Here is a 57,242-nt window from a genome sequence, read left to right as displayed (position 1 = left end):
CGGCCAGCTGGTCCGCCGAGGCGTCCTTCAGGAGGAAGCCGGAGGCCCCCGCGCGCAGGGCCTCGTAGACATACTCGTCGAGGTCGAAGGTGGTCAGGACCAGGACCTTGGTCAGGGAGGTCGCCGTGGTGACCCTGCGGGTCGCCTCGATGCCGCCCAGCTCCGGCATCCGGATGTCCATCAGGACGACGTCCGGAGCCAGCTCCGCCGTCATCGCCACCGCCTCCAGACCGTTCACCGCCTGGCCGACCACCTCGATGTCGGACTGCGTGTTCAGCAGCACCGTGAAGCCCTGCCGGACCATCTGCTGGTCGTCGGCGATCAGTACGCGGATCGTGCCGCTGGTCATCAGATGTCCCTCAGGTCCAGGAAGATGTCCGGCCGGGCGGGTCCGCCCGGGGAGTCGGTGCGGGTCGCCGCCGTCCCGTCCCTCGGCAGGAACGCCGAGACCGAGAAGCCGCCGTGCAGGGTTCTGGTCGCGGTGAGCTGGCCGCCCAGCATCGTCGCCCGCTCCCGCATCCCGAGCAGCCCGTGTCCCGCGCCCGGCGACGGCTGCACCGGGCGGCTCGGACGGGAGTTGATCACGCCCAGGTAGAGGCCCTCCGGGAAGTGGGTGATCTCCACCCGGACATTCGAACCCGGCGCATGCCGCAACGCGTTGCTCAGCGCCTCCTGCACGATGCGGTACGCCGACAGCTCCACCCCCGGCGGGTAGGGGCGGCTCGGCTCGCCCACGATGTCCATCGTGATCCTCAGACCCGCCGCCCGGGTGTTGTCGATCAGGTCGTCCAGCCGGTCCAGCGTGGGCTGCGGGGCGTGCGGCGCCGCACCGGTCGCCAGACCCTCAGCGTCACCGGGGTGCTCCGACCGCAGCACACCCAGCACCCTGCGCAGTTCGGTGAGCGCCTCCAGGGCGTTCTGGCGGATGCCGTCGAGGTTCTCCTTCAGCTCGTCCGGCGGGTTCTCCACCAGATGGGGTGCCACCTGCGCTTGTATGGAGATCACCGACATGTGGTGGGCCACCACATCGTGCAGTTCACGGGCGATCCTGCTGCGCTCCTCCAGCAAGGTGCGCCGGGCACGCTCCTCCTCCGTCATCCCGGTCTGCTCCACCAGCTTCACCCGCGCCACCCGGCTTCCCCGCAACGCGGCCCCGACAAGAGTGACCGCCGCGAACACCGCCAGGGCGATGGCACCCGTCGAACTGTACGAAGAGGCACCCAGCAGCCCTTGCACGATCCAGGTGACCAGCGCCGTCACCCCGAGAGCCGTCGCCGACACCGCCGGCCGCACCCGCAGCGCCAGCAGGAACAGCACGATCGCATGCGCCCCCAGCGCGGGCGGTCCCCAGGGCCAGGCCGCGCCCTGTGTCTCAGGGAAGTAGAGCAGGCTCTCGCGCGCGTCCAGCGCCGTCACCACCGCCGCCGTCAGCGACAGCCAGCACGCCGCCGCCGGGAACCACGGCCCCAGCACCACCGCCGCGCTCTGCGTGAGAGAAAGGACCACGGCGAACTGGATGCCGAGCTGATACTCCTCGGAGAGCTGGCCCAGGTCGGCCACCAGGACCGCGGTCGCCAGCAGCACCACCAGCCCGTGCGGCAGCCAGCGCAGCCACAGCGACGGGGGCATCGGGTCGTAGGACACGCTCCGCAGGTCCGTGCCCAGGCCGCGCAGCCAGGTGGTGGCGCGGCGCGGGTCGAGCCAGGTGTCCGCGCCGGGCCTGCCGGGGGTCAGATCGCCCCCGCCGACGGATGTCAGTGCCTCGGGCGTGCGACCGGCATGGCCCTCGGGCGGGCGGCTGGCACGGCCCTCGCCCTCGCGTCCACCATGTCCCTCGGCCGCGAGGCCACCAGGGCGCTGCCGCGTGGCCGTCGTTTCCGGGCCGCCGCCCGACCCCCTGTCCTTCTCGGGGCGCTCGTCCCCGTCCCCCCTGCCGTTCATACCGCTCACCCTAGACACCGGTCCTCCCCCACGCCGTAGTCGCTGTCACTGCCGTTGTCGCCGTCGCCGTCGCCGTCGCCGCTCCCGCTCGCGCTACCGCTCCGGCTGCCGCTGGTGGTTCTCGTCGTGGGGGTGGAGCCTCTGGTAGGTGCCGTGGTCGTACCGGGTGAGGGGCAGTGGTCCTCCCGGGCCGCTCTCTGAAGCGGAACGCCGCCCAGCACACCCCCAGCGCCAGGGCGAACACCGGGAGCCAGGCCAGCCGGTGGGCCACCCAGGTCAGGTCGTCGGGGCGGGTGTGCAGGCCGGGCAGGCGGCCGGCGAGCAGGGCCGTGGCCGTCGTCGCCATCATCGCCGTCTGGTGCCAGAGGAATATCGTCATCGCCGAGAGATTGACCAGCGCCACCGCCGCCCAGGCCACCGGGCGGCGCATCCAGCGGCGCAACGGTCCCCGCAGCAGCAGGGCGAGTCCGCACTGCGCCAGACCGAAGGTGACCGCCGCCAGCGTCGGCGGGTTGAGGTTGGACACCTCCGCGCCCGGCACCCCGACCATCGAGGCCGGATACCCCGCCCACACCACCAGCCCGGCCGTCGCCACCGCCCCGCCGAGCAGCAGGGTCCAGCCCGCGCGGGGCCGCTCCAGCTCACCCCGGGTCCAGGCCGCGCCCAGGGTGTACGGCACCAGCCAGCCCGCCGCCAGATTCACCCAGCCCAGCGCGTCGGGGCCGCCGAGGCCGAAGCGGAGCAGGTCGATGTGCAGCACCACCGCCAGCGGCCACAGCGGACTGAGCCGGGTCAGCAGCGGGGTCGCCGCCGTCAACGCGGCGAAGACCAGCAGGAACCACAGGGGGGACAGGGCGAGTTTGAGCAGGGTGTGCAGGGTGGTGAGGTCGGCCGAGGCCAGCAGCAGCGCGACCGCGGTCGCCGTCCACAGGGTGAGGACGGCGGCCACCGGGGCGAACAGCCGGGACAGCCGCGCCGCCAGCCAGGGGCGGTAGCCCATGCCACGGGCCCGCGCCGAGGCCAGGCTCCGGGTCGCCACCTGCCCGCCCACCAGGAAGAACACCGCCAGCGTCTGGAACAGCCAGGACACCGGGGCCAGCCAGGGCATCGGGTCCAGCGGGCTCGCCGCGCGCAGGGTGTCGCCGTCGGCCACCAGCGCCGTCACCAGCCAGTGGCCCAGGACCACCCCGAGGATCGCGAAGGCCCGCAGGGCGTCCACCGCCCGGTCGCGCTGAGCGGGTGTGGCCGCGTCGAGGTGGCGGGCCCGCCGGCGGAGCCCGGCGCCGAATGTGCGGCGGGCAGCGGCGGGGTGGTGGGGCACAGCCCCGCGCGGGGGGCGGCTGGTCGCCGTCCGCGAGGTCCCCGGGTGGGTGTGCGGTCGTCGTTCAGTCATGGCTCACCTCCGTGGTCTCGCCGAGCACGATCCGGGCGAGGCCGGCCAGCGACTCCGAGCCCGGAGCGAAGTAGCCGCTGTGGCCCGCGGAACCGGCCGGGAAGCGGCGGGCCCGTACGCCGGGGACATCGGGTCGGTGCCGAAGCCGACCGTCGTGCCGAACACGTCGGCCCGCACATGCGGTACCTCCGCGATCCAGTCCCGCGCGCCTCGGCCCGCCCACACCCGGGCGGAAGTACGCAGATCCGCCGCCCTGTCCACGCCCGTCCCCGGGCTGCCGACGAAGGCGAGGTCGGCTACCGGGACCGCGTCCGCCTCCAGAGCGGGGGCCGCGCGGGCGCAGACCACCGAGCCGTAGGAGTGGCACAGCAGGGAGACCTCGGTGTCCCTCCCCGCGATCCCGTACAGCCCGGCGACGAACTCCTCCAGCTCCGGCGCGGCTTCCTCCGCGCGGGCCGTGGTCATGACCGCCGTACCGACCGTGCCCGGTGTCTCGTAGCCCAGCCAGGCGATCACCGCGGTACGGGGGTGCCGGGCGGCGAGATGCCGGTGCAGGGAATCCGCCGCGGCGCGGAAGCGGGCGTAGGTGTCGAGCGTGGTGTCGGAGCCGGGTATCAGGACAGCGATCCGGTCGGCGTCCGCCAGGTCGCCGAAGACCTCGGTAACCAGGCCCGGCCCCCGGCCGTCGAAGGCGAGGAGCTGCCGGGCGGGGTCCCGGGCCATCGCACGCTCCACCGCCGCGCGGTGGCGGTTGCCGTGGTCCTCGGCCATACGGGCCGCCTCGGCGGCGTTGGCGCGGTTCGCCGCGTACGCCGTACCGAGCGTCGCCGCCGTGATCCGGCCCAGGTCGGCCGGCGGTGGGGCGGGGACCCGGGGGCGGGTCGCGGCGGCGAGGGGGACGATCAGGGCGGCCATGACGAGGGCGGCCAGGAACGCGCGGACCCATCGCCCTGCGGGGCGGCGACGCGGCTGCCCCCGGCCGTCCCGGGTCTGGTCGGATCCCCTCCCCGGCCCCCGGCCCGTCGCGCCCCGGCCCGCCGTGTCCTGGCCCGCAATGCCCCGGCCCATGTCCGTGCCTCCCCCTCGGCCCGTCCACCGGGCCGTTCCAAAGGGGAAGTTACGGATCTTCGTCTGTCGCTCGCGTCCCGCCTGAGAGCGGTTCCGCCAGGTCCCTCTCAGGTATTACGGGTATGACCCCCGAGCCGAGCCCGAGCCGAGTCCAGCCGAGCCGATCGATCAATCCGACCCGGGCCGATCCGAGCCGACGCGAGCCGACGCGGCCCGATCTGGCCCAATCCGGCCCGGCCCGACCCGGCCCGAGCCAGTCCGACACGCCCCGCCCCCCACTCCCTCCGGAGCCCCCACCAGGCTCCACCCCAACCCACTCGGCTCCCCCCGGGTTCCCCCAACCTCACCCCTCACCCCCGCCCCTCACCCCCCACCCCTCACCAAGCCAACTGCGCGATCTCCTCCACCACCACCGCGCACGCGTCCGCCGCCGGGTCGATCAGCGGAAAGTGACCCACATCCGCCAGCAGGGTCAGCCCCACCACCTCCCCCGCCTTCGCCGCCGCCTCCGCGTACGACTCGGCGACGGCCTGCGGCACCACCACGTCCGTCATGCCCTGGACCAGCGTCGTCGCGATACCGGTCGGGAGCAGCAGGGCCGGATCCACGTACGGCCGCCGGGCCCCGAACTCCTCCTGACCACCGAGGAGTTGGGCGGCAGCCCCACCGCACACCTCCAGCTTCTCCGCGACCGCGAAGTCCGCGATCGGCGCGAGGGCGACGACCCCGCGCAGAGGTGCGGGACGGGGGATACGCCAGTGGGACGGGGCATCGGGGGGAAGGACGTGCCGGGCCGCCGCCCACAGCGCGAGGTGGCCGCCGGCCGAGTGCCCGGCGACGACGGTACGGCGGGGGTCGGCCCCCGGGAGGGCCTCCCGGGCCAGGGCGGGGAGGGCGTCGAACGCGGTGGCCACGTCGTCGAAGGTGTCCGGCCACCGCCCGGCCGGAGCGGGCGCAGCCCCCGCCGCGTCCCCCGGCTCCCCGTCCGAACCGCCCCGCCGGTACTCGACATTGGCCACCGCGAACCCCCGCCGCGCCAGGAACCCGGCGAACGGGGCGATGTGCCGACGGTCGTACGCGGAGCGCCACGCACCCCCGTGCAGCACGACCACGAGTGGGGCGAGGGCGGAGGAATCGGACTCGACGGCCGTCGTACGCGGGGTGTAGAAGTCGATCACCTGGTCGGGATGGTCGCCGTACGCGGCGGTGGCGTCGGGGGCGACGGGCGGGTGCGAGAAGGCCGACGCCTCCTCGGCAGCCGCCACGGCGGCCCTGGCTGCGGCGACGTCGTCCGGCATGCTCCAACCTCTCAACGACGGGGTACCTCCCGGGCTTTCGCGCCGGGGGAGTGGATGGCGGACCAGGTGGGGATTCGGCCGTTGGCGGGGACGGTATCAGGCGGGTGACATGCGGGGACACGCGGATGTCACGCAGGGTGAGGGGAAAACGGTTCTGTTACGGCACACCAAGGGAGCCGCGGGGGCCCAGCGAAAGGCCCCCGCAGAAAATCACCCCTCTAGGACCCTCCCCTAGGACCCACCCTTGGGGCCCTCCCGCGGGACCCCTCCTAGGACCCCTGGTCCCCCTTTGGAGCCCTCTGATCCCCTCCAGGCCCCCCCTACGCCCTCCCCACCACCTCCCCCAACACCCGCACCGCCCGCTCCACCTCCGCGAACCCCACATACAGCGGCGTAAAACCGAAACGCAGGATGTCGGGATGCCGGAAGTCGCCGACGATCCCCCGCGCGATCAACTCCCGCATCACCGCCCCGGCATCACCGCACCGCAGGGCGACCTGGCTCCCCCGCTCCGCGTGCGCCTCCGGCGTCACACACTCCACCCGCCCCGCCGGCACATACGCCGCCACGCACTCCAGGAAGAAGTCCGTCAGGGCCAGCGACTTCGCCCGGACGTCCGCCGGCGACACCCCGTCCCACACCTCAAGCGCCGCTTCCAGCGCCAGCATCGACAGGATGTCCGGCGTGCCGACCCGCCCGCGGAGCGCGCCCGGCGCCGGTTCGTAGGAGGCCCGCATCCCGAACGGCTCCGCGTGGGAGTTCCAGCCGGGCAGCGGGGAGTCGAAGGCGCTCTGCCGGGCCCGGCTCACATAGAGGTACGCCGGTGAACCCGGCCCCCCGTTGAGGTACTTGTAGGTACAGCCGACCGCGAGGTCGACCCCGTGCTCGTCCAGCCCCACCGGCAGCGCGCCCGCGCTGTGGCACAGGTCCCAGACCGAGACCGCGCCCGCCTCCCGGACGGCGGCCGTCAGACCGGGCAGGTCGTACAGCCGCCCGGTGCGGTAGTCGACATGGTTCAGCAGGACCGCAGCCGTACGCCCGCTCAGGGCGCCCGGCACGTCCTCCGGCCGCACCGCCCGGACCGTACAACCCGTAAGCCTCGCGGCGGACTCCGCGATGTACCCGTCCGTGGGGAAGGTGCCCGCGTCGACCAGGATCTCGTCCCGTACGCCGGACACCGTCCCCCCGGCCACCGCCTCAGCGGACACCGTCCCCCCGGCCACCACCCCACCGGACACCGTCCCCCCGGCCACCACCCCACCGGACACCGTCCCCCCGGCCACCACCCCACCGGACACCGTCTCCCCAGCCACCACCCCACCCGGAACGACTCCCGCAGCCGCCACCCCACCCGGCACGACTCCCCCGGAGGCAACCTCACCCGAGACGACTCCCCCGGAAGCGACCCCACCCGAGACAACTCCCCCGGCCGCCACACGAACCGCCGCCGTACGAACCGCCGCCATACGAACCGCCCCCACCACCGCCTTGAAGACATTCACGCTGGTCGAGTCGCCGACCACGATCTGTCCCGGCGCCGCGCCCACCAGCGGAGCGATCCGGTCGCCGATCCGTTCCGGCGCGGTCCACCAGCCGCTCTCCTCCCAGGAGCGGATCCGCAGCTCACCCCACTGCCGCTCGACGACGTCCGCCACGCGCGCGGGGACATGCGCGGGCAGCGCGCCCAGCGAGTTGCCGTCCAGGTACACCGTCCCGTCGAGGACGAACGCCGACCGCTTCCCGGCGAGCGGGTCCCCGGCGTCCAGCTTCTGAGCCACCATCGCCAGGTCAGACATGGGACCTCGCCGTCCACAGCTCGGGGAAGACATTCTTGCGGGCCCGCTTCTCCAGCCACGCCACCCCCGCCGAACCCCCCGTTCCGGCCTTGGCACCCATCGCGCGCCGGGTCGCCACCAGATGGTCGTTGCGCCAGCGCCAGACGAGTTCCGCGACGTCCGTCAGCGCTTCGCCCAGCCGGGCGAGGTCACCGTCCGCGTCACCCCGGTACACCTGGGCCCAGGCGCTCTCGACGGCGTCGTCCGCCTCGTAGCGCAGGGACACGTCCCGGGTCACCACCGCCTCCGGCACCGCGTGGCCCCGGCGGGCCAGCAGCCGCAGGACCTCGTCGTACAGGCTCGGTTCGTGCAGCGCCTTCTCCAGTTCGCCGTGGACACGGGGCGCGCCGCGGTGCGGGACCAGCATGGACGCGGACTTCTCGCCGAGCAGGAACTCCATCCGCCGGTACATCGCCGACTGGAAGCCGGAGCCGTCGCCGAGGGCGCTCCGGTAGGAGTTGAACTGCCGCGGGGTGAGCTGCCCGAGCGGCTTCCAGGAGGCGTTCAGCGCCTCCAGCTCGCGTACGGACCGCTTGAGCGCGTCGATCGCGGTGGGGACGTCGTCCGAGCGCAGGGCACGCGCCGCGGTCTCCCACTCATGGACGATCACCGTGAACCACAGCTCCATGACCTGGGTCGTGACCAGGAAGACCATCTCTCCGGGATCGTCGGAGAGGGTGTGCTGGAGATGGGTGAGTACATCCGCCTTGACGTAGTCCTCGTACGGGGTGGTCCCCTGGAAGTCGAGATGCGGAGCCGCGGGCTCGTGAGCCTCGTGGGACATCGCTGTCTCCTGTTGTTGCTCCGGGTAGCGGTCCGCCCCTGCCGATTCCGGCACGGGGGCCCCGGTCCCCACCTCGCATCCTGCGGTGTGCCCCCGCCACCTCGCAAGGTGTGGCGGCGGCACCCGCCGGCAGGGCCCGGCCTCAGCCCAGCGTCTGCGCCGCCGTCGGCGAGGAGTCCTTCAGGAACTGGGTGCAGCGCTCGTACTCCTCCTGCTCCCCGATCGCCTGCGCCGACCGGGCGAGGGCGTGCAGCGCGCGCAGGAAGCCGCGGTTCGGCTCGTGCTCCCAGGGCACCGGGCCGTGCCCCTTCCAGCCGCTGCGCCGCAGCGCGTCCAGCCCTCGGTGGTAGCCGGTACGGGCGTACGCGTACGACTCGACCGTGCTGCCCCGCTCGAAGGCGTCGTCGGCGAGGACCGCCCAGGCCAGCGAGGAGGTCGGGTACTTCGCGGCGACCTCGGCGGCGGGGGTGCCGCCGGCCAGCAGCTCACGGGGCTCGGGGTCGTCGGGGAGGTGGGTGGGGGGCGGGCCCCCGAGGAGGTTCTCGTGAATCGTCATGGGGTCCAGTCTCGTACATCGGCCACGGCACGTGACGCCCCGGAGAGCGGGGAGCCAAGCACCGGTACCGGCACCCGTCCGGTACGGGTACCCGCACCCGTCCGGTACCGGGTACCCGCGTAGGCCCGGAGAGCCACCCCGAGTACCCGCCCCGCAAGCCCGGACACCCACCCCGAACACCCGCCCCGCAAGCCCGGACACCCACCCCGAACACCCGCCCCGCAAGCCCGGACACCCACCCCGAACACCCATCCCGCAAGCCCGGACACCCACCCCGAACACCCATCCCGCAAGCCCGGACACCCACCCCGAACACCCATCCCCTAGGCCCGGAGGGCTACCCCTCCCCCAGCTTCCCCGCGGTCTTCACCCCCGGCTCCAGCGGCGGTGTCAGCACCCCGCCCCGCCCGTTGCACTCCGGCCGGGTGCAGTCCGGCGGCGGTCGCCGTACCGTCGCGAAGGCCACCGCCGACCCCACCACCAGCACCCCCGCGCAGATCACCATCGCCCGCCCGAACGCGCTGTCGAACGCCGGCGCGGAGCGGTACGCGTCCTCGCTCATCCCGGCGAGCAGCGGCAGCGCGGCGACGGCGACCAGGCCCGCCGCCCGTGCCGCCGCGTTGTTGATCCCGCTGGCCAGGCCCGCCCGCGTGGTGTCCACGGAGGCCAGCACGGTCGCGGTGAGCGGGGCCACCAGGGTGACCATGCCGAGGCCCATCACCAGCAGCGCGGGCAGCACATCCGTGACGTAGGAGGCGTCCGGCCCGACCCGGGTCATCAGCAGCAGGCCCCCCGCGCTGAGCAGCGGGCCGACGGTGAGCGGGATGCGCGGGCCGATCCGGTCGGCGAGTTCCCCGGAGCGGGCGGAGAACAGCAGCATCAGGACGGTCGTCGGCAGCAGTGCCGTACCGGCCTGGAGGGCGGAGTACCCGGAGACCACCTGGAGCTGGAGGACGGCCAGGAAGAAGAACCCGCCGAAGGCCGCGTACACACAGAGCGTGACCAGATTGACGGCGGTGAACTGGCGGGACGCGAAGATGTCCAGCGGCATCATCGGATCCGGCCGCCGCCGCTCCACCATGACGAAGGCGACCCCGGCCGCCACCCCCGCGACCGCCGTCACCACCACCGTGAGCGCCCCCGACCGGGCCTCGATCAGCGCGTACGTCACCAGCGCCAGCGCCAGCGCGCCCAGCACGGCCCCGAGGACGTCGAACCGCCCGTGCGCCTTGTTGTCGGACGACTCCGGTACGTGCCGCAACGCGACCGGCACGCACACCAGCGCCAGCGGGACGTTCAGCAGGAACACCCAGCGCCAGCCGGGACCATCCACCAGCCAGCCGCCCAGGAACGGCCCCACGGCCGCCCCGATACCGCCGAACCCGGACCACAGGCCGACCGCCCGCCCCCGGTCGTCGGGGTGGAAGGACGCCTGGATCAGGGCCAGCGAGCCCGGCGTCAGCAGCGCCCCGCCGATGCCCTGGAGGGCCCGCGCGGCGATCAGCACCTCGGCGTTCGGCGCGAGCCCGCACAGCAGCGAGGCCACGGCGAACCAGACCACGCCGATGACGAAGACCTTGCGGCGCCCGTAGCGGTCGCCGAGGGAGCCGCCGAGCAGGATCAGCCCGGCGAGGGTGAGCATGTAGGCGTTGACGGTCCACTGGAGGGCCGCGAGATCCGTGTCGAGGTCCTCACCGATGCGCGGGAGGGCCACATTGACGACGGTCGAGTCCAGCAACGCCATGCTGGAGCCGAGGACGGTGGTGAACAGGAGCCACTTGCCCTGCGGTGAGGAGATCCGGACGTCAGGCATGTCCCAGATATACAGCGAGCCCGGCGCGATCGCGCCGGGCTCGCCACAGAACCTCTGTCCCCCCAGGGAACTGTTCTGTCCCTACTTGAGCTTCTGCCCCGCCGACCGCAGGTTCCCGCACGCCTCGACGACCCGGGCGGCCATGCCCGCCTCGGCCAGCTTGCCCCAGGTGCGCGGGTCGTAGGTCTTCTTGGCGCCGACCTCGCCGTCCACCTTGAGCACGCCGTCGTAGTTCGCGAACATGTGGCCCGCCACCGGACGCGTGAAGGCGTACTGGGTGTCGGTGTCGATGTTCATCTTGACGACGCCGTTCTCCAGCGCGGTGCGGATCTCGTCCTCGGTGGAGCCGGAGCCGCCGTGGAAGACGAAGTCGAAGACCTTGGCGTCGGCCGGACGGCCGAACTTGGCGGCGACGCCCTCGTTCAGGTCCTTGAGCAGCTCGGGGCGGAGCACGACATTGCCCGGCTTGTAGACACCGTGGACGTTGCCGAAGGACGCGGCGAGCAGATAGCGGCCCTTCTCGCCCAGCCCGAGCGCCTCGGCGGTACGGATGGCGTCCTCGACGGTGGTGTACAGCTCGTCGTTGATCTCATGGGTGACGCCGTCCTCCTCACCGCCGGTCGGGGTGATCTCCACCTCAAGGATGATCTTGGCGGCGGCGGCGACGGCCAGCAGCTCCTGGCCGATGGCGAGGTTGTCGGCGAGGGTCTCGGCGGAGCCGTCCCACATGTGCGACTGGAACAGCGGGTTCTCGCCCCGGCCGACCCGCTCCGCGGAGACCGCGAGCAGCGGACGGACGTAGGCGTCGAGCTTGTCCTTGGGACAGTGGTCGGTGTGCAGGGCCACCGTCACGTCGTACTTCCCGGCGACGATGTGCGCGAACTCGGCGAGCGCCACCGCGCCGGTGACCATGTCCTTGCTGTGCTGGCCGCCCAGGAACTCGGCACCGCCGGTCGAGATCTGGATGATGCCGTCGCTCTCGGCCTCCGCGAAGCCGCGCAGGGCAGCGTGCAGGGTCTGGGACGAGGTCACATTGATGGCCGGGTAGGCGAACTTGCCTGCCTTCGCCCGGTCGAGCATCTCGTTGTAGACCTCGGGGGTTGCGATGGGCATCTGTCCGCTCCTTGTATGTGCGGGTGGGTGTGCTGCGAAAGGCCCTGACCTAGACCTCGGAGATGTGACGCCGTCGTCGGGCCCATCTTTCCAGACGAACCCCGCCGAACGGAGTCCCGTCTCAGTCCGGGCCGGTATCCGTCGGCGCCGGCTCCCGTCCGGGCCGTTCCCCTTCCGGACCGACAGCCGTCCGCGCCGCCTCAGTCCAGGCCCAGCTCGTCCTTGGTGTACGCGAAGAGATACGGCACCCCGGCCCCCTGCTCGATCTTCTCGGCGGCGCCGGTGGCCCGGTCGACGATGGTCGCGACGGCGACGACCTCGGCCCCGGCCTCCCGTACCGCCTCCACGGCGGCCAGCGGGGAGCCTCCGGTGGTGGAGGTGTCCTCGACCACCAGCACCCGGCGCCCGGCGATGTCCGGCCCCTCCACCCGGCGCTGGAGCCCGTGCGCCTTGGCGGCCTTGCGGACGACGAACGCGTCCAGCCTGCGCCCCCGGGCGGCGGCGGCGTGCAGCATGCTCGCGGCCACCGGGTCGGCGCCCATGGTGAGCCCGCCGACCGCGTCGAACTCCAGGCCCTCGGTCAGATCGAGCAGCACCGAGCCGACCAGGGGGGCGGCCACGCCGTCGAGGGTGACCCGGCGCAGATCGACGTAGTAGTCGGCCTCCAGGCCCGAGGAGAGCGTCACCCTGCCGTGCACCACGGCCTTGTCCTTGATCTGCTGGAGCAGCTCGCCCCGTACGTCCGTCATGGCGACCAGCTTAGATGCGCCGCCAGCGCCAGGTGGTGGTGGCCTCCAGCGGCTCCAGCGGGGTGACCAGGCGCGGCCGGGTGTTCAGCCCGTCCGGCGGCCCGGTCTGCGGCTCCACACAGACGGCGGCGTCCTGCTCGTCGTAGAGCACGACCCATTTCTCCGGGCTGGTGACGGTCAGCTCCAGCCGCTCGGGCCAGGTGAGGGTGACCTCGACGCCGTCGGGCATCCCGAAGCAGTCGTCCCAGGGGCCGGGCCGGGGCTCGATCCGCTTCCCGGTGGGCAGATGGTCCGCCCCGCGCTCCTCCTGCCACCCGGCCCGGAAGCCGATCTCGGCCCCGGCGCTCCCGTCCAGGCTCCGCCGGAACCATGGATGCCAGCCGATCTGCGCCGGGAAGGAGTTGTCGTACGTCTCGATCGCCATGGTCAGGGTCAGACTCTCCGGGGTCAGGGCCACCACCTGGGTGACCCGGCCGGGGTAGGGCCAGGGTTCGACGAGGTCGTAGGTGATCACCGCCTCGTCCGCCGAGACCCGCGCGGTGCGCCAGGCGCCGTCGCGGGCGGTGCCGTGGATGGCGTGCGGCGGGGAGTTGAGCGGCAGCTGATGGACGCTGGCCCCGTCCCGGAACCGCCCGTCGCGGGTCCGCCCGCACCAGGGGACCATCGGGAAGCAGCCGTAGCGCTCCCCTTGGCGCAGCAGCTCGGTGCCGTCGATCTGAAGACTCGCGAGCCGCCCGCCATGAGCGGGGGAAACCGTCAGCCGGGTGTCCCCCGAGGTCAGGGTGATGTCGTGGTCACTCACCCACCAGACCCTAATGGACCCCCCGAGCGGCAACGCCCTCCAGGGGCGCGGAGCCGCATATGAACCATGCGGCTCCGCCGCGTGGGCGCGACCAGCCACGTACGACCCGCAGCCGCCCTCAACCGCTCCCGCCCCCTACCTCCGCCTCCGCAGCGCCCGGGTCACCACGATGGCCGACGCGAGCGCGATCGCCGCAGCCGGCGCAGCCCACCGCAGCGCACTGTTCGGCGCCACCGTCTGCGGCGCCGGAACCGGCGCGTACCGCCCGCGCGGCGGGGCGTGGTCCACCTCCTCCGCGCTGCGCCCGATCATCGTCCGGCGGGCGTGCGCGGCCTCGGCGGGGGGTTCTTCGGCGGCCCCGGAGGGCGTCGCGGGCATCTCGTCGTCCACAAGCCCTTCCAACGACGAGGGCGCCCCCTCGGTCTCTGCCCCGACCGGCTCGGCATCGGAGTCGGAGTCGGCATCGGAGTCGGAGTCTGTACCGGCATCCGCATCCGCATCGGCGTTCTCGGCGAACCGGTTCACCAGCCTCGCCAGCGCCGACCGCACCGCGTCCCCCGGCAGATCCGCGATCCGCCCGCCCACGCTCCCGTCCCCGGCGAGCACCACCACCGTGCCCGTGTCGCCCTCGCCGCCCTCCCGCAGGGTGAGGATCAGCTCCAGCGCGACCACCCCGTCGCCCCGCACCTCGGCCCCCTCCACGGACACCCCGTACGACCCGTCCCCCCGCGGAGCGACCCGCAGGGTCCCCCGGTAGGTGATGGTCGTCTGCCCGATCCGCAGCTTCAGCCGGCCGGCCGTCACCGGCGAGGCGCCCGGGTCCGGCGCCTGCCCGGCGTCCCGCTGGAGCCCGGGGAGCGCGGCGGCGACCCGGGCCGGATCGTCGAGCACCGCCCTGACCCGCTCGGCGGGAACCGGAATGAGGACCTCAAGCTCCATGTCGGTGGAGCCTACCCAGCGGGGCCGGGATCGCACCCGTGCCACCGGGTATTCCGTACCGGGGATTCGGTACCGGGGACTCAGTACCGCGGATGCACCAGCGTGGAGACGGCGAGACCGCCGATCCGGGTCCGCTCGGCCGCCCGCGCGCCCAGGGCCAGCGCGTCCGGCGTCAGGGTGCCGGGCCGGGGCCGCTCGGTGAGGCGGAGCGGGGGCGCGGCGCCGGGGGCGGCCAGCACGAACCCCCAGTCGTGGGGCCGCTCGGGGGTGCCGGTGGACCGGTCGGGTCCGGCCGCGAACCCGGTGGTGCCGCCGCCGACCAGGTAGGGGGAGGTGTGCAGACCGGCGGCGCGCAGGGTGGCGTCGACGGTCCAGAAGCCGCGCGGGCGGCTGGCGAGCGGCCCGGCGTGCACCACGATCCGCCCGCCGGGGGCGAGCGCCCGCCGGGCGAGCCCGTAGAACTCCTGCGAGTACAGCTTGGTGCTGTCGGTGATGGCCGGGTCCGGCAGATCGGAGATCACCACGTCGTAGGAGCCGGTGGGGGCCGAGCGCAGCCAGGCGAAGGCGTCGGCGACGGTGACCCGGACGCGGGGGTCGCCGTGCACATGCCCGTTGAGGGCGGCCAGGGCGGGGTCCTGGCGGGCGAGGCGGACCACCTCCGGGTCCAGTTCCACGATGTCGACGCGGCGCACCCCGGGGTGGCGGAGCACCTCACGGGCGGCGAGGCCGTCCCCGCCGCCGAGGATGAGGACGCTTTCGTGGGGGCCGGTCATGACGGGGTGGACCAGCGCCTCGTGGTAGCGGCGCTCGTCCTGGCCGCTGACCCGGAGCCGGCCGTCGAGGAAGAGGGCGAAGGGCTTGCCGTGGGCGGGGCCGGTGAGGACGACCTCCTGGACCTCGCTCTGCACGGCGACCCGTACGTCCTGGCCGTAGACGGCGTTGCGGGCGGCGCGTTCGAAGTCGTCGACGAGGACGGCGGCGGAGGCGAGCAGGCCGAGGACGGTGACATTGGCGGTGAGCAGCAGCCAGCGGGCGCGGCGGGTGAGGTCGCCGTGGAAGAGGCCCAGCACCAGGGCGCCGCCGGCGATCACATTGACGGTGCCGGTGAGCAGCGCGCCGGTGAGCTGGCCGAGGAAGGGCAGCAGCAGGAAGGGGAAGGCGAGGCCGCCGACCAGCGCGCCGACGTAGTCCGCGGCGAACAGGTCGGCGACCGCGCCGCCCGCGTCCTGGCGGCGGATGCGCTGGATCAGCTCCATCAGCAGCGGCACCTCGGCGCCGATGAGCAGTCCGGTGGCCAGGGAGAAGGCGACCAGCAGCAGCCGGGGGCCGTGGGACCACAGGCCGCCCCAGTCGCCGGTCCAGGCGAAGACCGCGTAGAGGGCCATCGCGCTGCATCCGCCGACCAGGGCGAGGACGGCCTCGACGGCGCCGAATCCGGCCGCGCCGAGCCGGCGCAGCCGTTTCGCGGCGAGGGAGCCGATGCCCATGGCGAAGACCATCACCGACAGCACGATGGACGCCTGGGTGACCGAGTCGCCTATCAAGTACGAGGCGAGGGCGACGAGTTCCAGCTCGTAGACCAGGCCGCAGGCCGCGCAGACGAAGACGCAGGCCAGGACCAGGAACCGGCCGGTGGCGGGCCGCACGGGCAGTCGCACGGCGGCCGGTCCCCCGGGGGTGCCCCAGGGCGGCGGGGGGCCGGGCGGGGCCGGGGCGTGCGGGTCGATCACGACTGCGACGTTACGTCACCGGTGCGGTGCGTCTTGTCACCCACACGTGTGGAACTCGGCGCTTTCCCGGTGTCCCGGGTTTCACCGGCCGCCGGGCGGGACGGTCCTGGACCGGGCCCCGTCACCGCACCGTCGCCGGTGTCCGCACCCCCACCCTGGTCCGGGTCGCCACGAGTTGGCCGTCCTGGGGGTAGGCGTGCCAGGTGCGCCAGTGGACCTGGCCCTCATGGCGCTGGGCCAGCATCGCGGTGAAGGCGTGCGGGCTGCCCGGGAAGACCCCGGCCAGTCCGTTGGGGTGGTCGGAGACCAGGGCGAGGAGTTCCTGGGCGCGGCCGGCGAAGGAGCCCGGGGACAGGGCTTCGACGCGGGCGGCGAATTCGTACTCCCAGTCGCCCACGCGTTTGGCCACGCCGAGCGGCAGGGGGGTGCTGCTGCCGGGGATACAGGCCACCGTCTCCGAGCAGTCGGCCCGGTCCTCCTCCAGGAGGACCTGGTGGGAGGCGCCGAGCAGTCTCAACTGGAGTCTGGCACCGGCTAGTTCGAGGTCGAGGGTGGCGAGGGCCGGCAGCGGCTCGCGCCCGAGGGTCCAGGCGAGATCGGCCGCGCGTGTGTCGGTGTACGAGGTGTTCAGGGTCGTGAGCATGGGTCGGCTCCGCTAGCACACAGAAGGCAGGAGAAAGAAAGGCGGTGTGTGGGTCCGGCGCACCCCGGTCGCCACCGGGAGGATCGGCCCGGTCAGCCCCGTGAGCAGAGGTGTCCGAAGGACATCCGAGGGGGCCGCGTTGGTGATTTAGAGGGAATCATGAACTGCGGGGCCCCCACAGCGTTTTTACCCAAGTTCGTGGGGTTTCCATCCCTCAGAGGGCTCTTCAGCTCAACTGTTCAACCACGGCGTACGCCGGGCCGGGCAGGCGTACGCGGTCGCGGAGCCCGCCGCGTACGAGCGCCCGCCGGGACCTGAGGTCCCGGCGGGCGCTCGGCGGGTGGATGCGATTCCCCCTTCAGGAGCCCGGCTGCCCCGTGTCAGCCGCCGCCCCCACCACATCCACCGCCGCCTCCGCAGGACGACGAGGAGCCGCCCCCGCAGGAGTGGCCGCCGCCGGAGTCCCCGCCGGACGAACCGCTCCACCAGCTGCCGCCGTCGCTGCCGGTGGCCCCGGCGGCGCCACCCTCACCGGACCCGTACGCGCTGCCGCGCTTCGACCCGGCGCGCGAGCGGCCGAGCAGCCTGCGCGCCCGCGCGACGGCCAGGGCCACGACGATGAACACGGCGATGAACGTCCCTACGATCACGAACGGGATGATGCCGAGAGCCATGGCGTCACCCTCCTTCCGAATCCCCCCGGGACGACCCCCCGTGGGCGTCCCGTGTCGTGCGTGAACGGGGGATGCCCTCGTCGTGGACGCCTCAAAGCAGAGTTGAGGAAGTCCAGAGCTTGAGCGCAGGATGGCCCGCATGACCTCAGCCAAGCGCCCTGTCCTCAACCGCCGTCTCGCCGAGTTCGGGACGACGATCTTCGCCGAGATGTCCGCCCTCGCGGTGCGGACCGGGGCGATCAATCTGGGCCAGGGTTTCCCGGACACCGACGGCCCCGAGGAGATCCGGGAGGCGGCGGTACGGGCGCTGCGCGACGGCCGGGGCAACCAGTACCCGCCGGGTCCGGGCGTGCCGGAACTGCGGACCGCGATCACCGCGCACCAGGCCCGCCACTACGGCCTGGCCCTCGACCCCGACACCGAGGTGCTGGTGACGGCCGGCGCCACCGAGGCCATCGCCGCCTCGCTGCTGGCGCTGCTGGAGCCGGGCGACGAGGTGATCGCGCTGGAGCCGTACTACGACTCCTACGCGGCCTGTATCGCGATGGCGGGCGCCCGGCGTGTGCCGGTGACACTGCGCCCGCGCGAGGGGGCGTTCCGGCTGGACCTGGACGAGCTGCGGGACGCGGTGACCGACCGCACCCGGCTGCTGCTGATCAACACCCCGCACAACCCGACCGGCACGGTCCTCACCCGTGAGGAGCTGGCGGTGATCGCCGCGCTGGCGGTGGAGCGGGATCTGCTGGTGGTCACGGACGAGGTGTACGAGCATCTGGTCTTCGACGGGGCCCGGCATGTGCCGCTGGCGACCTTCCCGGGGATGCGGGAGCGGACGGTCACGATCGGCTCGGCGGGCAAGACGTTCTCGTTCACCGGCTGGAAGGTCGGCTGGGTGACGGGCACGCCGGAGCTGGTGACGGCGGTGCGGTCGGCGAAGCAGTTCCTGACGTATGTGGCCTCGGGGCCGTTCCAGTACGCGGTGGCACAGGCGCTGGCGCTGCCGGAGGACTACTTCACGGCGTTCCGCGCGGATATGGCGGCCAAGCGGGATCTGCTGGCGGCGGGGCTGGCGGACGCGGGGTTCACGGTCTTCCGCCCGGCCGGCACGTACTTCGTCACCACCGACATCCGCCCGCTGGGCGAGAGCGACGGTTTCGCGTTCTGCCGGGCGCTGCCGGAGCGCGCGGGGGTGGTGGCCGTCCCGAACGCGGTCTTCTACGACGACCGGGAGGCGGGGGCACCGTTCGTACGGTTCGCGTTCTGCAAGCGGACGGCGGTGCTGGAGGAGGCGGTCAGAAGGTTGTCCAAGCTGCGCAAATGAGCCCTGCCCAGTGCTGACGCCGGACAGGGCCCAGTGCGGACACGCCCTAGCTGGCCGGAGCCCCCTGGTAGGTGTAGGGGTACTCGTAACCGAAGGTGACTGCCGTAGCCGAGATCAACCGCTCTCGCTGCTGTGTCCGCTCCCACTGGGCATCCCGGTGCGCCTCGGCGAGCGCGATGAACAGGGGCCGGATGGGCGGGACCGGCGGAAGGTCCGGGTCAGTGTCCGGATGCCGCTCCCACATGGGCTTGAGTCCGGCCAGGGGCACGTGGATCTTCTCCGGCTGGGCCGTGCCCGCCTTCGGCCGAACCGGCTTCGGCGCGGCGTGCCGGGGCTTCCTCCGGGAGTCCAGCGGATGGAAGACGGCCAGGGTGAAGAGCATCCAGGGGACAAGGAACCCGAGAAGGGTAGAGTCGAACATCAGTCGTTCAGCTCCTGATTAGCTGTTCGGCGGAGCCCCGGCGGACCGGTACCAGCGGTCTTCCGGGGCGTTTTTGTTCATGAAAGATATCCAGCCTGTCCACCCCTGTCCATCCCTCGGGATGGCCCTGGATCGCTGCCCGCCTGGGAGAGGGGCCGGTAGTGTCCGCCTGTGGAGTTCGACCCGCGCCGCGCGAAGTGGCAGCAGATTGAAGACGTGATCATTAGCCGCATCAGGAGCGGCGAGTACGCGCCGGGCTTTCAGTTGTCCGAAGTCCGGCTGGCGGAAGAGTTCGGTGTGAACCGCGACACCATGCGCAAGGCCACCCGCTCTCTGCGAGAGACGAACTGGATCACGACCACGCCGGGGCTGGGCTCGTTCGTGGCCGACCGACTTCCCGAAGGCCAGTGACGCGAAGCCCCGCCCGCCGGTACGGGGGAGGAATGGCAGGCGAGCGGGGCGGTCCGGGTCAGGCCAGTTCTGCGGCCAGTGCGCGGAGCGCTGGGACGAGTTCCGGACAGTCACCGCGTGCGGCGGGTTGCATCAGCTCTGTGAGTACGACGATCTGAGCGACACGTCCCGGCTCCGTGTTGAGCACGGGGAAGGTGTCACGGACGCGCTGGGCGAATTCCGGGTTGAGAAGCGAGTACCCCAGCAACATGGCCGGGTCGTATCCGACCGGTGCGCGCCCGAACCCCTCCCAGTCGAGAAGGTAAGGCGTGGTGCCCGTGAGGTTCGCGGGGTGAAGATCCCCGTGGGCCGTCTCCCATTCGACGATCCGGGGGGCAGGCATCTCAAGGAAGTGCGGGACGCTGCGGTCCGCCCACTCCTGCCGCACTGCCACCCGGTCAGTAGGCGTTCTGGCGACGTGGCCCAGGTCGATACGGAGCGAGTCCCACCACTGATCCAATGGGTGCACGTCCGCCGCCAGTACGGGAGTCGTGGAACAGACCTGCTCGTCCACGTGCTGGCTGAGTTCGGCCACATAAACCTTCCCGCCCTTGGCCATTTCGGTAAAGCCGTACAGGACCGGCTTTCGAATGCGACCGTCAAAGAGCCGAGCGGCTTCGCGGTTGCCCTCCCAGATCTTCCCAGTGGCCTTGTCCTGGGGCGCTGAGACCACGCGAAGCCAACACGCGCCACGCTCCGGACTTTCGATCCGCGCGCTCAGGGTGCGCCCGAACCACCCCCAGACTTCTGGGCCGCCCATCGTGGCGCCGAGTTCCTTCAGGGCTCGTGCGAACGCCTCGTGCATGCGGTCTTCGTCGGCCCTATCCGTCGGAGGCGAGTACACCCAGCACCCTTCGCAGCGTCGAGACGGTGACCGGCGGTTCCTGAAGCGCCGCCCACCCGTCGGCCCAGTGTGCCGGAGTCGATGCGGAGAGAAGGACCCGTGTCACCCCTGGGCACGATGCCACCGCGAGAAGGCACGCTTGAGTGATGGTGAGGTCGGGCCGCAAGAGGTCGGCGAGTTCGCGTGTGGCCAACTCGGCCAGTTCCCCGCCGAACAGGGGAGCTGACGCGTACACCTGCCAACCTCGGTACACGGCGTCGGCAATCGGACCTTCTCTGTTCAGAGCCAGACCGAAGGCGCTCGCGATGACCAGCGACACAGGCAGTTGAACGGCCCGTAGATGATGGTGCGGTGTCCCGGCCACTCCGGTGGCCAGCCGGTCCAGTTCCGAGACTCTGAGGACGCCGGTGTCGAAGCCGTCCCAGGTGGCAACGCCGTAAGCGTCCAGCGTCCCCGCCTCCGCCTCCGCCTCCAGCGCCGTGAAGGCGTCGCCTAGTGCTTCGTACGGGTCGCCGGCGGTCCGTTCGGGGTTGTGGACGAAGACGACGTCCAGGCGGTCCCGACCCAGCTCCGTACGGTTCCGGGCGCACTGCCAGTGAACATACGCCGGGCTGAGGGCGTGCCCTGATTCCGCCTCAACGGTGCTCAGAGCCCGGTCCGCCACTGCCGCCCTGCGCACTTCGTCCGTCAGGAAGCCCACCTTCGTGGAGACTCCGACCGGATGACGAGCCAGAGCTGGGGCGAGAAGGGATTGCGCCTGACCGTGCAGGTAGTTGGGCGCGGTATCCACCCAGCCCGTTCCGGGATCGTCCGCCGCCCAGCTCACCGCGTCGGACAGGGCGGAAGCCCGTACGCGATAGGTGCCCAGGCCCAGGGATGCCACTGTCACTCTTCGCCCCCTTCCACAGTGACCGCTTGGCCGTTGACCAACTCCGTGACCACAACGGCCACGTCGTCCACGGAAAGACCGGCGGTCTCCGCCAGTTCCCCGAGTGACACCGCCTCCGGCACCACGGCCATGAGACGGCGCAACAACGGGGCGACTCCGGCAGCCATGTCCCACTCGTTGTCACAGGCTCGGAAGGTGACTCCGTCAGCCACACGTTCAAGGTGGGCGCGGGCCGTGGTGAGCCGGACCCGTAGCTCCGGGAGTGCGGGCACGGCCGTGATGTGCGGCAGGCTGGGCCGCATCCGTGTGATGTCGGCTCCGTCGCGCATGGCGATGTACCGGCCGATCACGTCGGGGTCTTCCAGTGCGGCCACGACCTCCTTCCGGAGCCGGTCCAGGTAGGCCGCTTGTTCGCCGGGCGTGGCGTGGACCGGCAGGTCCGTCCGCAGGACGGCATGGCGCCGCAAGTCGTCCGCGAGCCACGACAGGAGCTGGGCACCGGTGGTCGTCTGGATTCCGAAGGTCAGGTGGAGAGAAGGCTCCCCTTCGGACGCGGCGACGGAATGCCACCAGCCACGCGGGAGGTAGAGAAGGTCCCCGGGGCGGAGCACCAGCTTCGTGACGGGTTTCTCCGGCGGGGGCTCCGGTTCCTCCGTGTCCTTGTGCATGGGCGCCGTACGGGTCTGACCGTAGAGCTTCCACCGCTTCGTACCGGCCACCTGAATGACGACAACGTCGTGATCGTCCCAGTGCACGCCGAAGCCTTCACGGGCGGTCCATGACGCGTACAGGTTCGTCTGTACCCCTGTGTGGAGCCATTGCTCCAGTTCCATGGCGGCACGGCCAACCGCCGGATGGAGTTCGTCCATGGCGTCGATGACCAGTGAGGCGCCTTCGGCAAGTCGGGCGTGCAGCTCCGCCGGATGAACGCGCTGCCACACGGTGTGCCGCCGCGTGGAGACGGGAGCGCTGTAGCGGTACTGGGGCAGCATCTCACCGCCCATCGACAGGCGGAGCCGGGGCGGGTCCATGCGATGGGTGGCCAGAAGGGTGTTGAGGTCATCCCAGGTGAGCAGTTCACCAGGGGCCGGGAGCGCGCCCGGCACGTGTCGGTAGTGGCGGTGGAACACCTGGGTCAGGAACTCGTCCTGACCCAGATGCGCCGCCAGATTCAGCGGCGACAACGCATTCCCTCCGGGTCAGTCGTTGCCGTCGGTGCGGCCGGTGGAACCGCCGTCGGACGGAGTCACGCCCCGCTCACGGGCTGCATTGATCGAACGCCGGGCCTTGACCAGACCGGCGCCCTGGGGGGTGCTGCCCGCATCCGGGGCGTGGGTCGTGCTCTCCATGAGTCCTCCTTTGGGGATGTACCTCTCAAACCCGCTCCTTGGGGGGAGCGGGGGCTGTGCCCGCCCCTGCCAGGGGTTCCGAATCGACAAAGGGGAAAGGAGATTCGGCTTCGTCCGGGCAGGGGCGGAAATCAGATGTAGGGGTCCAACCGGCCGCACTCGCCGAAGCACCACCGGGGGTGGTCCACCGGCCTCTCGGGACCGTTCTCGTACGGAGTGCCCGGCGCGGTCGCCACCTCACAGCCCCCAGCGCCGATTGGCCACGGCCACCTGAGCACTCATCGCGTCGGACTGGGCGGCAGGCACGAGCGCACCCGACTCCGCGTCCCACTCCTTACCGCCATTGAGCGGGCGGAGTTGATAGCACGGTCCTACATGTCCCATCACGCGCCCCACCCGTCCCGTCCTGGTGTCCTTGACGGTCTGGCCGGGCTTCCACGCCTCCGTACTCACCCGGCTCCCTCCTTCGCGTCCGTGGTCCACCTGTGCGGATGCTGCCGGATCGTGTCGTTGGCGCTCCGGATGCCCACCGCACTGCCCAGCCGGCGGGACGCATCCCTGAGCCGTCCGGCGGTAGCGCAGAGGGAACAGCCGTCCACAGCCACGGGCTCAAGGAGCGGCATGTGCAACGCCGGTGCCGTCTCACTGCTCACCGATCAGCCTCCTGAGTCCCGCGTCCACGGCTCGCAGAATGGGGCGTGTGGGCTTCGTGGTCACGTGTACCGGTGCGGCGCCGGGGCAGTCCGCCACCCAGGCGGGGAGCGGGGTCTCCTCCGGGACGAGTCGCCAGAACTCACGCCGGGTTATCGCCGTGGTCAGCTCCGTTACGTCTGAGCTGGGGAGGTGGGGGGTATCGGACACGTGGAACCTCTTGCGTCTCGCGTCGCTCCTGTTGGTGCCTTACTTTCTGTGCCTCAAGGGTTGCGCTCCGCGCGTAGCCGCGACAGGGGTGACGCCTTAACGCCGCGGAAGTTAAGGACCCGAGTTCATCAAGGGGGCGGCACGCTCGTGACCATGGAGACTGACAACGGCCAACCACAGCCCGGCATGAGCCTCTTGGGCTTCTTCGGCTCCCGCGTCCTCAAGCTCAGGACTGAACGCGGGTGGTCTCAGACGGAGCTTGCCACCAGGGCGTTCACCACCGGAGCAATGATCAGCTACGTGGAGAACGCGAAGCGCGTACCGTCCGACGTCTTGGCGCGTGACCTTGACTCCGCGTTCGGCGTGGACTTCTTCGAGGAGTTCCATCCGCTGGTGGTCACCCATGCCTACCCGGACTGGTTCCTGCCCTACGTCGATCTCGAAGTGCAGGCAGCCACGATCCGTATGTTCGACAGTCAGGTTGTGTCCGGGCTTCTCCAGACGGAGGAGTACGCGCGGGCACTGCTTGAGTCAGGACGCCCGGACAAGGTCGGCGACCTTGTGGCAGCCCGGATGACGCGGCAAGAGATCTTCGAACGCGAAGAACGTCCGCGCGCGTGGTTCATCATGGACGAGAACGCCCTCAACCGCCTGATCGGCGGCCCGGCGGTCTGAGTGCCCAGCTTGCCCGGCTCTTGGAGGCAGGCGACGAGCCACGCACAGTAATTCAGGTGATTCCGCGTGCGGTTGTGGCGCACCCTGGGTTGGCTGGGCCCTTCACGTTGCTGAGCTTCGATCAGGGTTCCGACGTTCTGTATGTGGACGGCTTCTCTCAAGGACGAACAGCTTTGGACGCGAAGGAAGTCCTGGGCGCTGCCCACTCCTATGATCTGCTCAGGGGCTGCGCCTTGTCGCCCCAGGAGTCGGCCGGTCTGATCCGGCGGCACATGGAGGGACTAGCGAAATGAACCGCGCGAGCAAGCTGCCCGTCCGCTGGCGGTCGTCCAGCTACAGCAGCAACAACGGCGGTCAGTGTCTTGAGGTCGGGGAAGGGATCACCAGTGTCGTTCCCGTCCGCGACAGCAAGGCCCCTGACGGTCCCGCCCTCATTTTCACTCCGGACACCTGGGGCTCGTTCGTCGGCGCTGCCCGGCGTGACGAGTTTCCGACCGTCTGACCCGTCCCCGGGTAACAGGGGCCCGCCCGCCGTGCCGCCATCCACAGGCTGTGGACGGGGAGGCACGGAGGGTGGACGGCGGCGACGACGGGCTGGAGAGGTGGCGGCGACGACTACTCGCCGTCCTCCTCCGGCTTCTCCGCCTCGTTGACCTCCTGCTCCAGGCCGAGCTGTTCGATCAGCCAGCGGTCGAACTCGATCGCCGCGCGCACCCAGCTGACCGTGGAGGACACGAAGAACTCCAGGTTCACCCCGGGACCGATCAGCATCTGGGCCTCGCCGATCAGGCGGACCGTGCCGTCGTCATGGGTATGGGTGTAGACCTTGGGCCACAGCGTGCGCCGGTTCCAGTCGTCGATCGACTCCAGGAGCTGCGGCTTCTCCTCGATCTTGTGCGGCCGGTCGTAGAACGTGCGCACCGAGAAGACCTGCTGGTCACCCTCGCCGCGGAACATGAAGTAGGTACGGAACTGCTCCCACGGCGCTGCGAGGTCTCCCTCCTCGTCGACGACGTACTTCAGCTCCATCTGGTCGAGGAGCTGCTTCACGAGGTCCTGATCCGGGACGACGGGGCCCGCCGGTCCTGGGGACTGCGGCTGGGGCTGGCCCCCGAAGTTCGGAATCGAGGACGGGTCGATGGTCACCGTGAATTTCCCTTCGTACGGATCCCGCCATCCTCCCCCATCCGGGGAGGGGGGTGGCAAGCCCCGCCGGGCTCTTCCGCCGTCGGCTGACGGGATCCCGCCGGAGGGGGCGGGACGAGGGCCCGCCCCCGGCGGATACCGGGGACGGGCCGTTGTCGTACGGGCACTGGGGGCTACGGCGTCCTGCCCGTGGCCGGGCCGGGAGGCTAGGGCGTCCCGGCCCCTTCGCCGGGCCGGGAGGCTACGGCGTCCGGCCCCTTCGCCCGGCCGGGAGGCTAGGGCGTCCTGGCCCCTTCGCCGGGCCCGGGGGCTACAGGGTCTTGCCCGTGGCCGGGCCCACGATCAGGCCCTCGCCGAAGGCGTCCACCCGGACCGTGTCGCCGTCCTTGATCTCGCCGGAGAGGATCTCCCGGGCGAGGCGGTCGCCGATCGCGGTCTGGACCAGGCGGCGCAGCGGGCGGGCGCCGTACGCCGGGTCGTTGCCCTCGTCGGCGAGCCAGGCCAGGGCCTCGTCGGTGACCTCCAGGGTGAGCCGGCGCTCGGCCAGCCGCTTGGCCAGGCGGTCGATCTGGAGGCGGGCGATCCGGCCCAGTTCCTCCTTGCTGAGCGCCGAGAAGACCACCAGGTCGTCCAGGCGGTTCAGGAACTCCGGCTTGAAGGACGCCCGGACCACCTCCAGGACCTGCTGCTTCTTCTCCTCCTCGCTGGTCAGCGGCTCGACCAGATACTGGCTGCCCAGATTGGAGGTGAGGATCAGGATGGTGTTGCGGAAGTCGACCGTACGGCCCTGTCCATCGGTGAGCCGGCCGTCGTCCAGCACCTGGAGCAGGATGTCGAAGACCTCGGGGTGCGCCTTCTCCACCTCGTCCAGGAGGACCACGCTGTAGGGGCGGCGCCGGACCGCCTCGGTGAGCTGGCCGCCCTCCTCGTAGCCGATGTATCCGGGCGGGGCGCCGACCAGCCGGGCCACGCTGTGCTTCTCGCCGTACTCGGACATGTCGATGCGGATCATGGCCCGCTCGTCGTCGAAGAGGAAGTCGGCCAGCGCCTTGGCCAGCTCGGTCTTGCCGACGCCGGTGGGGCCGAGGAAGAGGAAGGAGCCGGTGGGCCGGTCCGGATCGGAGATCCCCGCGCGGGAGCGGCGTACGGCGTCGGAGACCGCGCGGACCGCCTCGCCCTGGCCGATCAGCCGACGGCCGAGTTCGTCCTCCATGCGCAGGAGTTTCTGGGTCTCGCCCTCCAGGAGGCGCCCGGCCGGGATGCCGGTCCAGGAGGCGACGACGTCCGCGATGTCGTCGGCGCCGACCTCCTCCTTGACCATGGTGTCCTTGGCGGCCTCCTCCTCGGCCTCGGACGCGGCCTCCAGATCGCGCTCGACGCCCGGGATCTCCCCGTAGAGCAGCTTGCTGGCGGTGTCGAAGTCGCCGTCGCGCTGGGCGCGTTCGGCCTGGCCGCGCAGGTCGTCCAGCTTCTCCTTCAGCTCACCGACCCGGTTGAGGGACTGCTTCTCCTTCTCCCAGCGGGCGGTGAGGCCGCGCAGTTCCTCCTCCTTGTCGGCGAGGTCGCGGCGCAGCTTCTCCAGGCGCTCCTTGGACGCCTGGTCGGTCTCCTTGGCGAGGGCCAGCTCCTCCATGCGCAGACGGTCCACGGCCCGCTGGAGTTCGTCGATCTCGACGGGGGAGGAATCGATCTCCATACGGAGGCGCGAGGCGGCCTCGTCGACCAGGTCGATGGCCTTGTCGGGCAGGAAGCGGGAGGTGATGTACCGGTCGGAGAGGGTCGCGGCGGCGACCAGCGCGCTGTCCGCGATCTGGACCTTGTGATGGGCCTCGTAGCGCCCCTTGAGGCCGCGCAGGATGGCGATGGAGTCCTCGACGGACGGCTCGGCGACCAGGACCTGCTGGAAGCGGCGCTCCAGCGCCGGGTCCTTCTCGATCCGCTCGCGGTACTCGTCCAGCGTGGTGGCGCCGACCATGCGCAGCTCGCCGCGGGCCAGCATCGGCTTGAGCATGTTGCCCGCGTCCATGGCGGAGTCGCCGCCTGCGCCCGCTCCGACGACCGTGTGGAGTTCGTCGATGAAGGTGATGATCTGGCCGTCGGAGTCCTTGATCTCGGCGAGGACGGTCTTGAGCCGCTCCTCGAACTCGCCCCGGTACTTCGCCCCCGCGACCATCGCGCCGAGGTCGAGGGCGACCAGCCGCTTCTCCTTGAGCGACTCGGGGACATCACCCTTGACGATCCGCTGGGCGAGCCCCTCGACCACGGCGGTCTTGCCGACGCCGGGCTCGCCGATCAGGACGGGGTTGTTCTTGGTGCGCCGGGACAGGACCTGGACGACCCGGCGGATCTCCTGGTCACGGCCGATGACCGGGTCGAGCTTGCCCTCGCGGGCGGCGGCGGTGAAGTCGGTGCCGAACTTCTCCAGCGCCTTGTAGGAGCCCTCGGGGTCGGCGGTGGTGACCCGGCGTCCGCCGCGCGCGGCGCGGAAGGCGTCCTGGAGCTTCTTGGCGGTGGCGCCGGCCCGGGTGAGTACCTCGCCGGCCTGGCCGCCCTTGGCGGCGGTCCCGATGAGGAGATGCTCGGTGGAGAGGTAGTCGTCGCCGAGGTCGCGGGCGCGGGACTGGGCGTCGGCGATCACCGCGAGCAGTTCGCGGTTGGGCTGCGGGGGCGCCACGGTGGAGCCGGTCACGCTGGGCAGCTGACCGATGGCCTTCTCGGCCCCGGCCCGTACGGCGGCCTGATCGGCGTCGACGGCGGCGAGCAGATCGGTGATGTTCTCGTTGTCCTGACCCTGGAGCAGCGCCAGAAGCAGATGCGCGGGCGTGAGATCGGCGTTGCCCTCGGTCACGGCCCGCTGGCCGGCCGCGTTGATCGCGTCCCGGCTCCGGTTGGTCAGCTCGGCGTCCACGTTCGCTGTCTCCTCCTCGGCGTCCTCGCCGTCGTCGCCCTGGCTCGGGCACGGTCGTTCGTCACTGAAGCAAGTCAGTCACACTCTGCACTGACTCAGCCAACGTGCATAAAGTTGAGTCTATTCCACTCAAGGTGTGGTCGGGGAGGCCCCCGGGGCTACCTTCCGGGCATGGCTTCCCATCCGCAGGACCCGGGCGCGCCGGACGCGTCGTACCTCAGCTTCTGGCGTGAACGGCATGTGTGCACGATGACGACGATCCGCCCGGACGGCACCCCGCATGTGGTGCCGGTCGGGGTCACCTACGACCCCGGGGAGCGGCTGGCCCGGGTGATCACGGACCGGGCGAGCGCGAAGGCGCGGTATGTGGCGGCGGCCGGGGCCGAGGGTGCCCGGGTGGCGGTGTGCCAGGTGGACGGGCGGCGGTGGGCGACGCTGGAGGGGCGGGCGGTGATCCGCGCGGAGCCCGAGCAGGTGGCGGAGGCGGAGCGGCGCTATGCCGAGCGGTACCGGACACCCTCGGTCAATCCCACGCGCGTGGTGATTGAGATCACACTGACGCGGGCGATGGGCCGGGGCTGAGACAGATCATTTTCAGCCATGGCCAGAATCGGGTGATACCCGGAAATGTCCCTGAAAACTGCAGCGGCGTCACCGTGTTCAGGTCACGGTGACGCCGCTGCGGGGGGAAGCACCTGAGCGATCTGTTACGACGGGGGAATCGCGTCAGGCACTGCGGGGGGTGGCTGAGATGGTTCGTGTGCTGGCGGGCGTGGGCTCCGCCAGTTGGTGGTCCCGCTGGTCCAGATTGACGAAGATCATTCCGTAACGGATGGCACATCGCACGGGCTGCGGTGCACCTCGGGGGCGGCGCAGACAGCGATAGGCCCGCACATCCCCGTCCTCGTCCCGGGTCACCACCACGGGCTCTCCGAACACCGTCACCATCAGCGAGTCACCGTTGTGGGGGAGAGCGGTGACAAGATCGATGAAGTGCCAGCCCGAGCGGTATGCCGTGGCCATTTCCCTGCGAAACGACCGGTCGTCCGGCGGAGTGGTCATCGGTCAGCCCCAGCTACTGTCGTTTGCCCGGACCGGTGTGACGCGGACTGGCGTGTTCGGACCCCAACTACTGTCCGCTTCGCCGGCCGCACTCGCCCGCACCAGCCCCCAACTGCTGTCAGCCCTGGTGTCGCCCTTCGCGCCGGCCAGGCCACTGAGCGTTCCGATGGCCACAACGGCGGAGAAGGCTGCGACAAGCACCGAGCGAAGCGTTCTCTTGCGCATAGTCGGCTTCGTCCTCACTTGAAGGTCCCCTCTTCCCCCGTCGGATAAGACGATGGCTCATTCAGGCACGTCGTGGCCACACAAACGGTGCATCATGTTCCTGCATGTTCAGGACCCTGGGGGGTGGAAATTTGGTAGCCAAAGGGACATCTAGGATGCATCCCCATCCGATGACCGAACTATGCGAGGAGGGCAGCCGCCTCTACGCCGCGGCCCTCCGTGGCGGACGTATCGCCCGTACGGAGGCGGAAGCGGCTCCTTGTCTGATGGAGTTCGCCCTGCTACACCCCGATCCGGACGACCCCGAATGGCTGCGCCCGGTCCCCCCGGCCATCGCGCTGGCCCAGCGGCTCAACCCCCTTGAGCGGGAGATAGCGGAACGGCGGCGGACCTCCGTAGAACTGACCGACATCTTCGAGCCGTTCATGAGCCTCGCCACCCAGACAACGACGGCCACACCGTCGCTGACCGTCCTGGAGGGATTCGAGCGGATCAACGCCGCCCTCGATCTGGCCACCGCGCAGTGCCAGACCGAGATGCTGACCGTGCAGCCCGGCGGACGGCGGCTGGAGACCACGCTGTTGCAGGGACTGGAACGCGACAAAGCGCTCACCGACCGCGGTGTCCGAATCAAGACCCTCTACCAGCACACCGCCCGGCACAGCCCCGAGACCCTCGCGTACACCGCCCAGTTCACCGACAACAAGGTCGAGTACCGCACCATCGACGAACTCGTGGAGCGGCTGATCATCTGCGATGAGACGGTCGCCTTCATCCCCACCCGGGACGACCGCGCGGTGGCCCTGGAACTGCGCCACCCCGGCCTGGTGCGCTATCTGATCAAGGTCTTCGAGTTCATGTGGAGCCGCGCGGTCCCCCTGAGCACCGGCGCCCCCTACGAGACCGCCCCCGACGGCATCACCGACGTCCAGCACACCATCGCCAAGCTGCTGGTGGAGGGCCATGTGGACGAGGCCATCGCCCGCCGCCTGGGCATGAACGTCCGCACCTGCCGGGCCCATATCGCCAAGCTGGCCACCGCCCTGGGCAGCGGCAGCCGCGCCCAACTCGGCTACCTGATCGCCCAGTCGGGGCTCTTGGAGAAGGAACAGGGACGGTGACGCGTCCGCTGGGGGGAGGGAGGGGGAGGGGTTGGGCTGGGTGGTGGGGGGTGTGGTGTGTCCGGGGTGCGGGGTGTTCGGGGTGCGGGCGGGTGGGGTGACGGTGCCGGTGTCCTCCGGGCCGGGCTCCCGGCGCCCGACGCGCGCCTTGGTCCGCTGCCGCGCCGGACATCCTCCGGGCGGCATCCCGCCGACGGGCGCGCGCCGGTCGCGCCGGGTGGCCGATGACCTACGGCAGACAGCAGACGGCCCATGGCGGACGGCCCACGGCGACTGCGGTCGCCGGCTGTGCGCGCGGGTCTCCACCGCGTGGGTCTCCGCCGCAACGGGCGACGGCCGTGCCACGCCGGTGGCTGCCGCCTCGCCAGGGCGCGGTACCGGCCCGCGTCCAGCGGAACAGCCGCACCGCACCAGCCAGCCAGCCATCCCGCCCGGGGCCGTGCGATGCCGGTGGGCTGCCGTGCCGGGCGACCGCTATGCCGCACCGCTGGCTTCCGCCTCGTGGGGCCGCGGTACTGGCCCCGCGTCAGGCGGGCCTGCCACCCCGCGACACCCCACCGCCCAGCCGCCCGGGGCCGTGCCGCGCCGGTGGCTGCCGCCTCGTCAGGCCGCGGTACCGGCCCCGCGTCCAGCGGAACAGCCGCCCCGCCACACCGGCCCGCCCCCACCCAGCCGTACCACCCAGACGCACATCACCCACCCCCCACCCCCACCCCCAGCCGGACGGCTCACCGTGCTGTTGGGGACTCCTGGCCCGGAATCGTGAGTTCGGCGGTGGTGCCGGACGGGCTGTGGAGGCCCACCTGCGCTATCCGGACGCCGAGCTGGGTCCGGCTGGCGGCGCCCAGCGTCTCGGAGAGCCGGGCGATATGGGCGCGGCAGGTGCGGACACTGATCCCGAGCCGCTCGGCGATCACCGCGTCCTGGTGGCCCTCGGCGAGCAGCGCGGCGATGGACTGCTCGCGGTGCGAGATGCCCTCGATCCCGGTGTCGGGGAGGGGCGCGGTCAGCGGGATCGCCAGCCGCCACAGCCGTTCGAAGACGGTGAAGAGGTACTCGACCAGACCGGGGTGGCGCAGTTCCAGGGCCATCGTGCGGTCGGCGTTGGCCGGGATGAAGGCGACCGTGCGGTCGAAGAGGATCAGCCGGTCGATGACCTCGTCGAGGGTGCGGGCCTGCACGGCCTCACCCATCAGTTCGAGGTAGTTCAGCAGGCCCTGGCCATGACGGGCGACATGGTTGTAGAGATCGCGCATCCGCACCCCGCGCCCGCGCAGGGCGAGCGCCCGGTGCAGGCCCTCGGAGAGTTCGTGCTCGCGGCGGATGCCGCCCGGCTGCACGGTCAGCACCTCGGTGGTGCAGGCCTCGGTCGCCTCGTCCAGCGCCGCCTGGATCCGCGCCGGGCCGTCCAGGACCCGGATCGCGGCGCCCTCACCCTGCGACGAGGCCGGTGCGGAGCCGCCCAGGCCCGCGTACCACTCGACGGCGGCGACCGCCGCGCCCACCCGGCGCTGGCTCGCGCTGACCTCGTCGTAGACCCCACGCAGCAGCCGGGTCATGACCTCCTGCGGAGCGGTCGGCACCAGCCAGTCCATGTCGTCGGGGTCGGGGTGCAGCAGTGCCAGCTCCAGCAGACACGGGACCGGACCGGCGTCGGTGCGGGGCACCCGGCCCCGCCGTACGGCGCGGGAGTACACCCGGTCCCCGGCCTCGCACAGTCGGTCGGCACCGTGGGGATGCTCCCTTCCGTGCCCGGCCATCGCCCATTCCACCCCCGGTTCCAGCCTCTCCGCGTCGTCGGCTCGGTCCGCCGACGGGCCCCGGGTGTACCCGGGAGGCCGGCACCGACGAGACCTTTCGGCTCCGCAACTATGCGCGGCCCGGACCTGGTCCGCAACACGGCTCCGCGGGAAGCGAACCAGGGAAACCACCGCTATGGACGGGTTTTCGCCGTCCTCGCAACACCGCTGCGCAACAAACTGCCCGGGGGCGGCGAGCGGGTCCCTGGGGTCGTGTGACCTGCGGGACACGGGTGGCGTGGAGTGGCGTACGAGGCGGTCCGGGGGGCGTTACGGCCGTCCGGGCGGGGTCACTTGAGGCCCGCCGCCGCGCACTCCTCCTCGTAGTCGGCCGTGCAGATGTCCGAGACCTGGTAGATCCCGTCGGCGACCACGGTGTCCTTGATGTTGTCGGAGGTGAGCGCGACCACGGTGACGAGCTGCGCGGGGATGTCCTGCTGGGTGGGGCTGTCCACCCGGTCCCGGGTCAGCGCGTCGAACTGGATGTCCCGGCCCTGCACCCGCGCCACCGCCATCTCGGCGGCGGCCTCGGCCTCCTGCGGATAGGACTTGTAGACGCTCATGAACTGCTCGCCGGTGAGGATCCGCTGGACGGCGGCCAGTTCGGCGTCCTGGCCGGTGATCGGGGGCAGTTCGCTGACCCCGGCGGCCTCCAGGGCCTTGATGACCCCGCCCGCCATGCCGTCGTTGGCGGAGAGCACCCCGGCGATGTTGTCGGCGCCGATCTCCTCGATCGCCTCGGCCATGTTGGCCTCGGCGTTCTCCGGCTTCCAGTCCTTGGTGTCGTAGGACTTGGCGACGGTGACCTGGCCCTCCAGTTCATCCATGGCGCCCTGTTTGAACTGGCCCGCGTTGGGGTCGGTCGGCGAGCCGTTCATCATCACGATCCGGTTGCGGCTGGCGCCGCTGCCCAGTTCCTCCAGCAGGGTGCGGCCCTGCACCTCGCCGACGAGTTCGTTGTCGAAGGAGATGTACGCGTCGATGGGGCCCTCGGCCAGCCGGTCGTAGGCGATCACCGGGATCCCGGCGTCCTTGGCCTTCCGCACCCCGCCCGCGACGGCCTTGGCGTCGACCGCGTCCAGCACGATGGCATCGACACCGTTGTCAATCATCGCCTGGAGCTGCGTCTCCTGACGGGCCGCGTCCGCGTCGGCGTTGGCGTACTCCACCCGGCCCTGGTTGTCGGTGAGGGCGGCGACCTTCTTCTCGAAGATGGGGTAGTCGAACTTGTCGTAGCGGGTGTTGGCCTTCTCCGGCAGCAGCAGCCCGACCGTGAGGTCATTGCCCTTGGTGGGGCTGGCGTCACCGCTGTCGCCCGTCGCGCCCAGAACGCCGCAGCCGGCGAGCGAGAGGATCAGCGAGGACGCGGCCACGGGTATGGCGATACGACGCATTCGGGGTCTCACTCCAGTGCGGGTCGGTAGGTTGCGGACGTTGCGGGGGATGCGTTGCGTTCATTGCGGGGGATGCGTTGCGGGGGATGCGTTGCGGTCGGGAAGAGCAGGGGCGGCGCCGCACAGCCCGGACCACGGGAAGCCGCCGACGACTGGCAGCCAACGCGCCGGGCGCCGTAACCGTCAAGCGATACTACTTAACGAGATGGCAATATCACCTTCCGCTGAGCAGACGGGAATCCGGCGGCCGTCTCGGCGGATCGTGCGGGCCCGAGGCGGGCCCGAGGTGGACACGAGGTGGACCCGAGGTGGACACGAGTAAGGGCCGGAAGACGGTCGCCCGCCTCCCGGCCCTCACCCCTCGCGTGTGCCGCCGGTCAGTCCGACTGCGGTCGCTTGGGCCGCCACACCACCAGCGCGCTGGTCTGCTGCACCTCCTGGTACGGCACCAGATCACGGCGGTACGACGCGTGCACCTGCGCCTCGCGCTGGCGCATCGCCGCCGCCGCCCCGTCCAGCGCCGACTCCATCTCGGCGATCCTGGACTGGAGCGCCGCCACGTGGTTCTCCAGCTCGATGATCCGCTTGATCCCGGCCAGATTGATGCCCTCGTCCTGGGACAACTGCTGCACCTGGCGGAGCAGTTCGATGTCCCGTACCGAGTAGCGCCGGCCGCGGCCGGGGGTGCGGTCCGGGGAGACCAGGCCCATCCGGTCGTACTGGCGCAGGGTCTGCGGGTGCAGACCGGAGAGCTGGGCCGCCACCGAGATGACGTAGACCGGGGTCTCCTCGGTCATTTCGGGAATGCCCCCGCGCTGCCGGGGACGACGACCGTCCATCTCGATCAAGCTCCCTTCGCGGCCTGGAACAGCTCCGCCCGCGGATCCTCGCCCGCGGAAGCCTCGCGATACGCCTCCAGCGCGTCACGAGCCTTCCCCGAAAGGTCCTTCGGGACACTCACTTCGACGGTCACCAGCAGATCCCCGCGGCTGCCGTCCTTGCGGACCGCGCCCTTGCCGCGGGCCCGCATCGTGCGCCCGTTGGGCGTGCCGGGCGGGAGCTTCAGGGTGACCGGCGGGCCGCCCAGGGTCGGGACCCGGACCTCGCCGCCGAGCGCCGCCTCCGTGAACGTCACGGGGACGGTGACCGTGAGGTTGTCGTCCTTGCGGCCGAACACCGGGTGGGCGTCGACATGGACGACCACATACAGGTCGCCCGCCGGTCCGCCGCGCTCGCCCGGGGCGCCCTTGCCGCGCAGCCGGATCCGCTGGCCGTCGCCGACCCCGGCCGGGATGCGCACCTGCATGGTCCGCGAGGACCTGGCCCGGCCGCTGCCCTTGCAGACCTCGCAGGGGTTCTCCGCGATCAGCCCGCGGCCCTTGCAGTCGGGGCACGGGTCGGTCAGCGAGAAGCCGCCGCCCGAGCCGCGGGCCACCTGCCCGGTGCCGACGCAGGTCGGGCACACCCGGGGGGTGCCGTTGGCGTCGCCGGTGCCGGAGCAGGCCTTGCAGGGGGCCTGGGAGGACATCCGCAGCGGGACCGTCGCACCCTCGATCGCCTCGGTGAAGCTGAGGGTGACCTCGGACTCGATGTCCTGGCCGCGCCGGGGCTGGACCCGGGTGCCGGGACCCGCGCCGCCGCGGTTGAAGAGCCCGCCGAAGACATCGCCGATGCCGCCGCCGAAGCCACCGCCGCCCCCGCCCTGGGGCTGCTGACCGCCGAAGAGGTCGCCCAGGTCGAAGTTGAAGTTGCCGCCACCGGGGCCGCCGGGCCGGAAGCCGCCGTTGCCGAACAGCGCCCGCGCCTCGTCGTACTCCTTGCGCTTCTTGGGGTCGCCGAGGACGTCGTTCGCCTCGGAGATCTCCTTGAAGCGCTCCTCGGCCTTGGCGTTGCCCTTGTTGGCGTCGGGGTGGTTCTCCCGGGCCAGCTTGCGGTACGCCTTCTTGATCTCGGCCTCGGTGGCGTCCTTGGGGACGCCGAGGACCTTGTAGTAGTCCTTCTCGATGTAGTCCTTCGTACTCATCCCCGACGTCCCTCCTTCCTCGTCATCCGTGCAACGTCAGCCCTCGTCCGGGCCACCGCTCTCCTTGGTCCCGTCGGATTCGGCGTCGGCGGAGTCGCCCTCCGCCTTGACCGGCTGAGCGCCCGGCTGCGGTTCGGCGACCGCAACCCGCGCGGGGCGGATGGTGCGCTCGCCGATGCGATACCCAGGCTGGAGGATCGCGACGCAGGTGGTCTCGGTCACATCCGGCGCGTAGGAGTGCATCAGGGCCTCATGGATCGTCGGGTCGAAGGGCTCGCCCTCCTTGCCGAACTGCTGGAGGCCCATCTTGGCCGCCACGGTCTCCAGCGACTCCGCCACCGACTTGAAGCCGCCGACCAGCTCGCCGTGTTCCCGGGCCCGCCCGATGTCGTCGAGGACCGGGAGCAGCTCGGTCAGGAGGTTCGCGACGGCGATCTCCTTGACCGCGACGCGGTCCCGCTCGACCCGGCGGCGGTAGTTCTGGTACTCGGCCTGGAGGCGCTGGAGGTCCGCCGTGCGCTCTCCGAGCGCGGTACGCACCTGGTCCAGCTGGGCCACCAGACCCGCTGTCCCGGGCCCGTCCCCGGCCTCGGCCGCCCCCTGCTCGGGGGCGGTCTTCGGCTCGGCGTCGTCAGGGGTCGCGCCGGAGGGGACGTCGGGCTTCTCCTCGAAGCCCGGGGTCTCCTCGGTCACGCCGCACCGTCCTTGCGCTGCTGCTGCTCGTCGTCGACGATCTCGGCGTCGACCACGTCGTCGTCGGCCCGCGGGGTCTCACCGGTGGTGGCGTCGCCCCCGGCGGCCTGCGCGGACTGGGCGTCGGCGTACATGGCCTGGCCCAGCTTCTGGGAGACGGCGGCGACCTTCTCGGTGGCCGTGCGGATCTCGGCCGAGTTGTCGCCATCGGCGGACTCGCCCTTGAGCTTCTCCTTCAGCTCGGCGATGGACTCCTCGACCTCGGTCTTGATGTCGCCGGGGACCTTGTCCTCGTTGTCCTTGAGGAACTTCTCCGTCTGGTAGACGAGCTGCTCGCCCTGGTTGCGGGTCTCGGCGGCCTCGCGGCGGCGGTGGTCCTCCTCCGCGTACTGCTCGGCCTCCTGGCGCATCCGGTCGACCTCGTCCTTCGGCAGCGAGGAGCCGCCGGTGACGGTCATCTTCTGCTCCTTGCCCGTGCCCAGGTCCTTCGCGGTCACGTGCATGATGCCGTTGGCGTCGATGTCGAAGGCGACCTCGATCTGCGGGACACCGCGCGGGGCGGGGGGCAGACCGGTCAGCTCGAACATCCCGAGCTTCTTGTTGTACGCGGCGATCTCGCGCTCGCCCTGGTAGACCTGGATCTGCACGGACGGCTGGTTGTCCTCGGCCGTGGTGAAGATCTCGGAGCGCTTGGTCGGGATCGTGGTGTTGCGCTCGATCAGCTTGGTCATGATGCCGCCCTTGGTCTCGATACCGAGGGACAGCGGGGTGACGTCGAGCAGCAGGACGTCCTTGACCTCGCCCTTGAGGACACCGGCCTGGAGCACGGCGCCGATGGCGACGACCTCGTCCGGGTTGACGCCCTTGTTGGCCTCACGGCCGCCGGTCAGCTCCTTGACCAGCTCGGCGACGGCGGGCATCCGGGTGGAGCCGCCGACCAGGACCACATGGTCGATCTCGGACAGCTGGATGCCGGCGTCCTTGATGACGTTGTGGAACGGGGTCTTGCAGCGCTCCAGCAGATCCGCGGTCAGCTGCTGGAACTGGGCGCGGGTGAGCTTCTCGTCGAGGTGCAGGGGGCCCTCGGCGGAGGCGGTGATGTAGGGCAGGTTGATCGAGGTCTCGGTGGACGAGGACAGCTCGATCTTCGCCTTCTCGGCGGCCTCGCGCAGCCGCTGGAGCGCCATCTTGTCCTTGCCGAGGTCCACGCCGTGACCGGACGCGAACTGCTTGACCAGGTAGTCCACGACCCGCTGGTCCCAGTCGTCGCCACCGAGGTGGTTGTCGCCGTTGGTGGCCTTCACCTCGACGACGCCGTCACCGATCTCCAGCAGGGACACGTCGAAGGTGCCGCCGCCGAGGTCGAAGACCAGGATCGTCTGGTCGTCCTTGTCGAGGCCGTACGCCAGCGCGGCGGCGGTCGGCTCGTTGACGATCCGCAGGACGTTCAGACCGGCGATCTCACCGGCCTCCTTGGTGGCCTGGCGCTCGGCGTCGTTGAAGTACGCCGGGACGGTGATGACCGCGTCCGTGACCTTCTCGCCCAGGTACGCCTCGGCGTCGCGCTTCAGCTTCTGGAGCACGAAGGCGCTGATCTGCTGCGGGTTGAACGGCTTGCCGTCCAGCTCGATCTTCCAGTCGGTGCCCATGTGGCGCTTGACCGACCGGATGGTCCTGTCGACGTTGGTGACCGCCTGGCGCTTGGCGACCTCGCCGACGAGCACCTCACCGTTCTTGGCGAAGGCGACGACGGACGGCGTGGTCCTGGCGCCCTCTGCGTTGGTGATGACGGTGGGCTCGCCGCCCTCCAGAACGCTGACGACGGAGTTAGTCGTGCCCAGGTCGATGCCGACCGCACGTGCCATGGTTGATTCCTCCAGCTGACTTGAGTGGAACGGGCTCAAGTGTGCATCACTCGCTCCGCTGGGTCAACAGAGCTGAGTCAAGCAGACTCAACCTTTATCTACTCCTTACACGCAACCACCCTCTGGCCTGGGAAGACGCAACCCACCCGCCGGAGGTTGCGCCCAATCGGGCAGCGTTTGGGGGAGGGCGCGGGGCCCTCGCGGGGCGGTTCGCGGCCCGCAGGAAGCGGTTCGCGCGCGGGTTCGCTGCCCGTGCGGAGGCCCCCGCCCGGCCCAAGGCTCCCGTCAGCAGGGGCTCCCCCACCGGCAGACGCGCGCTCAAGGATGCGAGTACCCCGTCGGCGTCGAGTACCCCGATGCCGTCCAGCCCACCCCCAGACCCGCGCTCGGGGAAGGGGCAGGGGGAAGGGGAAGTGCGCACCTCCCGCCCGGACCCAGGCCCCCGGAGGCCGCCGCCGCCGGAAGCCGCGCCCCCCACCCCGGCCGGCGCCCCCGCCGCACCGCACACCTACCCGGAGACACCCGCCGAAGGACTCGCCCGCAACCGAAGACGCCCACCCGGCGTTGCACCCCCACCCCGCACGCACCCACCGGACGCCGCACCACCATCCCGCCCACGCCCCCGCCCAACGGACGTTGCACCCCCCGCCCTCCCCCTCTCACCGGAACCCCCACCCCCCACCCGCAAAAGCCCCCCCACCATCACCACCACCCCACCCGCCACCCACAGCACCGCCCACGCGTCCGTCCAGCCCGTGTGGACCAGTACCCCGACGAGCACCGCCGCGAAGGACCCCGTGCCCAGCGTCACGGCCGCCCCGCGCGCGGTGAGCCCGGCGCGGCGCAGCCGGTGGGCCAGATGGTCCGGGCCGCCCCTGGCCGCCAGCGCCCGTCCCGCCAGCCGCCGGGCCAGCAGCACCAGCGCCACATCCGCGACGGCCACCGCCGTCACCGCGAACAACACGCCGAAGGACACCGGTACTTCCCCACCCGCGCGCGTGAGCAGCGCCGCGCCCGCGAGCACGAACCCCACGAAGAGCGAACCGGTGGCGCCGAGCGTGATCCGGGCGGGCGGCCAGTTGTGCATCAGGAACCCGGTCAGCGCCGCCGCCAGCACGCTCAGCAGTACCGCGAGCCCGTCCCGCACCTCCACCGCCGCGCACACCCCGAGCCCGAAGGCGGTCACCACGCCGACCGTCCCGGCGAGGGCGTCGGCGTGGTCCAGGGACCGGAAGGCCAGCGCCACCCCGGCCATCCAGCAGGCGGCCACCACCGCGCCGACGACTCCGCCGACGACCCCGCCACCCCCTCCGCCGCCACCGCCGTACGGCAGGACCACCCACAGCGCGGCCAGCACCGTACCGGCGAGCAGGAAGCGGGTGCGCAGCCGCCACAGGTCGGCGGCCAGGCCGAGCGCGGCGACGGCGGTCGCGGCCGTCAGCAGCGCGCCGACCCCGTCGCCGAGCCGGGCGACCCCGGCCCACTCCCCGGCCCCGGCGACCAGCAGCGTCGCCCCGACCACTGCACCCCCGCCGAGCAGCGGTACCGGCCGGGTGCGCCGGCGCCGGTCCAGCAGACCGCGGCGCAGCGCGAGGGCGCCGAGCAGCGCCGAGAGCAGGGCGGCGAGCAGCAGGGCGGCCAGGGCCGCGGCGATCCCGTAGAGCACCTGCCCACGCTAAGCGCAATATCACTATTTGTTATGAATGTGGGGGTGCGTTCGGCGCGCCGGGCACAGGGACCGGCCCCGCCCGCCCCCAGGCCGCCCTCAGGCCGCCCCCCGGACCGCCCCCCGGACCGCCCCCCGAGCCACCCGCCGAGCCACCCGCCGGACCACCCGCCAGGAACGTGACCTACACAGGTGCCCCTCAGCGACACAGATCACCGAGCGGCTGGCTACAGTGCGAGACGGGATGCGGGGTAATCTCGAAGGACTGGGTAAGTTACCGCTTAGTAATGACGGGACCGCCGATGTCCGACCGGTCACCGTCCCCCCGCAGGCCCGAGGAGCCCTGAGATGCAACTCGCCGCGATCATCGTGTCGATGGTCCTCATCGTGGTCGGCGTCGCCCTGTTCGGCCGGGCCGTCCTCCAGATCTTCCGGTTCATGGCGCTCGGCCAGCCGCTCCCGGCCGGGGCCCGCACCAATGACCCCGTGCTGCGCACGATCACGCTGGCCAAGGAGTTCCTCGGGCACACCCGGATGAACCGCTGGGGGATCGTCGGCGTCGCCCACTGGTTCGTGGCGATCGGCTTCTACACCCTCCTGCTGACCATCGTGAACGCCGTCGGCCAGCTCTTCCAGGCCGACTGGCTGCTGCCGGTGGTCGGCGACTGGGCGCCGTACAACGTCTTCGTCGAGTTCATCGGCACCATGACCGTGCTCGGGATCCTCGCGCTGATCGTCATCCGGCAGCTCTCGCGGCCGGGCGGGGCCGGGCGCAAGTCCCGGTTCGCGGGGTCGAACACCGGTCAGGCGTACTTCGTCGAGACGGTCATCCTGATCGTCGGTGTCTGCATCTTCATGCTGCACGCGCTGGAGGGCGCGATGCACCATGTCGACAGCTACGAGGCGTCCTTCTTCGTCTCCTACCCCGTGGTGTCCGCGCTGTCGGGCCTGGAGCTGTCCACCCTCCAGAATCTGACCTACTTCTTCGCCGGGCTGAAGATCGCGGCGTCCTTCACCTGGATGATCGTCGTCGCCCTCAACACCGACATGGGCGTGGCCTGGCACCGCTTCCTCGGGTTCCCCAACATCTGGTTCAAACGCAACGCCGACGGCGACCCCTCCCTCGGCGCGCTGCTCCCGATGACCTCCGGCGGCAGGCCGATCGACTTCACCGACCCCGGCGACGACGATGTCTTCGGCGTGTCGCAGGTCGAACAGTTCTCCTGGAAGGGCCTGCTCGACTTCTCCACCTGCACCGAGTGCGGACGCTGCCAGTCGCAGTGCCCCGCCTGGAACACCGGCAAGCCGCTCTCCCCCAAGCTGCTCATCATGTCCCTGCGCGACCACGCGCACGCCAAGGCGCCCTATCTGCTCGCGGGCGGCGGCAAGTCCATGGAGGGCGACGAGAGGGCGAGCGCCGAGCAGCTCGCCGGGGTGCCCGCGGCGGCCCTCGCCGAGGCCGAGCGCCCGCTGATCGGCACGGCCGAGGAGAACGGCGTCATCGACCCGGATGTCCTGTGGTCCTGCACCACATGCGGCGCCTGCGTCGAGCAGTGCCCGGTGGACATCGAGCACATTGACCACATCGTCGACATGCGCCGCTACCAGGTGATGATCGAGAGCGCCTTCCCCTCCGAGGCGGGCACGATGCTCAAGAACCTGGAGAAGAAGGGCAACCCCTGGGGCCTGGCCAAGAAGCAGCGCCTGGAATGGCTCAAGGAAGTCGACTTCGAGGTGCCGGTGGTCGGCAAGGACATCGAGGACCTCTCCGAGGTCGAGTACCTGTACTGGGTCGGCTGCGCCGGCGCCCTGGAGGACCGCGCCAAGAAGACCACCAAGGCGTTCGCCGAGCTCCTCCACATGGCGGGCGTCAGCTTCGCCATCATGGGCGGCGACGAGAAGTGCACCGGCGACTCCGCCCGGCGCCTCGGCAACGAGCCGCTGTTCCAGGAGCTGGGCATGGAGAACGTCATGGCCCTGAACACGGCGTTCGGCGAGGAGCTGGACGACGACGGCAAGGTCACCGACGCGTCCCGCAAGCCCAAGGCGGCCAAGAAGATCGTCGCCACCTGCCCGCACTGCCTCAACACCCTCGGCAACGAGTACCCGCAGCTCGGCGGCGACTACGAGGTCATCCACCACACCGTGCTGCTCCAGCACCTGGTGGACGAGGGCAAGCTGATCCCCGTCACCCCGGTCGAGGGTCTGATCACCTACCACGACCCCTGCTACCTGGGCCGCCACAACAAGATCTACACGCCCCCGCGCGAGATCATCGCCAAGGTCCCGGGCCTGCGCAACGAGGAGATGCACCGCCACAAGGAGCGCGGCTTCTGCTGCGGCGCGGGCGGCGCGCGGATGTGGATGGAGGAGCGGATCGGCAAGCGCATCAACAACGAGCGCGTCGACGAGGCCCTCTCCCTCAACCCCGACATCATCTCCACGGCCTGCCCGTTCTGCCTGGTCATGCTGACCGACTCGGTCAACGGCAAGAAGAACGACGGCCAGGCGAAGGAATCCGTCCAGGTGGTGGACGTCGCCCAGCTGCTGCTGGAGTCGGTGCGGACTCCGGTGGACCCGGCGGGCGAGTCCCCCAGCACCCCGGAGCCGGAGCCCGAGCCGGTGAAGTAGGCCGGAGTCCGAGCCGGAAGCAGGCCCGCGCCCCGGTTTCCCGCTGCGCCCCGCACGCCCCGTGCGGGGCGCACTCGCTCCACCGGACCGCCCCCTTCCCCCTCCCACACCCCCTCTCACTCCCCCTCCCCCTTCACCTCCGCCCCCAACATGCGCATCATTACGGGGTCGTTGACGGTGTGGCCGGCGAGGTGAGTGATGCGCACAGGCGCAGGCGTGATGTGGGTGGCGGCGGGAGCCGCCCTGGTGCTCTCCCTCGCCGCGTGCGGCCCCGGCTCCGGTACGGCGGCCGACCCCACCCCCGTCGACAAGGCCGCCGCCCAGGCCCGTCCCGACCTCCCCGTCCCGCGCGGCGACGGCAGCGACACCCCCGACGACTTCAACGGCGACGGCCGCCGGGATCTCGTCCTCAACAATCTCGTCAAGGACCAGGCGCACGCGGACGACGCCGGGGCCGCGATCGTCTACGGCGGCCCGGACGGACTCGCGCCCGGGGCGTGGCAGTTGCTCAGCCCGGCCCGGCAGGCGGCCCGCACCGGCGGCCAGGCGCCCGCCGTCTTCGACGCCGAGACCAGCTGCGACCTGGACGGCGACGGCTTCACCGACCTCGTCCTGTCCACCGACCCGCCCTACGACGGCCAGGGCCGCCCCCCGGTCCCGGTCCAGGTCCTCTTCGGCTCACCGGAGGGCCTCACCGGCAAGGCCGTCACCCTCGGTGTGCCGGACGCGGCCCGCGCCGGGAACGACTGGCCGGACCAGCCGGTGTGCGGGGACTTCGACGGCGACGGCGCCCAGGACCTCGTCCTGCACGCCTCCGAGCAGCAGCTGAGCTATCTGCGCGGCCCGTTCACCCGCAAGGGCGCCCCGCGCGCGGCCGGTGCCCCGGTCCCGGCCCCCGGCAACGTCCCCACCGGCCCGGCGGTCGACGCCGACCGGGACGGCTACGACGACCTGGTGGTCCGCGCCGCCGCGGGCGAGGGCGACGCCTTCCTGGTGCTCGGCGGCCCCGAGGGCCCCACCGGCGCCGAGATCGCCCTGCCGCCCGGCACGGATGTCGCCCTGGGCCGGTTCGGGCGCGGCGCCGCCCTGGACGCGGCGATCGGCACGGAGTCCGGCACCGCCCTGCGCTACGACTTCCCGGACCCCACCCGCGCCGCCCTCGACACCCCCGGCACCCGCCTCGACACCGGCGACTTCGACGGCGACGGCCACGCCGACCTGGTGACCACCGACGACTCCGGGGAGCTGCGGATCTTCCCGGGCGGTGCGCGGGGCCTCGCCCCGGAACCGGCCACCACCCTCACCCCGGCCGCCCGCGGCACCTCCCGGGTGCTGGCCGTGGGCGACTTCGACGGCGACGAGCGGGCCGACCTGGTGGTCCGCACCTACCGGGGGGAGACCTGGGACTCGGTGGCGGTCCATCCGGGCGGCGCGCGGGGCGGTCCCCTGGTGGCGGACACCCCGGCGGTGACGTTCTCGACGGCGGAGTTCCTCGGGCGATAGGGCGATAGGGCGATAGGGCGATAGGGCGATAGGGCGATAGGGCACGGGATAGCGCGGGGGATAGGGCGGGGGACAGCGCGGGGCTCGGCCGCGACCGCCGCCCACCTGGGCTCAAGTGCGCTGCTCCGGAGGCACATTGGCCCCAGAAAACCCGGTGGCCCCGCACAGCCGATTCACATACAGTCCGGGAACCCGTACAACCCTTCGGCTCCCGTACGGGTCTCATGATCGCCGACGGAACGTTTCCGCACCGTACGGCAGCAGCAGCCGCACCACCGCTTCCTCTGATCACCCCTGGTGATCCCTAACCACCATCTCCACCGTCTCCACCATCTCTCCCCGCCGCCACGGAGTTCCCTTGCGCAAGCGCACCCTTCTTCTCGCCACCGTCCTCACCACCGGCCTCACCACCGGCTTGCTGACCCCCGTCCTGCCCGCCGCCACGGCCTCGGCCGCCACCGCGCCCTCCCGCCTCGCGCACGACTTCAACGGCGACGGCTACCGCGACCTGGCGATCGGCTCCTGGGGCGCGACCGTCGGCTCGGCCCACGGGGCTGGCGCGGTCGTGGTGATGTACGGCTCGGCGTCCGGCGTCTCCACCGCCGCCTCCAAGAAGGCCGTGTTCACCCAGAACTCGCCCGGCGTGGCCGGCACCGCCGAGGCCGACGACCGCTTCGGCTACAGCCTGGCCGCCGGTGACCTGGACGGCGACGGCTACAGCGATCTCGTGGTCGGCGCCCAGTACGAGAGCACCGGCACCAAGCGGGGCGTGGGCGAGCTGACCGTGCTGTGGGGCGGCAAGTCCGGCCTGTCCGGGGGCGTGACGCTGCCCCAGCCCGGCGGGCTGACCGAGTGGGGCGGCTACGGCTCGGACGTGGCGGTCGCCGATGTCGACGGCGACGGCAAGGCCGATGTGACCGCCACCGGCCAGACCGTCACCCGCCTCTACAACGGACCCTTCACCCGCGCCGGAAAGCCCCGCACCCACCTCCCCGTCGAGGGCATCGGCACCACCTACGAGGTGACGGCGGGCGATCTGAACGGCGACCGCAAGGCCGAGCGCGTCTACCCGATGGCGGTGGACGGCGACGAGCGCGGCGACATCCGCTACGCCACCCACGCCCCCGGCAACGAGCAGTTCCCCGAGTCCGACTACGCCCTGATCGCCCTCCCGGGCGCCGACGGCGACCCCGGCGCGGTCGGCGACATCAACGGCGACGGCTACGGCGACCTGGTCCTCGGCGACTACCGCGACCCGTCGTCGGACCTGCCCGGCGGCAACAAGGGCGGCCGGATCTCGGTCTGGTACGGCTCGAAGAACGGCCCCGACCCGGCCCAGCGCCCGACCGTCATCCACCAGGACACGCCCGGCGTGCCCGGGGCGGGCGAGAACGGCGACCTCTTCGGCTCGGCGGTGGCGGTCGGCGACGTCAACGGCGACGGCCTCGCCGATGTGGCGGTCGGCGCGTGGGGCGAGGACAACGGCACGGCCCGGGACAGCGGCTCGGTGACGGTCCTGTTCGGCTCGCGCACCGGCCTCACCGGCACCGGCGCCAAGTCGTTCACCCAGAACACCGCGGGCGTCCCCGGCGCCAGCGAGACCGGCGACGCCTTCGGCCTCTCCGTCCAGCTCACCGACCTCACCAAGGACCGCAGGGCCGAACTGGTCATCGGCACGGGCTACGAGAACGAGAACGGCGCCGTCACCGTCCTGCGCGGCGCGGCGGCGGGCCCGGCCACGTCCCAGGCGGCGTCCTTCACCGCGGCGGCGGCCGGAGTGAAGGGCTCGGCGACGTTCGCCTGGGAACTCGCCGAGTAACCCCGCTCCCTGGCGACGGGTACCGGGACCTGGCCATCGGCGCCCCGATGGCCGGGGTCTCCGGCAGGTCCGGCGCCGACTGTGCGGCGATCGCGTACGGCACCAAGAACGGCCTGGACACCGCCAAGCGCCAGATCGTCAGCCAGGCCAAGGCCCGCATCCCGGCCACCGCAGGCATCCCGGGCACCGCGGAGACCTCCGACCACTTCGGCGACCGCCTCACCACCACCTCACCACCGGCGACCTGGACGGCGACGGCCACACGGACATCGTGGTCGGCGTGCACGGCGAGCGGATCGGCGCCACGGACGCGTCCGGCACGCTGACCGTGCTGCGGGGCGGGGCGGGCGGGGCTGGGGTCGGCGTACTTCGGAAAGGTGCCGGCGGGCGGCCGAGGCTGAGACGAAGGCGCTTGAGGACGGCGGGCCGGGACTGAGGGCGGGGCTCCGGAGGCTCCGAAGGGGCCGCCAGGCGCCCTAGGGGGACCGCGGCCGACCCCCCTAGGGGATGTCACAGCTCGGCCGCAAACCCCACCCCGTGGTCCCGGCTCCCGTACGTCACTCTCCGGGACCAGGTACGTTCGATGACGTGGCTGGATTCAGGATCGGACGCGGCGGCCGGGACAACCGGGCCCCGCAAGCGCGACCGCACAACGCTCCGTACGGGCAGCAGGCCCCCCAGGGACCGCCGCCGGCGTACGGCTATCCCCCCGCGCCCCCCGCGCCGGGACAACCCGGGCCGCCGCCGGGCAACGGCGGCTACGGCGGCCATCACGGTGAGCCGGAGTACTTCGGCGACGGCGGCTACCACCAGGGCACACCGGACCCGTACGCCGCGAACAACCCCGGCCACACCCAGGCGTTCTCCGTCGACGAGGCGGCCGGCTACACCCAGGGCCAGACCTACCACGCGGGTTCGACCCCGCCGGCGCCTCCGGCGGGCCCGCGGCTGCACTGGAAGGCCCTGCTGAGGGGCATCGTGCTGGCCCCGAACCAGACGTTCCTCCAGATGCGGGACTACGCGATGTGGGGCCCGGCCCTCGTCGTGACGTTCCTCTACGGCCTGCTGGCCGTCTTCGGCTTCGACGGCGCCCGCGAGGACGCGATCAACGCCACGCTCTCCAACGCCATCCCGATCGTCCTGACGACGGCGGTGGCGATGGTGCTGAGCGCGTTCGTGCTGGGCGTGGTGACCCACACCCTGGCCCGCCAGCTGGGCGGCGACGGGGCATGGCAGCCGACGGTGGGCCTGTCGATGCTGATCACCTCGCTCACCGACGCCCCGCGTCTGGTCGTCGCGATGTTCGCGGGCGGCGACGCGCCCTTCGTCCAGATCCTGGGCTGGGCGACCTGGGTGGCGGCGGGCGCGCTGCTGACGCTGATGGTCAGCCGCTCCCACGATCTGCCATGGCCGAAGGCGCTGGGGGCGTCGGCGATCCAGCTGATCGCACTGCTGTCGATCGTGAAGCTGGGGACGTTCTGAGGGCGGGGGGAGCGGGGGCGCTGCCCTCCGGGGCCGTCCTATGAGGCCGCGTCCCGGCGTAGGGGGCCGTCTCCCGGCGTAGGGGCGGCCTTCACCAGTTACCCAGTTACCCGCCCTCTTTGTTCTCTCTACTCCCCCTCGGCGTTCCGTCGGTGGTCCGGTGGACGGGCGGCAGGACGGACCACGGAAAATTGATCCAGTCGTCGGTCCGCCGCCAGACGTAGTCGCATTTCACCAGGGACTGCGACTTCTCATAGATGACGGCGGAGCGCACTTCGGCGACGGCGTCGAGACAGAAATCCCGGACCAGTTTGAGCGTCTTGCCGGTGTCGGCGACGTCGTCGGCGATGAGAACCTTCTTGTCGGAGAAGTCGACGACGTTGGGGACGGGGGCGAGCATGACGGGCATGTCGAGGGTGGTCCCCACCCCCGTATAGAACTCCACATTCACCAGATGAATGTTCTTGCAGTCGAGCGCGTAGGCGAGCCCTCCAGCGACAAAGACCCCACCCCGCGCGATGGACAGCACTATGTCGGGCTCGTACCCGTCGTCGGCGATGACCTGGGCCAGTTCCCGTACGGCGTCCCCGAAGCGCGAGTAGGTCAGATTCTCCCGGCGGTCACCGTATTCGGTCGCCCCGGGGCTCACACCTGGGTCCGGTGGAAATTGAGGAAGGACCGCGAGGGCGTGGGCCCGCGCTGCCCTTGATAACGGGACCCGTACCGCTCACTCCCATAAGGGAATTCGGCGGGCGAGGAGAGCCGGAACAGACACAGCTGCCCGATCTTCATGCCGGGCCAGAGTTTGATCGGCAGGGTGGCGAGATTGGACAGCTCAAGGGTGACGTGCCCGGTGAAACCGGGGTCGATGAACCCGGCGGTGGAGTGGGTGACGAGCCCGAGCCGCCCGAGGGAACTCTTCCCTTCGAGCCGGGAGGCCAGATCGTCGGGCAGGCTGATGATCTCGTAGGTGCTGGCGAGCACGAACTCACCGGGATGCAGAATGAACGGCTCGTCCCCCTCGGGTTCGACCATCCGCGTCAGATCGACCTGCTCGACGGAGGGGTCGATATGGGGGTACCGGTGATTCTCGAACACCCGGAAGTACCGGTCCAGCCGCACATCGACGCTAGAGGGCTGCACCATGGATTCATCAAAAGGATCGATCCGCACTCGCCCGGCGTCGATCTCGGCCCGGATGTCCTTGTCTGAGAGAAGCACGCCCCGAGGATACGCACGGCACGCGGACCCACCACAATCGCGCCGCCCCGCGCGCCCCACGCCCGTCACCACCGACTCGGCGGTCACGGGCCTGGAGAGCGCCGGCAAGCCGCACCACGACGGCGATGACTCCCCTCCCCGATCACCGACGCACGACTACGCGATCGGGCTCGGGCTCGGGCTCGGGCTCGGCGAGGACGGTCCCCTACCGCTTCTCCACCAGGGCAACCGGCACGACGCTGCGCAGCCGCGCACACCGCGGACATCGCACGAGCCGACCCGGCCCGAGCCGCTCGGCCTGCTGCATCGGGAACGAAGCGGTACTGAACACGTGCCCATCGGCACAGCGGACGACGGTGCGCTCCATCAAGTCCAAGAGTCCCTTCCCCAGAGCCACGACCGGCTGTTCCTCGCCGGACGAAGCCCTCACATTACGGGATGAAAGGGACGCCCTTCCAGGCGGCACTCCGACCCACACCCGACCTCCACGGTACGCCCCAACTGCCCCCTCTGCCGCCCGCGTCGAAACCTGAAACACCCTCAGGGGGCGGATCCTCGACGACACCGGGGGCATCCGGGACATCCCTCTCGGCAGCGCAGGGGAGACGGCTGGCGGAAGCGGGCCGACATTCGCCTCGGGAGGGTGCGGGACGTCTCTCCTCGGAGGCCCGAGGGTGTCCCCTCACTACTGCGCCGGGCCCCCGGTACGAGCACCGGGGGCCTGGCATGAGGTAGAGTGAGCGCACGTTCGGAGCGGCAAGATCGGCTCCTTGTGCGGGTGTAGTTTAATGGTAGAACATCAGCTTCCCAAGCTGAGAGCGCGAGTTCGATTCTCGTCACCCGCTCCATGATGAACCCCCAGGTTGTCGGCCTGGGGGTTGTTTGTTGTCTAGTCCAATTTCGGGGCGGCGTGCCCTTCGCGTGCCCTAAGTCGGCGCCTGGGTGTCGTTATGGAGTGCCTCCCTGGCCCCTTCCGTCACACCGAGGCCGAGTTGTCTCAAATCTTGAGACCTGCTTTGCGTGACCTGCATCACTGCCACATGGGGTGAGTGCAAAGTCGCTTGTGCGAAAATCCCGTTCCGTTCCGCACCGGTCCCAGGCCCTGTCTCAGTGTGTGGTCACCGCTGTCCCGGGTGCCACACGCGGGGGACGGCGGCGGCGCGTGGAGGTGGTAGCTGGCCTCTCACCTCGGCGTCGATGGCGTTGGCCAGCTTGCGCTGGTGTCTGGTTGTGGAGTGCTGGTAGATGAGCTGGGCCCGCTCGGAGGACTGGCCGGCGCGGACCATGAGGTCCTTCAGCTTGGCGCCGGTGTCGGCGGCCAGGGTGTTGCCGGTGTGGCGGAGGTCGTAGAAGCGGAAGTTGTCCGGCATCCCGACCTTCGTCCTCGCCTTGCGCCACTTGCGGCCGAAGGTCGAGCGGCGGAAGGGAGCGCCCTTCTCCCCGACGAAGAGGAGGCCGTCCCGTTCCTTCTCGGCGAACCACTGGAGGTGGCGGCGCAGCTCGGGGAGGAGGAAGTCGGGGAGGTGGACGGTGCGTCTGCCCGCGCGGGTCTTGGGGTCGCCGGTGGCCCGCTTGCCGTTGGTCAGTTCCGGGGAGGCGTGGGTGATGCGGAGGGAGCCTTCGTCGAGGTCGATGCTGTGGCGGCGCAGCTCGGCGAGTTCCTCAGGGCGGAGGGAGGCGAAGGCGCCGAGGAGGACCATCAGGCGCCAGCGTGGGCCCATGGCATCGGCAAGGTCGAAGACCTGCTGGATGGTGGCGGTGGGGCGTTCGTCCGCCTCCTCTTTGCCCGCGCCCTTGATGCGGCAGGGATTGGTGCGCAGGAGGTCGTCGTCCACGGCTGTCTGGAGGATGGCTTTCAGGAGGCGGTAGGACTTGGCGACGGTGGTCGCGCCGGTGGCCTGGAGGCGGTCGGCTCGCCAGGTGCGGACCGAGGGCGGGGTGATCTCGTCCAGGTCGGTGGTGCCGAAGGCCGGGAGGATGTGGAGGCGCAGGAGGCCGGTGTAGCGGTCGACCGTGGTGGGGGCCAGGCCGCGTTCCTTCAGCCAGCGGAGTGCGTATTTCTCGAAGTTGACCGCACCGGCGTCCGGGTCGTGCCAGTGCTCGCGTTCGATGTCGGCGCGGGTGAGGTTGAGCCAGTCCTGTGCGTCGGTCTTCGTGTCGAAGGTCTCCGGGGCGGTGTAGCGGAGACCGGTCGGGCCGATGTAGCGGGCCTGCCAGCGGCCGGAGGCCAGTTTGCGGACGGTGCCGAACTCGCGTCTTCGCTGCGGTTTGCGTCCCGCCATCAAGCCGCTCGTCCGTAGCGGGAACCGGGGCGGGGGCGAGGGCGGGTGCGGTGATGGGGCTCTACCGTGCGCGCCTCGATGAATTCGGCTATCGCGCTCTCCGGGACACGCACCGGGCAGCCGAGCTTGATGTAGCGGATACGGCGCTCGGCGATCAGGCGGCGGACGAAGCGTTCTCCGGTGCCGAGCAGTTCGCCTGCCTCGGCGGCGGTGAGGAGGCGGTCAGGCACGGGCGGTCGCCTCCGTGCGGGTGCAGATGGTGGGGAGGAGGGCGGTGGTGGGTCGGGCTGGGGGTGTTACGGGGATGGGCAAGGGTGGTGCGTCCTTTGCGCCGGGTGCCGGGTGGTGTGGGGTCTGGGTTGGTCCGATGTCAGTCGGGTGCGCGGTGGGCGGCCAACTCGTGCTGGATCGGACCTCGTTCGGTGCAGGGGATTTCGAGGGTTCGGGCTGTCCCTGATCCGGTCAGGTTGATTTCCAGGGTTCGTGCTGCCATGGAATCAATGCTCCCCTGCATTTGCCGGTTTGGTAAACCGGCGATCGTCGGCTACCTTGCGCCCCGCACGGAGAGGGGAAGGGGTCTGGAATACGGGTTCGCGGTGCCGGAGGGCGGGCCGTGGACACCTTTGCGGAAGCCTGCCTGACGTGGGGTGTTGTGTTGTAGCTTGCGTTCCCGCGAAACGTCAACGGTCTTCCGGTGTGATCCTTCTGGCTTCGCCTGATGGGCGGTCTATTTCGCCAACCGGGGATGTGGGTCTACCGTTTTAGGAATGGCTCGCAGAACATGTTCGCCGTCGGCTGTCTGATTTCTTCGGGTGAATGCTGGACTTCTACGGCGGTGATGTGGCTGTCTTGGCCAGGCGCCCGATCCGCTGAACGCGAGGACCCGACCTGTCCGAGCGCCGGGCATCGGCCGCTGCGCAGCCAGAGCACCGCACACCCCCACCTCACTCCCCAGGAGCCGCCGCCCGATGAGTCATGACGCCCGCGAATGGGTCTGGGAACACAGCCGCAGCAAGGGCACCGCACGGATCGCCCTCGCCCTGATCGCCGACCGCTGCCCCGACCGGCACTGCGTCGCGTACGCGTCCGTACCCGCCCTCATGAAACGCGCCAACGCCTCCCGAACCGCCGTACGCGACGCCCTCGCCAAGCTCGTCGAAAGCGGTGAGCTGATCCAGATCCACGGCCGCAAGGGGCCGCGGGGCGAGACCTACTACCAGCTTCCCGTCACTGCCCGGTTTCTCGCCGGGCAGGGTGCGGAGGGGGGCCGGATTCCGACCCCCGGGGTATCGGAATCCGGCCCTGCGCAGCCGCCGGAAGAGGGGCCGGAATCCGGCCCGGGGGAACGGAATGCGACCCCAGGCGGACACGGAATCCGACCCCTCGGGGGAACGGATTCCGACCCCCAGAACAGAAGAGAACCGAAGGTGAACAGTAAGAGCAGCAGCAGCTCTGCTCCGCTCATCGCATCCGGCGAATGGCAGATCGGCGACGACACCCGGGCCTGGCTGCATCAGCAGGGCCATTTCGACCGCCTCGGCGAGAACGCCCTCCGTGCCGCCGATGAGAAATGGCGCACCTACCGGGACTCGTGGCAGCCGCGTTCCGCTGCTGCCTGGGCTGCCGACTGGCGTGCCTGGATCACCCGGGAGCACACCCCCGCTCCTGGTCGGCCGAACCTCTACGCCGTACCCGACGGCTCCCCCGCCGCCGCGCCTCGCATGACCCGGAGCGAGCAGCACATGGCCGCCCTTCTCGCCGCCCTCGACGAACCCACCGGAACGGAGTGACCCGCCCTGGACCGACGCGAAACCGCCGCCGCCCTCGCCTACACCGGACGCCTCGACCCCCGCGCTATCCGCACCGACCCGGCCCAAGCCCGCGACCAGCTCGCCCAGTGGCACGAACTGCTCCACGACGTGCCCCTCACGACCGCCCACGGCTGGGACATCCGCGCAACGATACGTGCCCATGTCCTCGACTCGCCGTACCCGATCCTCCCGGCGGACATCGCCCGCAGGTGGCGAGCCCACCGCCGTGAACGCCTCGACCGGCACACCGACCCGACCCCCGCTGCCGATCCCGATGATCCCGTCGCCTGGCGAGCCGAACTGCGCAGCAGGCGCAGCGCTGTGGCCGCTGGTGCGGTGCCCGTCTCGACACATCGAGAGATCAGTGGTGGCCCGCCCCGGGGCATCGAGGTCCGGCTGCGGGGGATCGGGTCCTGCATCCCGCCTGCGGTCCGCGCCGAGCTGGCCCGGTTCCGGCCGGCCCGCGCCGCCCGCGAAACCGCCATCGCCCGTGGTGCACCCGACCCGCTGGGTGTCCGCTGCGAGTGGTGCCAGGCGGCAGAGGGAGAGCCGTGCCGCCAGCGCCGGGTGGGTCCCGACGGCGCCGTCCGTGGGAACGCCACACGCACCTCACCGCATCCGTCGCGGGTGGACCGGGCTGCGGCACGGGTGGACCGGAAGCGGACCGCCGCATGAGGTGGACCGCGAGTCCGGGCGGGGTGAGGGGTTGGTTGTCTTCGTCTGCGGAGGGGTGGGAGCCGGGTCTGGTCCGGGGGCGCGGACCATCTGCGGACCGCGGTCTGGAGACTGCGGACCACGCCGCGGACCACGGCCCGGACCAGACTGCGGACCAGACCGTGGGCTGCGGACCACTTTGAGGACCGTGGGCCGTGGACCTGAGACCGGGCTGGGGACCGCTTCGCGACCCCTGCGTGCTCAGGACCGGGGACCGACCGTCTGTCCTCATGGGACCAGCACGCGATCGTCTCCTGGAAAGCTGCTGCTCAGGGGGTTCGGTCGGTCCCCGAAGCAGTCCTGGTCCGGGGGTCGAGACCGGGACCGGCGTACCGGCCGCGGACCAGACAGGGACCGTGGTCCGGGGACCAACCTGCGGACCGCGGACCAACCTCGGGGGGCGGATCAGCGAGTGGACCGCGGACCACGGGCCCGCACAGTAGCCGCGGATCACATCCCGGACCAGACCGGGGACCGCGGACCATAGCGCGGACCAGGAGGGGACCGCGGACCAGCCCTGCGGACCAACGCCGGACCGGGGGGACCGAACAGCGCCCGGAACCGAGTGCCGATCAAGACCCAAGACCGCGAGCCGTCAGCTTCACAGATCACAGCCCATCGACCGCATCACAGAGAGACCGACACATGTCCGATCAGCACTGCCAACACCGCACCGAGCGGAACGGCATACCCACCGGACCTGCCACCGGCGGAGCAAGTTGGAGGTTCGGACACTCCCCCGCCGGGGGTGCGTCCGAACCCGTGCCCGCCCCGGGGGTGGCGGGCCGTCTCCCGCGCCAGGGGGCACCGGAGACGGGGGCTGCGGCCGGGGGCGGACCGCAGCCGGTACGGCGTCGGGGCAGGCCTCGTCTGCGAGCCCGTACCCAGCGCCGTGCCCACAGCGTCCGTCTCAGCGAACCCGAGCACGAGACCATCACCGCCGGTGCCGAAGCGACCGGCATGAGCGTCGCCGGCTTCCTCGCCCACAGCGCCCTCGCCGCCGCCCGCGACCTCGACCGCACCGCAGCCGCCATCGCCACCCAGCAGGACACCCTGACCGCCCTCTTCGCACTCCGGCGCCAGCTCGGGCACGCGAACAACAACCTCAACCAGACAGCCCGCGCCCTCAACAGCGGCGCCCACCCCGACAACCTGGACGACACGATCACCGCCGTCCGCCACGCCATCGACGGCATCCGCCACCTCACCGCCCGCATGACCGAACCGCACGCCGAAGGCACCACCGCTTGATCCCCTCCATCCACAAACAAGGCCGCAGCACCACCCGCCTGCTCGCCTACCTCTACGGCCCCGGCCGCCGCGAGGAGCACACCGACCCCCACCTCGTCGCCTCCTCCGACGGCCTCGCCCCCGACCCCGGACGCGACCCGCACAACACCCTCGGCGACCTCGCCCGGCTCCTGGACGAACCCCTCCACCTCCTCACCGACCACGCCCGCCCCACCACGCACGTATGGCACGCCTCCGTCCGCGCCGCCCCCGACGACCGCACCCTCACCGACACCGAGTGGGCCGACATCGCCCGCCGCGTCATCACCGCCACCGGCATCGACCCCGGCGACGGCGCGGGCTGCCGCTGGGCCGCCGTCCGCCACGCCGACGACCACATCCACCTCATCGCCACCCTCGTACGCGAAGACGGCCGCCGCCCCAACCACCACCGCTCCGGACAGCGCGCCCAGACCGAATGCCGCCGCATCGAAGCCGACTACGACCTGCACCGGGTCAAACCCGGCGACGGCACCGCCGCCAAGCGCCCCACCAGCGCCGAACGCCACAAAGCAGACCGCCACCACCGGCAGCGCACACCACGCGAGGAACTCCGCGAAACGGTCCGCCGCTCGGCGGCCGGCACGGCCAGCGAGGAAGAGTTCTTCACCCGCCTCACCACAGCCGGTGTCCTCATCCGGCGCCGCACCGCACCGTCGGGCGACACCCTCGGCTACACCGTCGCCCTCCCCGACGACCTCAACACCCACGGCGAACCCGTCTTCTACTCCGGCTCCACACTCGCCCCGGACCTCTCCCTGCCCCGCATCCGCAAACGCTGGACCAAGACCTCCGACGACGCCGCCCAGCAACCGGTAACCGGGCCCGCCACCGCACGCCGCCGTGCCAGCGCCGCCGCCTGGGAGGCACTGAGCGTCATCGACCACGGTGACGACGCCGTCATCGCCGCCCAAATCGCCGCCGCAGGAGAAGTCCTCGACGCCCTCGCCCAGACCTCCGCCACCCACACCCACCACGAACTACAGGCCGCCGCCACCGCGTTCGAACGGGCCTCCCGCTCCCACGTCCGCGCCGCACGCGGCCACGACAACGCCCTGCGCCGAGCCGCCCGCGACCTCGTCCACAGCGGTCCGGCCCTCGGCCGGGGCGAGGACGGCGCCACCACCGCGATGGCGATCGACATGCTGCTCTTCCTGATCACCGCCGCCGCGCACTGGCACGCCAGGAAGCAGCACGCCCAGCAGGCCGAGGCCGCCCACCGGGCCGCCGCACACCTTCGCGCCGCCTACCAGGCCGCCGCCGAACACCCCATGGCCCTGCTCAACCACCGGGGGCGGCATCTGGCCCCATCGCGGCAACGTCACCACTCCGCCGCAGTGCGCCGGGCTCTGCCCGAGCTGGCCGACCGAATCCTCGCCGAACCCGGCTGGCCGGCCCTCGCAGCCACCCTCGCCGACGCTCAGGCCGCCGGCCACAACCCGGCCGCTCTCCTTGGCGAGGCCACCCGGCGCCGCGAACTGACCAGCGCCACCTCCATCAGCGATGTCCTCGTCTGGCGTCTACGCCGCACCGCGGACCTCCCCGCCTACGGCGTCCCGGCAGCGGAAGCCCACTCGGCCGCTCCTGCCAACAGCCAGCCAGCCCCCGCTCGGCAGACGCCGACCCCGTCGACGCCCCGCACACCACGCCGCTGACCACTGCAACCCAGCAAGGGAAGTCACCGGCAGATGTCCCCGACCACCCATCGGCCAGAGCCATCAGCAGCCGCCCCACGCCCGGAGCGAAAGCCCTTCCCCGTTGCCCACGCCTCCCGCGCAAAAACGCACCGCTACGCCCCAAGCCCGACCCACAGACACCGCCCCGAACCGCTCACCATCGCAAACCGATCACACGACACCGCCAAGGAAGCCCCCATGCCCCAGACCTCCATCCGCCCCGACGTCGTCGTCCTCTTCACCGACATCGACTGGTACGGCCACCGCGACGACCCCCAGCGCCCCTATCACCGCGACGGGCGGCCCTTCACCCGCGCCGAACACCTCCTGCTCAACACCATCACTCCGGAAGAGCAGGCCGCCGGGCTGGCCCAATTGCGACGTGAGGCCGACTGGCTGCGCGACGTCGACGCGATACGGCAGGCATTCATCGACCTGGTCCGCAAGTACCTCGCCAAGCTCCCGGAGGGCTCCGTGGTCGGCGACGCCGTCGCCCTCATGACCGACCAGGACTACGCCGAGTACGAGCGCCTGCTCCCCATCGTCACCGCGGAAGACACCCTCGAATACCTCGCCGAACACGCAGAAGACTGACGGCCACACGCCAACGGCGTCCTTGCCACAAACTCCAGGCACACAAGGGGGCACCACAACTCCACCAACCCGCCTGTCAACGGACTTCTTGAACTCCCCGGTGGCGGACACGATCAGTCGCCCGCTGGCGGACACTAAATCTCCCCGCGGACAGGGAAACTCCCCACTC

Annotated in this window: 50 protein-coding genes, 1 tRNA gene and 2 pseudogenes (1 of these 53 running past the window's edge); 18 read left to right on the top strand and 35 right to left on the bottom strand. The window is 71.3% G+C overall.

Annotation, left to right across the window (positions count from 1 at the left end):
• The 16 genes and pseudogenes from ABZX40_RS27970 to ABZX40_RS27895 form a co-directional block, all read right to left on the bottom strand.
• Positions 1-349, bottom strand: partial view of a response regulator transcription factor gene (locus ABZX40_RS27970; RefSeq protein ID WP_355735911.1) — the 5' portion only. 326 nt of this gene lie to the left of the window's left edge; only the first 349 of its 675 coding nucleotides appear in the window; its start codon is at positions 347-349; its stop codon lies beyond the left edge, outside the window.
• Positions 349-1,941: a sensor histidine kinase gene (locus tag ABZX40_RS27965; RefSeq protein WP_355735909.1), complete on the bottom strand. Its 1,593-nt coding sequence runs from the start codon at positions 1,939-1,941 to the stop codon at positions 349-351. Before ABZX40_RS27965 ends, ABZX40_RS27970 begins: the two co-directional genes overlap by 1 nt.
• 10 nt (positions 1,942-1,951) lie before the next feature.
• Entirely contained in the window at positions 1,952-3,334 is a 1,383-nt protein-coding gene (locus ABZX40_RS27960; RefSeq protein ID WP_355735907.1) for an acyltransferase, read from the bottom strand.
• A pseudogene (locus tag ABZX40_RS27955) lies at positions 3,327-4,264 on the bottom strand (alpha/beta hydrolase). The gene ABZX40_RS27960 and the pseudogene ABZX40_RS27955 overlap by 8 nt, the downstream one beginning before the upstream one ends.
• 515 nt (positions 4,265-4,779) lie before the next feature.
• Positions 4,780-5,700 (bottom strand): alpha/beta hydrolase, encoded by a 921-nt coding sequence (locus ABZX40_RS27950; protein WP_355735905.1) that lies wholly within the window; start codon positions 5,698-5,700, stop codon positions 4,780-4,782.
• Positions 5,701-6,020: 320 nt separating this feature from the next.
• Positions 6,021-7,496 carry an aminotransferase class V-fold PLP-dependent enzyme gene (locus ABZX40_RS27945; RefSeq protein WP_355735902.1) on the bottom strand — a complete coding sequence of 492 codons (1,476 nt, stop codon included), beginning with the start codon at positions 7,494-7,496 and terminating at the stop codon, positions 6,021-6,023.
• Positions 7,489-8,319 (bottom strand): tryptophan 2,3-dioxygenase family protein, encoded by an 831-nt coding sequence (locus ABZX40_RS27940; protein WP_355735899.1) that lies wholly within the window; start codon positions 8,317-8,319, stop codon positions 7,489-7,491. The genes ABZX40_RS27945 and ABZX40_RS27940 overlap by 8 nt, the downstream gene beginning before the upstream one ends.
• Positions 8,320-8,461: 142 nt before the next feature.
• Positions 8,462-8,875, bottom strand: a complete 414-nt coding sequence (locus ABZX40_RS27935) for a DUF3151 domain-containing protein (RefSeq protein ID WP_355735897.1) — start codon at positions 8,873-8,875, stop codon at positions 8,462-8,464.
• A 337-nt stretch (positions 8,876-9,212) separates the two neighbouring features.
• Positions 9,213-10,688, bottom strand: coding sequence for an MFS transporter (locus ABZX40_RS27930; RefSeq protein ID WP_355735894.1), 1,476 nt, complete (start codon positions 10,686-10,688; stop codon positions 9,213-9,215).
• Between the two features lie 81 nt (positions 10,689-10,769).
• Positions 10,770-11,801, bottom strand: coding sequence for a class II fructose-bisphosphate aldolase (fbaA, locus tag ABZX40_RS27925; protein WP_355735892.1), 1,032 nt, complete (start codon positions 11,799-11,801; stop codon positions 10,770-10,772).
• Positions 11,802-12,001: 200 nt separating this feature from the next.
• Positions 12,002-12,550: an orotate phosphoribosyltransferase gene (pyrE, locus tag ABZX40_RS27920; RefSeq protein ID WP_355735889.1), complete on the bottom strand. Its 549-nt coding sequence runs from the start codon at positions 12,548-12,550 to the stop codon at positions 12,002-12,004.
• Between the two features lie 10 nt (positions 12,551-12,560).
• Entirely contained in the window at positions 12,561-13,352 is a 792-nt protein-coding gene (locus tag ABZX40_RS27915; RefSeq protein ID WP_355735886.1) for an aldose 1-epimerase, read from the bottom strand.
• 135 nt (positions 13,353-13,487) lie between these two features.
• The gene (locus tag ABZX40_RS27910) at positions 13,488-14,291 is read right to left on the bottom strand and encodes an SRPBCC domain-containing protein (RefSeq protein WP_355735883.1); all 804 of its coding nucleotides are present in this window, start codon (positions 14,289-14,291) and stop codon (positions 13,488-13,490) included.
• 80 nt (positions 14,292-14,371) lie between these two features.
• On the bottom strand, positions 14,372-16,021 hold the full coding sequence (locus tag ABZX40_RS27905) for a polyamine aminopropyltransferase (RefSeq protein WP_355735880.1): 1,650 nt from the start codon (positions 16,019-16,021) through the stop codon (positions 14,372-14,374).
• Between the two features lie 121 nt (positions 16,022-16,142).
• A complete protein-coding gene (locus ABZX40_RS27900; protein WP_355735878.1) occupies positions 16,143-16,664 on the bottom strand; it encodes a DUF2617 family protein in 522 nt (173 codons plus the stop codon).
• 380 nt (positions 16,665-17,044) lie between these two features.
• Entirely contained in the window at positions 17,045-17,338 is a 294-nt protein-coding gene (locus ABZX40_RS27895) for a hypothetical protein (protein WP_355735876.1), read from the bottom strand.
• Positions 17,339-17,468: 130 nt separating this feature from the next.
• Between ABZX40_RS27895 and ABZX40_RS27890 the strand changes: the two genes are divergently transcribed.
• Positions 17,469-18,659 carry a pyridoxal phosphate-dependent aminotransferase gene (locus ABZX40_RS27890; protein ID WP_355735873.1) on the top strand — a complete coding sequence of 397 codons (1,191 nt, stop codon included), beginning with the start codon at positions 17,469-17,471 and terminating at the stop codon, positions 18,657-18,659.
• A 46-nt stretch (positions 18,660-18,705) separates the two neighbouring features.
• Here ABZX40_RS27890 and ABZX40_RS27885 read toward each other — a convergent pair whose 3' ends face one another.
• On the bottom strand, positions 18,706-19,080 hold the full coding sequence (locus tag ABZX40_RS27885) for a hypothetical protein (RefSeq protein WP_355735871.1): 375 nt from the start codon (positions 19,078-19,080) through the stop codon (positions 18,706-18,708).
• A gap of 171 nt (positions 19,081-19,251) precedes the next feature.
• Between ABZX40_RS27885 and ABZX40_RS27880 the strand changes: the two genes are divergently transcribed.
• The gene (locus tag ABZX40_RS27880; RefSeq protein WP_355735868.1) at positions 19,252-19,491 is read left to right on the top strand and encodes a winged helix-turn-helix domain-containing protein; all 240 of its coding nucleotides are present in this window, start codon (positions 19,252-19,254) and stop codon (positions 19,489-19,491) included.
• A 58-nt stretch (positions 19,492-19,549) separates the two neighbouring features.
• Here ABZX40_RS27880 and ABZX40_RS27875 read toward each other — a convergent pair whose 3' ends face one another.
• From ABZX40_RS27875 to ABZX40_RS27860, 4 genes are read right to left on the bottom strand one after another with little or no spacing between them, the layout of a single operon-like run.
• Positions 19,550-20,335, bottom strand: coding sequence for a hypothetical protein (locus ABZX40_RS27875; RefSeq protein ID WP_355735866.1), 786 nt, complete (start codon positions 20,333-20,335; stop codon positions 19,550-19,552).
• A gap of 16 nt (positions 20,336-20,351) precedes the next feature.
• On the bottom strand, positions 20,352-21,263 hold the full coding sequence (locus tag ABZX40_RS27870; RefSeq protein WP_356162714.1) for an aldo/keto reductase: 912 nt from the start codon (positions 21,261-21,263) through the stop codon (positions 20,352-20,354).
• Positions 21,260-22,447 (bottom strand): cupin domain-containing protein, encoded by a 1,188-nt coding sequence (locus ABZX40_RS27865; protein ID WP_355735860.1) that lies wholly within the window; start codon positions 22,445-22,447, stop codon positions 21,260-21,262. Before ABZX40_RS27865 ends, ABZX40_RS27870 begins: the two co-directional genes overlap by 4 nt.
• Positions 22,448-22,462: 15 nt before the next feature.
• The gene (locus ABZX40_RS27860; protein WP_355735857.1) at positions 22,463-22,612 is read right to left on the bottom strand and encodes a hypothetical protein; all 150 of its coding nucleotides are present in this window, start codon (positions 22,610-22,612) and stop codon (positions 22,463-22,465) included.
• 1,014 nt (positions 22,613-23,626) lie between these two features.
• On the opposite strand from ABZX40_RS27860, the pseudogene ABZX40_RS27855 reads away from it, so the two are divergent.
• Positions 23,627-24,441, top strand: a pseudogene (locus ABZX40_RS27855) (helix-turn-helix transcriptional regulator).
• Positions 24,438-24,650 (top strand): DUF397 domain-containing protein, encoded by a 213-nt coding sequence (locus ABZX40_RS27850; RefSeq protein WP_355735854.1) that lies wholly within the window; start codon positions 24,438-24,440, stop codon positions 24,648-24,650. Before ABZX40_RS27855 ends, ABZX40_RS27850 begins: the two are co-directional and overlap by 4 nt.
• A gap of 113 nt (positions 24,651-24,763) precedes the next feature.
• Here the strand turns inward: ABZX40_RS27850 and ABZX40_RS27845 are convergent, their stop codons facing one another.
• Positions 24,764-25,294 carry a YbjN domain-containing protein gene (locus ABZX40_RS27845; RefSeq protein WP_355735851.1) on the bottom strand — a complete coding sequence of 177 codons (531 nt, stop codon included), beginning with the start codon at positions 25,292-25,294 and terminating at the stop codon, positions 24,764-24,766.
• Between the two features lie 310 nt (positions 25,295-25,604).
• Positions 25,605-28,202, bottom strand: a complete 2,598-nt coding sequence (gene clpB / locus ABZX40_RS27840; RefSeq protein ID WP_355735849.1) for an ATP-dependent chaperone ClpB — start codon at positions 28,200-28,202, stop codon at positions 25,605-25,607.
• Between the two features lie 171 nt (positions 28,203-28,373).
• Here clpB and ABZX40_RS27835 point away from each other — a divergent pair, with 171 nt between their 5' ends.
• On the top strand, positions 28,374-28,784 hold the full coding sequence (locus ABZX40_RS27835) for a TIGR03618 family F420-dependent PPOX class oxidoreductase (RefSeq protein WP_355735846.1): 411 nt from the start codon (positions 28,374-28,376) through the stop codon (positions 28,782-28,784).
• A gap of 144 nt (positions 28,785-28,928) precedes the next feature.
• Here the strand turns inward: ABZX40_RS27835 and ABZX40_RS27830 are convergent, their stop codons facing one another.
• The gene (locus ABZX40_RS27830; RefSeq protein ID WP_355735843.1) at positions 28,929-29,264 is read right to left on the bottom strand and encodes a hypothetical protein; all 336 of its coding nucleotides are present in this window, start codon (positions 29,262-29,264) and stop codon (positions 28,929-28,931) included.
• Positions 29,265-29,659: 395 nt separating this feature from the next.
• On the opposite strand from ABZX40_RS27830, the gene ABZX40_RS27825 reads away from it, so the two are divergent.
• Positions 29,660-30,610 (top strand): helix-turn-helix transcriptional regulator, encoded by a 951-nt coding sequence (locus tag ABZX40_RS27825; protein WP_355735840.1) that lies wholly within the window; start codon positions 29,660-29,662, stop codon positions 30,608-30,610.
• 728 nt (positions 30,611-31,338) lie between these two features.
• Here the strand turns inward: ABZX40_RS27825 and ABZX40_RS27820 are convergent.
• The 7 genes from ABZX40_RS27820 to ABZX40_RS27790 form a co-directional block, all read right to left on the bottom strand.
• Positions 31,339-32,370: a helix-turn-helix transcriptional regulator gene (locus ABZX40_RS27820; protein ID WP_355735838.1), complete on the bottom strand. Its 1,032-nt coding sequence runs from the start codon at positions 32,368-32,370 to the stop codon at positions 31,339-31,341.
• A 329-nt stretch (positions 32,371-32,699) separates the two neighbouring features.
• Positions 32,700-33,803: a substrate-binding domain-containing protein gene (locus tag ABZX40_RS27815; protein WP_355735836.1), complete on the bottom strand. Its 1,104-nt coding sequence runs from the start codon at positions 33,801-33,803 to the stop codon at positions 32,700-32,702.
• Between the two features lie 377 nt (positions 33,804-34,180).
• Positions 34,181-34,600, bottom strand: a complete 420-nt coding sequence (locus ABZX40_RS27810; protein WP_355735833.1) for a helix-turn-helix domain-containing protein — start codon at positions 34,598-34,600, stop codon at positions 34,181-34,183.
• A gap of 47 nt (positions 34,601-34,647) precedes the next feature.
• Positions 34,648-35,826, bottom strand: coding sequence for a molecular chaperone DnaJ (gene dnaJ / locus ABZX40_RS27805; protein WP_355735830.1), 1,179 nt, complete (start codon positions 35,824-35,826; stop codon positions 34,648-34,650).
• A 36-nt stretch (positions 35,827-35,862) separates the two neighbouring features.
• Positions 35,863-36,519: a nucleotide exchange factor GrpE gene (gene grpE / locus ABZX40_RS27800; RefSeq protein WP_355735827.1), complete on the bottom strand. Its 657-nt coding sequence runs from the start codon at positions 36,517-36,519 to the stop codon at positions 35,863-35,865.
• Positions 36,516-38,384: a molecular chaperone DnaK gene (gene dnaK / locus ABZX40_RS27795; RefSeq protein WP_355735825.1), complete on the bottom strand. Its 1,869-nt coding sequence runs from the start codon at positions 38,382-38,384 to the stop codon at positions 36,516-36,518. The genes grpE and dnaK overlap by 4 nt, the downstream gene beginning before the upstream one ends.
• 508 nt (positions 38,385-38,892) lie before the next feature.
• Positions 38,893-40,050, bottom strand: a complete 1,158-nt coding sequence (locus ABZX40_RS27790) for an MraY family glycosyltransferase (RefSeq protein ID WP_355735822.1) — start codon at positions 40,048-40,050, stop codon at positions 38,893-38,895.
• A gap of 348 nt (positions 40,051-40,398) precedes the next feature.
• Between ABZX40_RS27790 and ABZX40_RS27785 the strand changes: the two genes are divergently transcribed.
• The 6 genes from ABZX40_RS27785 (at position 40,399) to ABZX40_RS27760 (ending at position 47,485) form a co-directional block, all read left to right on the top strand.
• Entirely contained in the window at positions 40,399-42,681 is a 2,283-nt protein-coding gene (locus tag ABZX40_RS27785) for a (Fe-S)-binding protein (protein ID WP_355735820.1), read from the top strand.
• Between the two features lie 198 nt (positions 42,682-42,879).
• The gene (locus ABZX40_RS27780) at positions 42,880-44,184 is read left to right on the top strand and encodes a VCBS repeat-containing protein (protein WP_355735817.1); all 1,305 of its coding nucleotides are present in this window, start codon (positions 42,880-42,882) and stop codon (positions 44,182-44,184) included.
• A 358-nt stretch (positions 44,185-44,542) separates the two neighbouring features.
• Positions 44,543-46,003, top strand: a complete 1,461-nt coding sequence (locus ABZX40_RS27775) for an FG-GAP-like repeat-containing protein (RefSeq protein ID WP_355735815.1) — start codon at positions 44,543-44,545, stop codon at positions 46,001-46,003.
• Positions 46,004-46,050: 47 nt separating this feature from the next.
• Complete coding sequence (locus ABZX40_RS27770) at positions 46,051-46,329, top strand: hypothetical protein (protein ID WP_355735812.1); 279 nt, start codon at positions 46,051-46,053, stop codon at positions 46,327-46,329.
• A complete protein-coding gene (locus ABZX40_RS27765) occupies positions 46,275-46,439 on the top strand; it encodes a hypothetical protein (protein ID WP_355735810.1) in 165 nt (54 codons plus the stop codon). The genes ABZX40_RS27770 and ABZX40_RS27765 overlap by 55 nt, the downstream gene beginning before the upstream one ends.
• Positions 46,440-46,510: 71 nt before the next feature.
• A complete protein-coding gene (locus ABZX40_RS27760; RefSeq protein WP_355735808.1) occupies positions 46,511-47,485 on the top strand; it encodes a Yip1 family protein in 975 nt (324 codons plus the stop codon).
• Positions 47,486-47,591: 106 nt separating this feature from the next.
• Here ABZX40_RS27760 and ABZX40_RS27755 read toward each other — a convergent pair whose 3' ends face one another.
• Both ABZX40_RS27755 and dcd read right to left on the bottom strand, forming a co-directional pair.
• Entirely contained in the window at positions 47,592-48,134 is a 543-nt protein-coding gene (locus ABZX40_RS27755; protein ID WP_355735805.1) for a phosphoribosyltransferase, read from the bottom strand.
• Positions 48,131-48,706: a dCTP deaminase gene (dcd, locus tag ABZX40_RS27750; RefSeq protein ID WP_355735802.1), complete on the bottom strand. Its 576-nt coding sequence runs from the start codon at positions 48,704-48,706 to the stop codon at positions 48,131-48,133. The genes ABZX40_RS27755 and dcd overlap by 4 nt, the downstream gene beginning before the upstream one ends.
• Positions 48,707-49,480: 774 nt before the next feature.
• On the opposite strand from dcd, the gene ABZX40_RS27745 reads away from it, so the two are divergent.
• A tRNA-Gly gene (locus ABZX40_RS27745) sits at positions 49,481-49,554 on the top strand.
• 270 nt (positions 49,555-49,824) lie between these two features.
• On the opposite strand, the gene ABZX40_RS27740 is transcribed toward ABZX40_RS27745, so the two are convergent.
• Together ABZX40_RS27740 and ABZX40_RS27735 are read right to left on the bottom strand one after the other, a co-directional pair.
• Positions 49,825-50,988, bottom strand: a complete 1,164-nt coding sequence (locus tag ABZX40_RS27740) for a site-specific integrase (RefSeq protein WP_355735800.1) — start codon at positions 50,986-50,988, stop codon at positions 49,825-49,827.
• The gene (locus ABZX40_RS27735; protein WP_355735797.1) at positions 50,988-51,218 is read right to left on the bottom strand and encodes a helix-turn-helix domain-containing protein; all 231 of its coding nucleotides are present in this window, start codon (positions 51,216-51,218) and stop codon (positions 50,988-50,990) included. The genes ABZX40_RS27740 and ABZX40_RS27735 overlap by 1 nt, the downstream gene beginning before the upstream one ends.
• Positions 51,219-51,956: 738 nt before the next feature.
• Between ABZX40_RS27735 and ABZX40_RS27730 the strand changes: the two genes are divergently transcribed.
• The 5 genes from ABZX40_RS27730 (at position 51,957) to ABZX40_RS27710 (ending at position 57,073) form a co-directional block, all read left to right on the top strand.
• The gene (locus ABZX40_RS27730; protein ID WP_355735794.1) at positions 51,957-52,778 is read left to right on the top strand and encodes a helix-turn-helix domain-containing protein; all 822 of its coding nucleotides are present in this window, start codon (positions 51,957-51,959) and stop codon (positions 52,776-52,778) included.
• A 6-nt stretch (positions 52,779-52,784) separates the two neighbouring features.
• Positions 52,785-53,474, top strand: a complete 690-nt coding sequence (locus tag ABZX40_RS27725) for a hypothetical protein (protein ID WP_355736318.1) — start codon at positions 52,785-52,787, stop codon at positions 53,472-53,474.
• A 999-nt stretch (positions 53,475-54,473) separates the two neighbouring features.
• The gene (gene mobC, locus ABZX40_RS27720; protein WP_355735792.1) at positions 54,474-54,764 is read left to right on the top strand and encodes a plasmid mobilization relaxosome protein MobC; all 291 of its coding nucleotides are present in this window, start codon (positions 54,474-54,476) and stop codon (positions 54,762-54,764) included.
• Entirely contained in the window at positions 54,761-56,458 is a 1,698-nt protein-coding gene (locus tag ABZX40_RS27715) for a relaxase/mobilization nuclease domain-containing protein (protein WP_355735789.1), read from the top strand. Before mobC ends, ABZX40_RS27715 begins: the two co-directional genes overlap by 4 nt.
• A 219-nt stretch (positions 56,459-56,677) precedes the next feature.
• Positions 56,678-57,073, top strand: coding sequence for a hypothetical protein (locus ABZX40_RS27710; RefSeq protein WP_355735786.1), 396 nt, complete (start codon positions 56,678-56,680; stop codon positions 57,071-57,073).
• The last annotated feature ends 169 nt before the right edge of the window (positions 57,074-57,242 follow it).

This window comes from Streptomyces sp. NPDC004610 (genome assembly GCF_040609715.1).
GTDB lineage: Bacteria > Actinomycetota > Actinomycetes > Streptomycetales > Streptomycetaceae > Streptomyces.
Note: the sequence above shows the minus strand (reverse complement) of the source record. Positions and strands in the feature narration are given on the sequence as shown.

Bases quoted from the DNA above. Each gene is read 5' to 3' on its own strand.
- ABZX40_RS27965 (WP_355735909.1), bottom strand. From the start codon at position 1,941: ATGAACGGCAGGGGGGACGGGGACGAGCGCCCCGAGAAGGACAGGGGG.
- ABZX40_RS27960 (WP_355735907.1), bottom strand. From the start codon at position 3,334: ATGACTGAACGACGACCGCACACCCACCCGGGGACCTCGCGGACGGCG.
- ABZX40_RS27950 (WP_355735905.1), bottom strand. From the start codon at position 5,700: ATGCCGGACGACGTCGCCGCAGCCAGGGCCGCCGTGGCGGCTGCCGAG.
- ABZX40_RS27945 (WP_355735902.1), bottom strand. From the start codon at position 7,496: ATGTCTGACCTGGCGATGGTGGCTCAGAAGCTGGACGCCGGGGACCCG.
- ABZX40_RS27940 (WP_355735899.1), bottom strand. From the start codon at position 8,319: ATGTCCCACGAGGCTCACGAGCCCGCGGCTCCGCATCTCGACTTCCAG.
- ABZX40_RS27935 (WP_355735897.1), bottom strand. From the start codon at position 8,875: ATGACGATTCACGAGAACCTCCTCGGGGGCCCGCCCCCCACCCACCTC.
- ABZX40_RS27930 (WP_355735894.1), bottom strand. From the start codon at position 10,688: ATGCCTGACGTCCGGATCTCCTCACCGCAGGGCAAGTGGCTCCTGTTC.
- fbaA (WP_355735892.1), bottom strand. From the start codon at position 11,801: ATGCCCATCGCAACCCCCGAGGTCTACAACGAGATGCTCGACCGGGCG.
- pyrE (WP_355735889.1), bottom strand. From the start codon at position 12,550: ATGACGGACGTACGGGGCGAGCTGCTCCAGCAGATCAAGGACAAGGCC.
- ABZX40_RS27910 (WP_355735883.1), bottom strand. From the start codon at position 14,291: ATGGAGCTTGAGGTCCTCATTCCGGTTCCCGCCGAGCGGGTCAGGGCG.
- ABZX40_RS27900 (WP_355735878.1), bottom strand. From the start codon at position 16,664: ATGCTCACGACCCTGAACACCTCGTACACCGACACACGCGCGGCCGAT.
- ABZX40_RS27895 (WP_355735876.1), bottom strand. From the start codon at position 17,338: ATGGCTCTCGGCATCATCCCGTTCGTGATCGTAGGGACGTTCATCGCC.
- ABZX40_RS27890 (WP_355735873.1), top strand. From the start codon at position 17,469: ATGGCCCGCATGACCTCAGCCAAGCGCCCTGTCCTCAACCGCCGTCTC.
- ABZX40_RS27885 (WP_355735871.1), bottom strand. From the start codon at position 19,080: ATGTTCGACTCTACCCTTCTCGGGTTCCTTGTCCCCTGGATGCTCTTC.
- ABZX40_RS27875 (WP_355735866.1), bottom strand. From the start codon at position 20,335: ATGCACGAGGCGTTCGCACGAGCCCTGAAGGAACTCGGCGCCACGATG.
- ABZX40_RS27860 (WP_355735857.1), bottom strand. From the start codon at position 22,612: ATGGAGAGCACGACCCACGCCCCGGATGCGGGCAGCACCCCCCAGGGC.
- ABZX40_RS27850 (WP_355735854.1), top strand. From the start codon at position 24,438: ATGAACCGCGCGAGCAAGCTGCCCGTCCGCTGGCGGTCGTCCAGCTAC.
- ABZX40_RS27835 (WP_355735846.1), top strand. From the start codon at position 28,374: ATGGCTTCCCATCCGCAGGACCCGGGCGCGCCGGACGCGTCGTACCTC.
- ABZX40_RS27830 (WP_355735843.1), bottom strand. From the start codon at position 29,264: ATGACCACTCCGCCGGACGACCGGTCGTTTCGCAGGGAAATGGCCACG.
- ABZX40_RS27825 (WP_355735840.1), top strand. From the start codon at position 29,660: ATGACCGAACTATGCGAGGAGGGCAGCCGCCTCTACGCCGCGGCCCTC.
- ABZX40_RS27820 (WP_355735838.1), bottom strand. From the start codon at position 32,370: ATGGCCGGGCACGGAAGGGAGCATCCCCACGGTGCCGACCGACTGTGC.
- ABZX40_RS27815 (WP_355735836.1), bottom strand. From the start codon at position 33,803: ATGCGTCGTATCGCCATACCCGTGGCCGCGTCCTCGCTGATCCTCTCG.
- ABZX40_RS27810 (WP_355735833.1), bottom strand. From the start codon at position 34,600: ATGACCGAGGAGACCCCGGTCTACGTCATCTCGGTGGCGGCCCAGCTC.
- dnaJ (WP_355735830.1), bottom strand. From the start codon at position 35,826: ATGAGTACGAAGGACTACATCGAGAAGGACTACTACAAGGTCCTCGGC.
- dnaK (WP_355735825.1), bottom strand. From the start codon at position 38,384: ATGGCACGTGCGGTCGGCATCGACCTGGGCACGACTAACTCCGTCGTC.
- ABZX40_RS27785 (WP_355735820.1), top strand. From the start codon at position 40,399: ATGCAACTCGCCGCGATCATCGTGTCGATGGTCCTCATCGTGGTCGGC.
- ABZX40_RS27780 (WP_355735817.1), top strand. From the start codon at position 42,880: ATGCGCACAGGCGCAGGCGTGATGTGGGTGGCGGCGGGAGCCGCCCTG.
- ABZX40_RS27770 (WP_355735812.1), top strand. From the start codon at position 46,051: ATGGCCGGGGTCTCCGGCAGGTCCGGCGCCGACTGTGCGGCGATCGCG.
- ABZX40_RS27760 (WP_355735808.1), top strand. From the start codon at position 46,511: ATGTCACAGCTCGGCCGCAAACCCCACCCCGTGGTCCCGGCTCCCGTA.
- ABZX40_RS27740 (WP_355735800.1), bottom strand. From the start codon at position 50,988: ATGGCGGGACGCAAACCGCAGCGAAGACGCGAGTTCGGCACCGTCCGC.
- ABZX40_RS27730 (WP_355735794.1), top strand. From the start codon at position 51,957: ATGAGTCATGACGCCCGCGAATGGGTCTGGGAACACAGCCGCAGCAAG.
- mobC (WP_355735792.1), top strand. From the start codon at position 54,474: ATGAGCGTCGCCGGCTTCCTCGCCCACAGCGCCCTCGCCGCCGCCCGC.
- ABZX40_RS27710 (WP_355735786.1), top strand. From the start codon at position 56,678: ATGCCCCAGACCTCCATCCGCCCCGACGTCGTCGTCCTCTTCACCGAC.